The sequence below is a fragment of the Flocculibacter collagenilyticus genome (assembly GCF_016469335.1).
Classification (GTDB): Bacteria; Pseudomonadota; Gammaproteobacteria; order Enterobacterales; family Alteromonadaceae; genus Flocculibacter; species Flocculibacter collagenilyticus.
This window is the reverse complement of the sequence record NZ_CP059888.1, coordinates 807,403-865,073: the sequence shown is the minus strand read 5'-3', so window position 1 is coordinate 865,073 and position 57,671 is coordinate 807,403. Positions and strand designations below refer to the sequence as shown.

Genomic DNA, 57,671 nt, shown 5'->3' with positions numbered 1-57,671 from the left:
ATTTAATTGCTTCGCAATTTGCGCCTCGTTCTCTCTTACTTGTTGGGCGGTATACACCTTTTGTGGTAAATTATCGTTGTTTTTATTCATTCATAGGTCTTTTGTGAGTACGCAAATTCAATCTGCAGATAAAAGTATTTCAGCTAACATTAACTATCAACAACTTGCCGAAAATATCAAGTTATGGGGTCAGGAATTAGGTTTTCAGCAAATAGGCATTAGCGATGTTGATTTAGCTGAACATGAAGCAGGTTTAACAGAGTGGTTGAATAACAATTACCACGGCGAAATGGATTACATGGCTAATCATGGCCTTAAACGCGCGCGCCCAAATGAATTAGTACCAGGCACATTACGTGTTATCAGTGCTCGAATGGATTACTTACCTCCAAATGCCCAGTTTGCGAAAACGCTTTCTCAACCAAACATTGGCTATATTAGCCGCTATGCAAATGGCCGCGACTACCATAAGCTTATTCGTAATCGACTCAAGAAACTGGCACAAAAAATTCAACAAGAAGTTGCTGATTTAGGTTTTCGTCCTTTTGTTGACTCTGCTCCCGTTTTAGAACGTCAACTCGCCGAAAAAGCTGGATTAGGCTGGACAGGAAAACACTCGCTATTGTTAAACAAGCAAGCTGGTTCATGGTTTTTTTTAGGTGAGATTTTTATTGATATTCCTTTACCAGTTGATCAGCCCGTTGAAGAAGGATGCGGAAAATGCGTGGCATGCATGACTATTTGCCCTACGCAAGCCATTGTAGAACCTTACGTGGTTGATGCTCGGCGATGCATTTCTTATTTAACCATTGAGCTTAAAGGCGCTATCCCAGAGGAGTATCGCCCTTTGCTTGGAAATCGCATCTATGGCTGTGATGATTGCCAGTTAGTCTGTCCGTGGAATCGATACGCCCAATTAACCAAAGAATCTGACTTTCATCAACGCCCAGCACTGTTTAACCAATCCTTGTTATCTTTATTTGCGTGGGATGAAGAAACCTTCTTAAAAAACACTGAAGGTTCTGCTATTCGCCGCATTGGTTTTGAGCGATGGCAACGAAATATTGCCGTGGCGCTGGGCAATGCACCTTTTGATCAGAGCATACTTGATGCGTTAACTAATCAATTATTAACCGCTTCTGATCTGGTTAAAGAGCACATTGAATGGGCTATTAATCAACAACAAGCAAGCAAAGTTGAAAGCCGCAAACAACAACGGCTTATTAAGATTGTAGAAAAAGGATTACCGCGAGACGCATAAAGCACGTTGTTATGCTGTGCTCTGTAATTTTTATGAGCTATTTCAATATACTGTCTTGCAACAACCCTTTGTAAACTGCTTTTCGGGCATCAGCTAACTCTTGGATTTGAATGCGTTGGCCACTGTTCATATCATGCCATGCAATAATTTCTTCTAAATGCCTAAAACAACCTAAACACACATCGTTTTGATCTAAGCAACAGTTTCTCACGCAGGGATTAGTGGTATTTAATCCTTCACTGTGTGTCGCCATTATTCTTATCTCACTTAAAACAGAGCGTCTATGAACACGCTCTGGGTTTTAATATATGAAAGCCTTTTGTAAATTTGTCGGACTCAGTTATGTTTCTTGGCTATTTATGATTAAGATAAAATCGAGCCTGTAACCGTTTCCACCGTAAACCGCTCGCCGGTTAAGTGTTGCGGCCATTTAGTAGCTTGCCACTCACCTTTTTTTAATAATTCAGTGATAAAGTCTTGTTCATGCTTAAAATGCGACCAAACGCAAGGCAAAAAAACAGCCCGCTTTTTACCGTCATCTAACACTAGCCCATCAATGCCAACTTGCAACTGAGTTAATAATGTCTGTTGATTGATTGCAACGACTTGCTTTAAGTCTGACAGCACCGACACAGTAAAGTGCGTATTTGCTAATTCATCAGCTTCCAGCGCGTCAAAGCGTGGATCAGAACGAGTGCTATGCATGCAAAACCGAATAATATTCTGCCATAAGGGTTCGTATGCGTCGGTCTCACCTATGCAGCCACGCAACTGGTTATTACAAAACATGCTAACAAATACCGCTCGATGAGCTAATAGTTGATTATTTAAACACTTTTTATCAACCGCATCGAACAAATCATCAATGGAGTACGCATCTAGCACAAGCTTAACCGTGCTATAAATAACCAGATGTTTAATGATGTATTTGGATTGTGCTGTCAGCGGCACAGCATTAATTAACGCGGCGTCTTCAACAGTATTATTATCGTACAATAAAGCTGGCATAGCCCACCACATCGTGTTTACTTCCATTCATATCACCAGAATTTTTTGCTATTAAAAGCTCTGGCTGCCATCTGGCATATTTACAGAGTAGTAAGAAGCCATTTAATGCGTGCGCACCACACGCCTGCTCGGGTTGAATATTGGTTTGTAACGTTGCTATTTTGGTAATAGTTTCATCATCCGCCGATTTGGCTTGAGCATAATCATTAAAGTGACTTAAATCAGTACTCACAACAAATAGCGTTTCCTTGTTAAGTGGTAATAATTCACACATTTCAAATACATCTTCAGCAGTAGCCTTGCCAACTAATAGAGGAACAATGAAGAAATCTGTTAAACACATTTGAAGAAAAGGCAATTGCACTTCTAAACTGTGCTCCATAACGTGTGCGAAGTCATTAACTTCTACATCTTCACGCTGGCATAAATTAGACCGAATCCCCTGATTGATAGGGATATTACCAAGTGGTGTTGAAAATGCGTCATGGGAGGGCAACGCAAAACCAACCAATGGGTAACGATGTGCAGGTCCCATCAGTATCACATTCTTAATATGGTTACCCGTTAATTGTAGATGACGATATGCTGCTGCGGCTATTTGCCCAGAATAGGCATAACCCGCATGCGGAACTATTAGCGCTTTGGGAGTGAGTTTATTCCCTTCTGCTGAAAGCAGCAGCTTTGCGAGTAGAGCGGCTAACTCATCGGTCTGTTCGGGATAAAACATTCCAGCAACAGCCGCAGGTCTTAATTTCATCATAACGTGTTCATTTACGATAAAACTATAGATAAAAATTCATGAGCAAATAGCACTTAGAAAACATTCATATTCATCACATCAAAATCAACAGAGGCCGCATATTTACTAACAATACGCAAGCAAAACGCTTTGTGTGAAACCATGTAATTAGTATAGATGCTATTGCGTATAATGCGGGGCCGAATTGAGTATTATTGAGAATAAATCCCATTTAAAAGTTGAACCTTTCACTCACACAAATTTATGTGATTGAAACAACTCAGCTTCTTAATGAGACAGTGCATTAAGTTTGTGTTTAGTATTTTTTAAACATTGATGATTGAGCCCTATATTAATGCGACCAAGTGAGTAGCAACCTAACGTTTACGCTTTACGCCGTGCTAAAGTGCTCGCCTCATCGTTAGTCTTCGCTTCCTTACGAATTAAATACGTTTTAAAAAAGTTTTTATATGCCCACTTTTTATTTTCTGTATAACAACTCAGTAAATAAATGCACACAGGAACCACCAAACAACACGCTATAGTATTCTCTATTTGATGTGAAGCTGGAGGAAACACGGCAAAGGCAAAATATAACAGTGGCATATGATACAAATATATCGAAAAGGTATGGGATGAAATATTGCGGATTATCGCCTCGCTTCGTTTACCAAACACGGCTAAATATTTGCCTAAATGATAGCTAGCAAAAATGTGAAGGGTAACAAATATCCCTAAAATATAGTCGCTTATAAAGTGCTCTGCAGGCTCTAAGAGTATCTGATAGAATTCCACACCAATAACGTGCATTGCATATTGGTTTATTGCATGCTCATTAACATCTAACGCAACAACAATAATACCAATAACTGAAATCGCATAAAGCAAAGAAGCTGCAAGCAATGACAAGCTAACCCGCCCGACCGTCTTAAAACACAATACACCCATTAGCCACACAGGCAAATACAACATAACACTTGGCCCCATCACCAAGCATATTGCAGCAAGAAGAAGATACTTTTTAACACCTGCAACATATACCAATATGCCAAAAAATATATAATACAAAACCTCATAACCCAGCGACCAGTAAGGCAAATTTGAAAATAATGGCGTAGCAATCCAGCTTTGATTTATAAAGGTAGAAGCGGCAATTACAGTCCAGACAGGGTTTAATAAACGTTCTTCAAGAATTTTAAATTCATTGGTTGGATCTATTGCACTTCCAAGATAATAAAGTATAACGGTTAAAATTATTGCCGGAAGAGCAACTGAGTATATTCGGGATAATCTATTAACTGTATAAGATGTTGCGGTTTCCTGTTTCTCGTAAACCACATACGCAATAACAAACCCGGAAAGCACGAAAAAGAATACAACGGCTTCATGACCAATACCGGACAATTGCCACAATAACCCGCCCATAAATCCTGACAAGTGAGACACAAATACGATCACAGCAGCAAAAAAACGTAAAAGATCAAGATATACAGACAGTTGCTTATTCATTGCGACCCATTATATGTGAACATAACTATTCCAAACGGCGCGAATAGTAATGCAATTCATATGAAGAAACTAGAGTATAGTTGCTAAATACTTAATGGATTCATTTGCTGTCATCGTTTTCAACAAATTATATTGCGTTGTTTAGTTATTTATAACTAATAGGGCAGGAGCTCAAATCTTACCCTGCATCAAATCAGCCTAGGGTAAGATTTATTACTAGCGAGCTATTTTTTGACGTTAATGGCACTGGCGCTAACCGTATTAGCGAAAGGCTGTTAGGCCAGTTATAATTTGGCCACTTCAGCATTTGCCTTATTTAACTTTACTGCTTGCCCCTCTTTAACACGTTCAGCACCACGAACTATGACTTGTTCACCTTCTTCTATATCACCTGTTATTGCAATAAAGTCACCTTGTCCAGCGCCTATTTCAACAGGAATTTTACGTGCGATAGACTCATCATCAATCATAAAAACAAAAGATCCTTGCTTACGAAGTACAATCGCATCGCGATGAACCGTTAATAAGTCTTCAGATTCACTCATTGGTAACTCTGCACGCACTGCACTGCCGACCGCTAACGCACTATTAGTTAAGTCTATCCGTAACTCCATCATACGACTTAAGCTATTACCCATTGGCACTAGCGTAGTTACTTTATAGTCTTGAGTATGTTTACCTTGTTTCACTTTTAGCATGCTATTTGAAGCAATATAATGTGCAGCTTCTAATGGCGCTTTTACAATGGCCTCTTTATTGTTCATATTAACCATGCGAATGATAGTCTGCCCTACTTGACCATATTCACCTTGTTGCAGCATACGCTCAACGATAATGCCGTCAAAAGGCGCTTTTACGTATGACTTATCAATGTTATTTTCTATCCGTCTCTTCACGGCTTTAGCTTGTATTAAAGCGTGTGAGGCAATATCTTGTTCCGCTTGTTTCTCGTCAAGCTCGTCTTTTGAAGCACTTTGAGATTTTGCCACTTGAGTAAGACGTTTAACCTGTTTTTCCAGTAAGGTTAGCCTTGCTGTTAATTGTTGAATTGTGGCTTTTTGTTCTTCCAAGTCAAACGCTAAGTTAGCACTATCTAATCGAGCAATCACCTCTCCTTTTTTAAAAGATTGCCCAACGTTAGCAACCATTAATAGTTGCCCGCTAATTTGTGCCGCCACCTGAGCATCCTGTTGACTTACCACAGTACCAGATACCCACATGGTTTTCGCAACAGGTTGCACTAGCGCTTTTTCGGCAGTTACTTTGATAGCAGGCGGCGCTTCTGGCTTTTCTTGCGCGATAGCCACAGGTGCAATAAATGTTATCGCAACCGCTGACATTAAGCTTAGCGCTAACAATGCGCCAGATGCGAAGTTAGTCTGATCACCAAACAACCGCATTGTTTTTTCAACATTCGTGCTACTCATCCTTTTCTCCTAATAAAAATACAAAAACTTGTTTGATAACCGACTAGCTTTGATTTGTAATTGGCTGCTTAGTCACTATTGCGGCATTAAAATCATCGTCTTTTGACGCCAAATTAATATCGTCTTCCGCAGTACGCTTTTCTTCACCTAATCGTAGTAAACTAGGCAACAGTACTAGGGTGAATAATGTACTTACGCACATTCCGCCTACAATAACAGCGGCTAAGCCACGATAAATAACACTGCCTGCGCCAGGCATGAGCAACAGTGGTAGCATGCCAAATATACTGGTTAATGTGCTCATAAAAATTGGACGAAGCCTTAGCATTAGAGCTTGGTGCACGGCATCCTGTCGAGCAATACCTTTACGCTCTCCTTGGCGAGTTTGATGTACCAGCAAAATCGCATTATTTACCACTAAACCAAGTAATATAATAAAGCCGATCATGGTTAATAAATCGAGAGATTGAAAAGTAAACACATTCAACAATCGTAAAGATAACACACCACCAACAGTGGCAAGCGGCACAGCCACCAGCACTAATAGACTGTCTTTTAACGACTTAAACAAACCTGCCATCAAAATAAAAAGTAGCGCTAATGCAAAGGCAAAATTACCCACCATATTGCTAATTGCACTTTTTAAACTATCAGCACTGCCACCGTAATTAATCGACCCATCTGGTGGCAGCATATTAATCAGTTGCGGCTCAATTTTTTCCTGTAGAATTTGTGTCACTTCTTGAAGCGTCATGTTTTTAGGTGGATTGATTCGTAGTGTTACCGTACGGCGTTTTTCAATTCGTTGAATGGTTGTTGGCCCTACCGTGCGATCAATATTCACTAGCTCGCCAAGCTGAATAGTTTCTCCCACGGGGGTAGTAATAGGCATAGCGGCCAACTCTTCTGGTGTTTGCCACGGTTGTGCTTTAAAAATAATATCTAAACGTTTATCACCATTAAAATATTCGCCCACATATAAACCGTCGCCAGCGGCGCGAACCAGTGTACCTACATCACGGCGTGTTAAGCCCACTTCCATAATGCGTTGATCATCTGGTCGAATAATTAACTCCGGCTCTGTTGGCTCTAAATTGCCATTCGGTTGTACTCGTGCACCTTCAAGAATCTCAGGTATTAATTCCATGCCTAATTTTGCTGCTGCTGTGAGAGCGTTTGTATCAGCGCTTTGTATGTGTAGCGCTACATTTCGACCGCCACCAAAACCACCAAATAAATTGCCTTGCTGGGCAAAAGCGCGTGTGTCAGGTAAGTCTTTTAAAATTTCGTTTTGGGTGATTTCTTGTAACTCATCTACACGACTTTGATCTTTTGCACGGATCCCGATAGTGCCACCATTTTGCCACATCAAAATATAGTAATTTTTCAGTGCAGGTTCTTTTTCGCCTTTCATATATGGCTCTAACCGCTTGGCAACAACATCCATCACTTCTTCTTTCACGAATGCCGAATTAGCACCTGCTGGCAGATTAAAGAATGCGTCTACGGCATCGCGCTTTACTGGCGGTAAATAATCTAGCTTCGGCATTAAAAAGTAAGTCAGTGATAACGGTACAGTAATCAACCCCACAATTAGCAATGTTCTACGTACTGGCGTGCCGGTTAAGCGCATTAGTCCATTCGACATTTTTTGCCATACGGGTAGCCACCTGTCTTCCATATTGTCGCTTTTTATCCACCTGCTGCTGACTGCAGGTAACACTGTGACCGCAATTAAGAAAGAAATAGACACCGCAATTACAATAGTTAAGGCTAAATCTGCAAAAAGCTGCCCTTCAACGTCTTTTAGGAAAATAACAGGAATAAAAATCGCGATGGTTGTTGCAGTAGATGCCAGTAGCGCTCCCCACACCTGGTGAGTGCCTTTTAGGGCTGCCTCTTCCTTATCCTTAGTGCGTTGCCTGTAACGTACAATATTTTCGAGCACCACAATCGCAGCATCCAACACCATCCCGGCGGCAAACGCCAGCCCAGCGAGTGAAATAACATTTAACGAGCGTCCTGTAATACCAAGTACAATAAACGTAGATAAAATAGATACGGGAATGGTTAGGGCAATAATCATCGTAGCTTGACGTTGTCGTAAGAATAACCACAACACACCTACGGCTAGTAAAATGCCTAAAAATAAGTTACTGGTTACTAAATTTATAGCCCGATAGATAAAGACAGATGCATCAAATGACTGCACCATAGTCAAACCGCGATCTTTAAGTACCGATTGATTTAACTCATCTATTTTTTCTTTTACCAGCGCCAGCGTTTGTAGCACGTTTGCGCCGTTTTCACGGTCAATCCGAATTGAAATAGCAGGATTACCATTTTGGATACTAAAATCCCTAATTTTAGAGCGCCCTACGCTGATATCTGCAATATCACCTAGCTTAATCGGACTGCCTTCACGCCAGTCCAGTACCATGTTATCTAATTGATCAATGTCGTATTTACCAGCAAACCTTACTGTATAGCTACGCCTGCCCACATCCAGTGAACCACCTGACACATCATTCGCATTGCCAATTAAATTAGCAACTCGGGTTAAATCAATACCCAGCTCATTAGCACGAAATGGGTCAAAAACAATTTGAAGCTCTTGTTGGCTATTTGCACCACTTTGAGGAGAAACTCTTGCTACACCGGGCAAAGACTCTAGTCTCGGCCTGACAACATCTTCAATAAAATCAATATAGTCAGTTATTTCGCCAGGCGTGCCGGGCAATTTTTGCATAAAGAAGTATGTTAATGCAGGTGTTCCACCGCCCCATCCGCCAAGCATAATAGTAGGAGGAGTGGCATCTCGTGGCAGCGGGGGCAATCGGTTCATACGCGAAATAACATCTATTAATGTTTTTTGCATATCGGTTTCTAAATTAAACTCTAAATTGATCCACGCGGCACCGCGATTAGACCATGCGCCCATATTTTTTAAACCGGGCAAACCTTGTAATACATCTTCTTGAGGTTCAACAATTTCAGCTTCAATTTCTTGTGGCGATGCGGCACGCCAAAAAGTTTGAATGGATATTTGTGGTCGTTCAATATCTGGAAATAATTGAACAGGTAAACGTGTTAAGCAATATAAGCCAATAAATAATGTAATAGCCAGCATAATGCCCACAGCGGTAGGATTTTTAATTGCACCTTTTGTAATATCCATCGCTCTCTTGCTCCGTCAATCGTTATAATTACATCACCCATAAAGGGTTAATTTTAGTATTCAGACGTGTAGTTCTTTTCCCTCCTGATTGTTAGCTACGTGCTTGTTTTTCATCGTGACACATAAGCACGTATGCAGCAGGAACCTACACGCTCTAACTATATAATTGATTTAGTCGATGCGCTGGCGAAAAAAGTTGGATTACCTAACCATGCGGTAAGTGGTATTTTTAACGGAAAGTGTAACTAAACATGTAATTAGTCACATTTAGACATTTAATAAATATCTGATAATACAAGCACCTAGCTGCGGTGAACGTTACAGAGCTATTAGGCTTGCTGAAAGTAATCTGTAGCCTATATTTTGTTGCTGAAACATGGGGTGTTGTATAAAGTGCGTCGGTGTTTCAGCAGATCATTATTTACCATGAACACGTTTTAGTATTCTTTATCAATATGTTTTACACGCTTAATAAAGCGGTCAAATGCCGCATTGTCGGCATAATCAAAATTATATTTATTATGGAAGAATAAACTTAGCGTAACATTGGCATCCGATAAGGTAATCGTGTAGCCATCTTCAGCTTGAGTAGCTGTTATTCCATCTAAATAATAACTTCCTTCTTTTCGCTCACCGCGCTGGGTAACCTTATCGAACACTCTTAATACTTGCTGTACATCTATTGGGTTTTGCATACCTTAATCAAGCCTCATCATGAAAAGAATTTAGTTGTTAAATCACTAGCAGAACAAAATGCTCCTTCAATGCGCCCGCCATAACACCAGTCACCAATCACGGCTATCCGTTGTTCCATATCAACCAAATTACCGATGCGCTCATTATTCTCAGTAATATGTGGAGCAACTTTTGCAAAGCGCCAAAAGTGTTGGTGATGATGTTGAACGAACAAGTTTTTACCTAGTAAGCGCTGAAACCACTCCAAGCCTTGCTGAAGAACAATGTCTTTAGCATTAGGGGTTTGTTGCTTACTAAACCGTTTCGACCACTCCGCTGAAAAATGCAACATCCATAAGTCCTCAGCCCCTTCAGGTGCAGATAAAAAAGGCTTAGCTGATTGCCGTGACACCCAGCTAACCACGTCATCACCAAAAATACCTTGAATTTCTGGTTCCACCCAGCCTGTAGTCGCTAAAGTTAGCGCCCAACAGGGTTGATGAACCTGAGCAGGAATCTTTGCTAGCACCTGATCAAAGTTGCCGGAAGAGCGAGTAAACAAGCTACAGCTTTGTTCCGCTGGTAGCGTACTGACAACCCAGTCATATCCTCCCCAACTATGTCCTGTATCATCACTCAAATACCAATGCTGCATTTCTTTATGTAACGCCACAATACGTGTGCTAAATCTGGGCACAATGTCACTTGAAAAAGCACTAGTGAACGCTCCCATACTTGGGGTAAAAATATAACGCGTTTGATTATCTTCAGAAGACTCAAGTACACCGTTATTAACCGCATAAGGAGTAAAAAGCCACTCAGCCGCAACGCCTGCAAGTTGCCATTGCTTAACTTGCTCAGCAAAGCGCTCGTCACGAACCGTGAAATATTGTGCGCCAATATCCGAGCGCCCCCACTCGAGGCGCTTAGTCGTTAAACGTCCACCCGCCCCTCTGGCCTTATCATACACATCAACGGTATAACCCAATGCATTTAACTGTTGTGCTGTCGTCAAGCCTGACATACCCGCACCAATAATTGCAACTTTCAAGCGCACCTCAACTTTAACTGCCTTTAAATCAACCAATTTTTATATAATTACGCACAATAAAATTTTTCGTTCAAACTTTCTTAACTCTTCAATGTAAGTTGTAAGTGCTCTCAGAAAAACCTTGAAAACTGACTCAAGCATTTCATAGTTAAGATAGAGTACTTCTTCATGAATAAGCTTTAATGATTTGATATATAAAAGATAGCACAGAGAATAATTGTTTGTAGTAACAGGAGGTTCCGTTCATTCTAAATTGCGTATTATGCTCAATCATTCTATAAGCAATATTACCGACAGTTAGAATAGTCGAAAAAGGGTAGGCAACCTTAAATGATTAAATGATTAACTGATTAACTGATTAACTGATTAACTGATTAACTGATTATGCTATTAGGGGAGGCTAGAGCCAGATTGTCACATCCAAATCTGACTCTGAAAAGTTAACTATCCTTTGTTGTTAAATATTTCGCCTTGTTGGTATTGCTCTTCATCCCCTTTAGGCAATTTCTTAAGTGATGATTTAGCATATTTTCTTAATTTTCTATAGCTCGAATTTTCTATTACATAAAGTAGCGTATTCTTATAACGCGATGTACCATTAACGCCTAGTAATCTACATGCCCATGCAAGTGTATCTATATATTCTTCTTTATGGATATCCGTGTATAAGCGTTCAGCTGCTATATCTAAATCTAACGGTGTAGCACTCGCATTCTTAACTAACTCTCTAATATAAGCGCGCATTTGGCCAAAGTCCTTTGTCATCATTGGATGCTGACTTAACTCACCTGAAAAGCTCTTTTTCGAGTCAATCGATCTTACCTGCCAATTGTCAATATCACCTGAGACAAAGTGCATCACTATACTGCCAAGATCTTCATAATTAAAAGCAAGCATAGAATATGTTACTCTACCTACCCATGGCTGCTTTCTTGAGCCAAAAGCTATTCTAACTTTATTAGGCATCCCCAACTTATCAATCACTTGATTAATGCTGTCACCTAAAAACACGCTCGCAAATTTTTCTTCTGTTGCTACATCGGTAAGTGTTTTATGTTGGTTTGCAATGCGTGTAGCGACCTCTTGCAGACTAACGTCTCCGCGATGAAATGAGCTATCTGCACTTTTTGTAAGTATTTTTAACGTTTTTTTAGTGTACTTCTTTAATTTTGAACTATAGCCCCCCTTCTTAATTGATAGTAATAATTTTTCATAACGTTTACTTTTACTAACACCAACAGCCTTAACGACCCATGCTTTTGTGTCTTCATCTAATTTAATGTCATCGGTTAAGCTTTCAGCTAATACTTGTGCAGCAATTTCAAATAACTCTTGATTATCAACTTGCTTATTGTAAATACTCTGGGCCGCAACTTTCACATGAGTCGAGTTGTTACGAGTTAATAAATCAGCATATATCAGATGCTCTTGCTCAAGTGCGCGACTTGAATGAGAAAAGAAAGTGACGACCAGTAATAAAGCCACTATTAAAAAATGTTTCATAGATTGTTTCCACTATTGCTTAGAAGATGAAAATTTAGGGGCGCAGATAATAGGCTAAATAACAAGCAAATACTAGATGAAAAAGCAGGCGTCTTTTAAGAAATTAAGTTGTAGCAACTAATTTTAAACTAGCTAAAGATATAACTCTCTGTAGCTCAATGGGTTGGGTGGATTTTTTTACTGTATTTACTTTTAATGATGGGTTTGAATTAGCAGAAAAGCTAACCTAGGTAGCCCTAAGTTAGCTTCATGTTGATAGTTATCTTTTTAGCGTCATTAAGTGCTATTTACGCTACTTACGCTTTTTGGGCACCCACGCCCACGTATAAGTACACTTGACTGGCTCAACACCCACTTCATCCGTAATGATAACAGGTACATCGATTTCGCCCTTTTCAGTATTTCTTATGTAATCAACTTGCTCTTGGCTTAAGGTAGCTTTAGCGGTTAAATTGCCCGTTGAACGTTTTACATAATCAATATTCATATTTTTCAACAAAGGAATACGTGAATCTGGAATATGCAGACCAGCCAAAAAGCCAGTCGCAGACTCGCCTAATAAAGCAGTACCCGCCGCATGAACTGAGCCAATATGATTTTGCACTTTCTTTTTATTAGCAAGATGCAACACTGATTGGCCTTCTTCAAGCGTTTGTACGCGAACGCCTGCTGTACCGGCAAACTTGATTGTTCTACTAAATAAAAAAGAAAGCGCTTTACTGCGTATCTTCGGAGAGAATCGGTTCACGGTATTAACGATTTTGCCTAATTTATTAATTGCTTTCATTACTGGTCTGACTTCTGGATTTTTTTTAATCATCGCCTTTCATTGCAAAAAGATCAACCCAGTTGCCTAAAGAAATCGGTGCGAGTTAATAAAATAGAAATCGGAACTAGAAATTGAGTTGTAAAAAAGAATATTAATAACGATTGGGAGTAGATAAAGAAATTGGAGCGTGTAATGAGGTTCGAACTCATGACCTCAACCTTGGCAAGGTTGCGCTCTACCAGCTGAGCTATACACGCGAAATATTGAATTGTGCTTCCAACAAAATGTTGGAGCGTGTAATGAGGTTCGAACTCATGACCTCAACCTTGGCAAGGTTGCGCTCTACCAGCTGAGCTATACACGCTTTAAGCAACTTTAAAAGCTAAACTTAATATCGAGGCTTCGCTTTAAAGTGGATGCGCATTTTACAAAAACTAACATAGTTTGCAAGTATTTTTTTTCAAAAATCAAAAAAGGAGCGCTCGGCTCCTTTAACTAAATAAACACACTCTTACTAACTAATTAATATAACTAGGCTTTCATATTAAAGAAGTGTTGACGGTAAAGCTGTAACTCTTGAATCGACTCTCTAATATCTTCAAGGGCTAAATGTACACCTTTCTTCTGAATAGACTGAATAATATCTGGTCGCCACCGTCTAGCTAATTCTTTAACCGTACTCACATCTAAATTGCGGTAATGAAAAAAGTCCTCTAACTCTCGCATGTGAATATGCATAAAACGACGATCTTGGCAGATGCTATTTCCACACATTGGCGATACGCCAGCTGGAACGTAGTCTTTCAAAAAGTCGATTGTAATTTTACTTGCTTGCGCCGCATCAACAGTGCTTTTGCGACAACGCTCAGTTAATCCCGATTTACCATGCTGATTGATACACCACTCATCCATATTATCCAGAATTTCATCCGGTTGGTGGATGGCAATCACAGGCCCTTCAGACAAAATATTAAGATCGCTGTCTGTAACGATTGTGGCAACTTCTAAAACATGATCATCGGCAGGTTCTAGCCCTGTCATTTCTAAGTCTAACCACACTAAATTTGTTTCATTAAAAGACATAAATTGGCCTTACGACGTAATTCCTTTTTTATTCCAACAGAAATGGGTATATCATACATTATTATTAAGATACTAGAAATTAGCTAGTACACAAGAGCTTATCAATATTAAATTTGCAGAATAAACGTGGCAAAACGACAGAAATTAACAAAAGGTCAGTCTCGTCGCATTAAGGCGAATCTGAAAAAACGCATTTCAGGCACAGATAATTCGGCCTCAAATGCGAAAGAATGGCAGTCAGATAATTTAGGCCCAGCGCTTGAAGGTACTGTAATTAGCCGCTTTGGGCAACATGCTGACATTGAAGATCAAGACGGCAACGTGTTGCGATGTAATATTCGTCGCGCGATTGATAGCTTAGTTGCCGGAGACAACGTGGTATGGCGAAGAGCAAAAGTTACCGACGGCGATTTAGCAGGCGTTGTTGAGGCGGTTCATGAACGTCGCTCTGAATTAAAACGTCCTGATTATTATGATGGCTTAAAAACCGTAGCCGCAAACCTTGACCAAATCGTCATAGTGTCGGCAGTGCTTCCTATTTTCACACCCAGTATTATCGACCGCTATTTAGTTGCCGTTGAAGATGCAGAGTTACCACCTATTCTACTGCTTAATAAGATTGATTTACTGGACGAAAAAACCAAACAAGAAATAGATGAAGTGGTCGCTATTTACCGCGAAATTGGTTATCAGTTCCATTATGTCTCAACAAAATCTGCTGAAGGTCTTAAGGAATTACAAAGTTTACTGAACAATAAAGCCAGTATATTTGTTGGCCAGTCAGGCGTAGGCAAGTCATCACTCGTCAACAGTTTATTGCCGGGTGCTGAAATTCTAGTTAACGACGTGTCAGATGTAAGTGGTTTAGGGCAACACACTACCACAGTGTCACGACTGCATCATTTTGAGTCTGGCGGCGACTTAATCGACTCGCCCGGGATCCGAGATTTTGGCTTATGGCATATTGCCGCAGATAGAGTGGCTTGGTGCTTTAAAGAGTTCAGACCATTTCTCGGCGGCTGTAAATTTAGAGACTGCAAACATTTAAATGACCCTGGCTGCTTAATAAAAGAAGCTGTCGAGGATGGAAAAATTTCCACTATTCGATTTGAGAGCTTCCACCGTATTTTAGAAAGCATGGAACAGAACAAGCCGTCATACAGCTAAATATCGTCTTTAAACATCTAAGTTTAATGCATAATTAATGTTAGACTGCGCTTCGAACAATAGTAATAAATAGACTTTTTAGGAATGAACACTCGCAATGTTAGATAGAATTAAAATTGCTTTTCAATACATCTTACCTAAACACGCTGTATCACGCTTGGTAGGTAAATTAGCTGCAGCAGAAGCAGGTGCGCTCACTACCCTACTCATTAAATTATTTATCAAACAATTTAAGATTAATATGGCCGAAGCCGAGAAGTCGGATGCGAGTGATTACAAAACATTTAATGAGTTTTTTACACGTCCTCTAAAGGATGGAGCTCGCCCACTATTCGAGCAAGACAATACCTTTGTTCATCCCGTTGATGGCGCAGTCAGCCAATTAGGGCCTATTACCAATGGCCGAATCATTCAAGCAAAGGGGCATGATTATACAGTACAAGAGTTATTAGGTGGCGATGCTGCAACTGCATTACCTTTTGAAAATGGCCAATTTGCTACCATTTATCTTGCCCCTAAAGACTATCACCGTATTCATATGCCAGTTGACGGTACACTTAAAGAAATGATTTACGTACCGGGCGACTTATTTTCGGTTAACCCATTAACCGCACAAAATGTCCCTAATTTATTTGCCCGTAATGAACGAGTTGTCGCTATTTTTGATACCGAATTCGGCCCTATGTCTATGGTGCTTGTTGGTGCGACAATCGTGGCAAGTATTGAAACTGTTTGGGCAGGCACCGTTACACCACCTACAGGAAAATCTGTATTCAGATGGCAGTACGACACTAAAGGCGCAAACGCTATTCATCTTAAGAAAGGGGAAGAAATGGGACGCTTTAAGCTAGGCTCAACGGTTGTACTTACCTTCCCTGAAAACAGCATTGAATTTTTACCTGAGTACCAAGCTCAATCCGTTACACGCATGGGTGAACAATTCGGTATTATTAAGTAGTTCAATTAAGTAACTGGTAACTAAGCTATATGTCGCCCATTAAACAAAGTTTAATCATGCTACATATAGCTATTTTATTGCTTGGCGGTAATGCGTTATTCGCCAAGCTTATTCCTCTCTCTGCTTTAGACATCTCTATTTATCGGGCTGTTCTTGGCTGTTTAACTCTCTTTTTAGTATTAATCATCAGCGGCGCACGAATACGGTTATTTAAACTACGTGATTATTTTATCTGTGCCATTCTTGGCGCGTTGCTTGGGGCACACTGGGTAACGTATTTTCAAAGCATGCAACTATCTACTGTCGCCATTGGTGTTATAACCGTTTTTACTTACCCAGTAATGACCGTTATTCTAGAGCCCTTGTTTGATAAATCTTTACCTCACCTCCGCGATATCGCAATTGGTGCCTTCATGCTGCTGGGTGTTTACTTAATGGTGCCACCATTAAATGCAGATAACGACATCAGCACTGGCGTATTATTAGGCCTATTATCTGCGCTACTATTTGCGTTTAGAAACCTACTTCATAAACGACATTTAAGTCACTATTCAGGACAGCATGCAATGACCTACCAAATTGCATTTGCTGCATTAACACTATGCTGGTTTATTGATGTGACGCCCAGCCATTTAAGTCATTACTCTCTTGCAATGTTATTACTCGCTGGTGTGGTCTTCACAGCGGCACCGCATGCACTATTTGCAGGTGCGTTTACTCATTTAAAAGCAAAGTCTATTGCCTTAATATCGTGTTTAGTTCCTTTGTATGGCACTTTATTAGCGCTAATAATTTTGCAAGAAGTGCCATCATGGCGCACACTCATAGGCGGAACAATTGTTACATCAGCAGCAGTATTTGAAACCTTGCAAACGCAAAAAGGGAAAACCGAGTCATGTTAATTATTGCGCACCGAGGTGCCAGTGGTAACCACCCTGAAAACACGTTAAAAGCAATTAATGCGGCTGCAGAAATGGGCGTTGATGGGATTGAAATTGACGTACACCTTGTAGAAGATGAGCTGATTGTTATTCACGATAAATGGCTACATCGTACCACTAACGGTACAGGACAAATTAGCGACTATAGCTTAGCTGAATTGCAAGCACTTGATGCTGGCGAAGGAGAATGCATTCCTACTCTTTGGCAGGTACTGCAATGTATTAATGCACGAACAATGGTGAATATAGAACTTAAAGGCAATAATACCGCAGAGAAAACCATTAAGGTAATCGATCAAGCAGTTGAACAGCTTGGCTATACCATTAACCAATTTATTATTTCATCTTTTAATCATCATGTAATTCACAGCATTCACCAACAGCGTCCAGACATCACCATTGGCGCATTAACTGGCAGTATGCCATTAGGTTATGCCTCGTTTGCGAAACACTTAAATGCCTATTCTATTCATCTAGACGTTAGCTTTATCAATAAAGAGTACGTACAAGATGCCCATGAAAGAGGATTAAAAGTATTTGTTTATACGGTTGATCAAAAAGAAGATATCATTGCCATGCATGCCTTAGGTGTTGATGGCATCTTTACTAACCACCCATCTACCAGCAAGGTCATTCTTGCGCATCAACTTACACCAGCAAGCATTATGCATGAATAACTGGTTACCCATTAACCAGTAAAGCAGCACTTCCGATTTAGGTACAAACACCAATCTAAAATTATTCTTTGCTACTTTGGCGCTTTTTTAATTAACTTATATACTTGAGTTACCTAGCTAATTATAGAATGAGTGTCAGAATGGCAAAACTTACGAGTAAAAGCGGTTTAATGTCTAATCATTTGTTTCGAGGAGAAACAACAAAGCTTTTAAGTTTGTCAGTAGCACAAATTCATCATAGCCTCACTGAGGGTGATAACTCAGTCAATGCACTCACATCAACGTTCAAAAACCTTGCAGATATTTGCTTTCATGTAAAAAGCCATATTAGTGACCCTGAAAATCTGGATCTAGAAAAGTTAGACAGCTTAACAGACAATCTCACTGAACAAATCAATTCAGCCATTGTCGCGTTTCAGTTTTACGATCGTTTATCGCAACGCCTAGATCATGTAGCATTAAACCTTGAAAGCCTGAGCGATATATTAGCTTCAGATGAGGCTATTAAAGACAAGGATCAATGGCAAAAGTTACGATTACAAATTAAACAGCGATATACCATAGAAGCCGAACATGTGATGTTTAATGCCATTATGGGAGGCGCAACCGTTCAAGAAGCCATTGAACTTTATAATAAGTTTCATGAAAGAACAGGCGAATTTAAAGACATCGAATTCTTTTAACGCCTATGATATTAAATGATAAAGTCACCGCACTACATAACGCCAAAAAAGCACCACAAACGCACTACAAATTAACGCATTTTTAGCTGTATATTAAACACTCACCATTTAAGCTCGTGATACTGGAAACGCTATCACTTCCTCAATACTAGCTTTATTTTGTTGCAGCATTAATAAGCGATCTACGCCTAATGCCACCCCTGCACAGTTTGGAAAGCCCGCATCTAGTGCGGCAATCAGATGATGATCAATGGGTTTTATCGGTAAGTTCATCGCTTTACGTTTTCGATTATCTGCCTCAAATCGAGCAAGTTGCTCATTCGCGTCGGCCAGTTCATGAAAACCATTCGCTAACTCAATACCTTTGAAGTAAGCCTCGAAGCGTTCTGCTACACGGTTGTCAGTCTGACTTATTCGAGCAAGCGCAGCTTGAGATGCAGGAAAATCAAACACTATACACGGTCGTTGTAGGCCGATATTTGGCTCTACAATTTGTGAAAATAACAATTGAAGCAGTGTGTCTTTATTATCTTCATGCTTAGCGATTGCCTCATAACCGTGCTCGTTACACACCGCTTTTAACTCGGTAAGCGATGCTTCTAACGGATCACAACCTAAATAACGTGAAAAGGCAGACTGATATGTTACTTTCTCAGCGTCAGCACACTGCAGTGCCGTACTTAATAGGTTGCTAACTTCTTCCATTAAATCGAGATGATCAAAGCCGGGGCGGTACCATTCTAACATCGTAAACTCAGGGTTATGATGCCTACCCGCTTCTTCATTACGAAAGGATTTACTTATTTGAAAAATCGGCCCACTGCCTGCTGCAAGTAACCGCTTCATTGCATATTCGGGTGAAGTTTGTAAATACAAGGTATTGCTAGTATTAGCACCAGGTTCAAAAAACTGAGTGTCAAAACTAAACAAATGCACATCAGTGACAGTGGCGTGACTCAGTGCCGGAGTATCGACTTCCAATACCTCACGTTCAGCAAAAAACGCCCTTATTTGTTGAAGTAATTTTGCTCTTTCACGTAAGGTTTCAATCGATGCTGTTGGTTGCCAATTCATTGCAAACACCTATATTTAAGCATTAATAATCAAAAAGCCCCGCAACAGAAAACCATTGCGGGGCTTTTACGCATATTGCATCACTTATTTTTGTGCGCGGCTCACATACTCGCCGTTACGAGTATCAACTTTAATCACTTCACCAATTTGGATGAATAAAGGAACACGTACAACAGCACCAGTAGAAAGTGTTGCAGGTTTACCACCTGTACCAGCAGTATCACCTTTTAAACCAGGATCAGTTTCAGTGACTTCTAATTCAACAAAATTTGGTGGGGTAACGGCAATTGGCGCACCATCCCATAATGTTAATGTACATAAGTCGTTTTCAACCAACCACTTTTCATTATCACCAAGCGCTTTAGCGTCAGCAGCAATTTGTTCAAATGTGCTGTTATCCATAAAGTGCCAAAACTCACCGTCATTGTATAAATACGCAAGTTCGTGATCACGTACTTCTGCACCTTCTACCGACTCACCTGACTTAAATGTTTTTTCTAATACTTTTCCGCTAATTAACTTACGGATTTTCACACGGTTAAAGGCTTGGCCTTTACCCGGTTTTACAAATTCATTCTCAAGAATGTTGCAAGGCTCGCCGTCTAACATTATCTTAAGGCCGGCTTTAAACTCGTTTGTACTGAAATTGGCCATAATTTCCTCTTAACCAAATATCTGGGGACACTGACGAAATGTCGCAAATAATACATCGAAATGAATCAAGTTTGCACTGTCAATGGCAAAAAGAATTGTCAGAGGTCATCACTGACCCTGAAATGCTATTGAAAATACTTGATATTAAAGACTATTTCAATGAGGAAGATATTCAAGCCAGAAAACTATTTCCTTTGCGGGTGCCAAAAAACTTTGTAGCAAGAATGGAAAAAGGTAATCCTAACGATCCTTTGTTTCTACAAGTGGGTGTAAATCGCAAAGAATTTAAGCAAGTTACCGGCTTTATTAACGACCCATTGCAAGAGCAAAAACCCGCAGTAAAAGGTTTATTACATAAATACAAAAGCCGAGTATTAGTATTATTAAAAACGGGATGCGCCATCAACTGCCGCTACTGTTTTCGTCGTCATTTTCCGTATCAAGAGAACAGTGTTAGCAAGAAAGCGTTATTAGATACCCTTGAGTACATTACTGCCCACCCTGGGATCAATGAAGTGATCTTAAGTGGCGGCGATCCGCTTATGGCCAAAGACGATCATATTCAGTGGTACCTCAACAAGCTTGAGGATATTCCCCATCTAAAGCGGATACGAATTCATACCCGCTTACCTGTAGTAATCCCTTCACGCATCACTAGCGAGTTTGTCGATATGTTAGTAAATACGCGCCTTAAAGCCGTTGTGGTTACACATATTAATCATGCAAACGAGATGAACGATGAGCTATCTGCTGCAATAAATAAATTAACACAAGCCGGTATCACATTACTGAATCAAGCCGTGCTTTTAAAAGATGTAAACAATAATGCTAACGCGCTGGTTAATTTAAGTGAACGACTATTTGAGATTGGTATTATGCCTTACTACCTGCATTTACTGGATAAGGTTGCCGGTGCAGCGCATTTTGATGTGCCTGAAGCTGAAGCAAAACAATTAATGCAGTTATTACTCGAAGCGTTGCCAGGGTTTTTAGTACCGAAATTAGTAAAAGAGATTGGCGGCCAGCCTAGCAAGACGCCAATCAACTTATTCTAAACGCCACTGTTTGTTGCCTTACAGTGGCATTAGCATGATAGAACACTGCCTAATGCCGATTTTTATACAATCACGTTTACATGCGACCCAATTGCAGGGTTTGCCGAAACAGCAGGCATAGGCTGTGCCGCAGCTTGAATTAACGCTAAAGCTGCTTCACCTTGCATTTCTTGATGGTTTTTAGACAAAGCAACGGCATAAACTTCCGCTCCTTGACTAGCATCCATTTGAGGTAAGCTACTAGAGCCACCAATAGAAACACTCATCAATACCTCCATCAGTTTAAAAAACCGAAACGCACACACACGTTAAATAAAGCCGAAGAAATATAACCTTCTTTATTGAAGGATATAACACTCACTTCTTTATCAAATTGGTGTAGAATGCTCCACAAACCATATCGGCATAAATCAATATTTCTTTAATAAAATGCAAAAAATAATTGAACAATTAAACGAAAACCTTAAGCAACTTTATAGACAAGCCGTTGACGCAGATAACTTTATCGAGTCAATGCAACAGCAAGGTAAAGGCAAATTTTCTGCCGTATTTAAGCAAAGTAACTTATTTGAAGGCTCATCAAAGTACTTCAAGCCTTACGTTGCAGAGGTTGCTGCCGATGTATCAGCACTTGAACCTGCCAACGAGTTAGATAAATTAGACCAAGAAAAATTAGCTGTCATTGTTAAAAAATTAGAGTTATTACACAGCACACTCGCGCAATTTAAAACGGTAATAAAAGCAGCGAATTCATAGTGAACAAAAGAGATATTGTTACTCTTCCACAGAGTAACAATATTAAAAAAACGCCGACTACTTAAGATAGGTACTCGCAAAAGATTTAATCACTCAAAAAAATAAAAATTAACCTAAATATCAAAAACTTTCCTGATATCCTAGTGTAATTAGTCAGCAGTATTAGGAGTAACCCAGTGAAAATAGCACCGTTTTTTCTATTGATTATTACGCTAACCAGCTACCCAACTTTCGCTCTTGCTGATCATACAGCTGGTTCAACAACGTCTGAACAAATGGCTGCCTTCCTACAATTGCGCTCTAGCAACCCTGCACAAGCCATCGCGCTGGGCAAAAACATATTACCTACTCTCACCGATAAAGCAGACAGGGAAAAAAAGCTGACGCTACTTCATCATTTAGGGCGTTTATATTTTCAACTCGGCCAACCTAAACAAACCATAACGGTGAATAAAGAAGCCTTGAGTATCGCCGATAAGTCGCAAGATTTGAATGCAAAAGCACAAGCGTTAAATGATATTGGCATTGGGTATTATCAACTGGGTCAATACGATAAGGCATTAACTAGCTATCAAGACTCCTACCAGATTCGACAAACTTTACCTAATAAACAGAAAGTAGCCGACAGCCTAAACAATATTGGATTAGTGTATCGAGAGCTAGGCAAAATGGAGCCGTCATTGGCGCAATATCTCGCCGCATTAGAGATTTATACAGAATTAGATTTAACAATCGATATTGCTGATGTTCATACCAATATAGCTGGTATTTATTTAAAGCTGAACGACCTTGAGCGCGCATTAAGTTATTACCAAAACAGCTTAGCGATATTTCAGGAAATGGGCTATCAATCCAATATTGCAGCAACAATGGGCAATTTAGCTGTTCTATTCCAACGTATGGGCGACTTTCAGCAGTCTATCGACTTTTACCAGCGGGCGCTTAGAAAACATCAAGAGTTAGGTGAAACAGCCTTATCTTGCGCTACTCTGAATAATATGGGGGGGTATTATCTGGAATTGGGTAAAGCGGATGAAGCGTTAACCTACCTAAACACAGCACTCTCCATTGCGAAAAAATTTGAATACCAATCTATTCAAGCCAATATTACCCATAGCATAGCGGAGGCGTACCTACAGCTAAATCAATTAGATACCGCACTCAGTATGGCAAAAACGTTTTATTCATTAGCGCAAAAAGTGAATGATAAATTAGATATCGGCCACGCCTACGAGCTTTTCAGTAAGGTTTATGAGCAACGCGCTCAGCACGATCTAGCCTTAGATTATTTTAAAAAATATAAAACCTTAAATGATGAGGTTATTGCGCAAAAGCACTCGTTGCTAATCAATAACGAACGTGAGCGAATTAATAACGATAATTTACGCAAACTTTTTGCCCAAATGAAACAAAACAACATTGATTTAAAAAGCAGACATCAACAACAACTTAATACCCTTCAGCTGTGGTTAGTTGCGGCTGGCTGTTGCCTTATTCTATTGATATTAACGCTACTATTTAACCGTCGTAAGCTTAAATTTATTGCCGAAAAGTATGCAAATGTACGCAACCAACAAATAGCTGTTATCAATCAAAAATTACAACATAAACTCAATCAAGACATCATAACGCCATTACATACAATCGTGGCAAAGCTATACAATATTAAGCAGCAGCCTGACTTAACGGAAAATAGTCAATCATCACTTAACAACTTATACAGCGAAGCTGCTTACTACTCCTTTGATATTGAAAGCAAGCTTGATAAAGAGCAACTCAATAAACACAGCTTATATCTACAAAAACATACCTATAACTTGAACATGCTGCTAAAGGAAACGGAACAATTATTACGTTTTGCGTTGCCTAACATGACATACTCAATATCGTATTACATTGAGCCGAGCAACACCGTCATCTATGCAGATACCAAAAGAATTCAGCAAGTCATCTTTCAATTGTTAAAAAATGCTGTATTGCATGGCAAAGCCACCGAAATAACCATTTCGGCCAAGTATACACATCAGGAAGAATGTGCTCATAATAGCAAACAGCTAATGCTGACGATTGAAGACAACGGAAACGGTTTTGACTCAGCAAACGTGTTAGCACAAACTATAAAAATTGCAGAGCCTATTAACCCACTAAGTCACACAACACCATCACGTGCACACACACCGCACGCTAACGGCGGCCTAAACGTATGCCAAAACTTAATCCAGTTGCACAGTGGCACTTTAACCGTAAGCTCAATACAAGGTGAAGGCACTACAATTACAATTACAATTACATTACCTAATCACATCCTGTAATTGTACAAATGCCCATAACTAGCCTCGTTTTCATTGCTCAATTACAGGGATGAAAACACCTAAACTAGGCTATTTTTAAGAAAGTGTTCTACACTTTAATCACCGAAGAACATGACGAGTAGGTATATACCTATATTATGTGACGATTTTACTGCTAGCAGTTACAGTGGTGAGTATGTAGCAGCTGCAAAGAAAGTCTTCAATTAATATAGATATAATGCTTCATTGCATATTGTTTACGTAATATGTGTTAAAGGTAGGTAACATGTCGGCTGCATTTCCACTTACTGCATCTGTAGATATTGCCCTTGCTGATATTAATAGCAAACGCCGTTTTACGTCGGAAAATCAAAACAGCAAATTTGGCAACTTTACTAACGATATTGTAAACATCTCCTCATTAGCTCGGGAAAAACAACAAAACCAAGAATTTATAGACAAAGCGAACTCACCTGAATTTGGTACAGAGTCAATTAGAGTGACAACAACTATAGGCAAAAGTGATCAAAAAACAGGCCTAACAGAACAACAAGCCATTGAGTTATATAACGAAATTTCAAATTTTTTATAAACTTTCGCTCACTCTTTAGTGCAAATTAGTTCACGAACGAATATAGTTACGCCTATTTCGTTTCTAACCATTAGGGTTCATTGTTTATGCAAGTGTATACGGCTCGACAAGCCGTTTTTAATAGAAAAAAACGTGTTGTTGCATACGAGCTGTTTTTTAGAGATGGTGAGCGCAATAGCTTTCCTAACGTAGAAGCAAATGCAGCTACCTCTAAGCTATTGTTAGATAGTCAATTTAATCAAGGCTTAAGTAAACTTACCTCGGGTAAACCTGCTTTGATAAACTTCCCGGAAAAGGCTATTTTAGAGCAATTGCCTGCGCTACTTCCTAGCGATCAAATCATTGTAGAGCTACTAGAAGATATTTCCCCTACTCGTGAAGTATATGAAAGCTGTCGTTTACTTTTCCATAAAGGTTATAAACTGGCATTAGATGACTTTCAATACACCGATAAATGGAAACCGTTTTTTAAGCTAACTCGCTTAGTTAAAATTGATATTCGGGAAACGCCACTGGATGAGGTAGGAGATTTAGTAAAAGAACTAAAAACCTACAAAAAAATGAAAGTGCTGGCTGAAAAAATAGAAAACTATGACGAGTTTGAACAAGCCAAAGCCATGGGCTTTGATTTTTTTCAAGGGTACTTTTTTTGCAAACCTGAAATGATAATTAAACGAGACATCGCCATCAACTACGCAGTCATTATGGCCATGTACCGAGAAGTATTAAACCCCAATTTTAACTATGAATCCCTTTCAAAGTATTTTGAACAAGATACATCATTATCGTTTAAATTATTCCGCTTTATCAATTCTGGGTTATTTTCAATCCGACAAGAAATAGGCTCAATTAAACAAGCGCTCGTTTACCTAGGGGAGGCTCAAGTAAAACGCTTTGTGTGCCTAATCATCACCGCTCATATCGCCCAAGACAAACCAAACGAGCTAACCAAAATGTCGATTATTCGCGCTCGCTTTGCCGAACAACTCGCACATGTAAGTAAGCCCGATCTTGCTGATCACGCCTTCTTAATGGGACTATTTTCACTTATCGACGCTATCTTAGATCAGCACATGCCCGACTTATTAGACACCCTACCACTCGCAACGGATATCAAAGACGCCTTGCTCGAATCAGGCAATGTACTGTTTCCATTTTTAGCAGTGATAAAAGCTTATGAGTCAGCAAGCTGGACAGCCATGCGTAAAGCCAGCGCAAAGCTAAGAATAGAGCAAGATATTTTGCCGGGGTTATACCAAGAAGCCATTGAGTGGGCGGATACATATCAGGATATAAAGTAATTGTGCTCAATTATTTATTAGTACTAGATTGTTAGAAGGCACTTAACAACAAAGCCCCCCTCTATTTTCATAAAAATTTCTATCTCATCATTGGGTTAACTTACATTATTCTTTTGTTATTTATAATTTTTAACCCAATCAACCTTCATGCCGCCAGATCATTGCATAAATAATAAAGCTGTATTCTTATTAATAACATAGAATCATGTCTGCACGCTTAGGTATTAATGAACTCTATTTCCAATATGGCTTGATTGCCAGTGGGAGGAAAATATTCTAAAACGCGACACTGGCACATATTTCTTTTCGCCCTTAGCGTATCAATAAATTGATATGCATTATCTTCATTAGAAAATGTAAATTCGGTTAAACAAAACCTTTCACGACATTGCAACACTAATATATCGTAATCTGAATGGGGAAAATAAGTTGAAAAGAGTTCAGTCGCATTGAGTTCTGCATCAAAAGACCAATCACCATAACTATCCGCCTTATTCAAGTAGTCTAATCGCCTGTTGTAAACATTGCCCGGATTTTTTCTAAGCTCACCAAACTCTTCAACACTGATTTTTGCAAAGTCCACTCCGCCATCGTATTTTATCGGAACATAAAAGTACTCATTTAACAAAATTGCGCTTTTACTTTTTTTATATTTAGTTAAGAGTTCTTCATATTCGTCAGTATTCTCATCTACATAAAAGTGAGAAGAGAACTCCTCCTTTTCACGCTCAGAACTTGGGGGGCTTTCTTTAGTAATATGATTACCCAGCTCTGGGCTCTTTAAGTGAACCGAGCTATTCAGCAGCTCATTGCTCGAGTCTTTAATTTGGTCATTACTCGAATCTCTAATTGAGGCATTACTCAGATCATGTTGAACTTCGACTCGTCCATATTTTGAGGGGTCAACCTTGATTTTCACCTCATCCACCAACACTTCACCACTTTTATAATGTTTATAAGCGAAGAAAACCAAAAACAATGAAATCAATATCAACCCAAACGCTTTCCTAGCTCTCGTCATAAATAAAGTCCCTCAATAATATAAAAATAAAAAAATCATATTTTACAACATTATGAGCTGCTTTAACCAAGCTTGGCACTTTAATAATGGAATATTACCCAATTGTTAAAGTATTAAATGGCAAAAGTACAAATAGACATGACACGGCTAAGCTTAGTATGAAGCTTAGCGATAGAGGAGCTAATCAGGTGGCCAAATTAACTATGCCACTACATATGCCATTACATGTTGACCGATCGCCAATTAGAATATGAACAAAACCCCTAAAGAAAAGTGTCTTGATTTAGTGAGAAGAACATTAGAAGGTGATGTGGGTGTATTAGACTTTCCGCTTGAAGTAACTAAAGCAAACTTTAATCGTTTACCTCTAAGTAATATCAGACGCACAATATCCCTCATTAAAGAGCAATAAAAAATGGTTATATCCCATTAAGCTTGGCTGAATTTCACTGTTTATTTTAATAGATTTGTACTTAACCCCAGATCGGTTTAAGCCACGATCATAGAATTAAGCTCTGAGTCAGTTAAATTAAGGCTTGGCTTATTGTCTTTAAGGCAGTAAGCCACTAATCCTGCCATTAAGTTCAACATAAAACCATTCATACTGCGATGTCTGGAGTGTTCAATTTGGGAGATATTCTTTAATTGGTCATTAATAGTTTCAATAATAAATCGCTTAGATAGCATCGCTCTGTCCCATAACGACATCGCTTTGGCTTTCATATTCTTGCGAACGGTAGTAATTAATGTCACCCCTTTTTCAAACAACGAAGCTTCCAGTGCTTTGCTGAGATAACCTTTATCTCCGTACAATTTATCTGTCAAACCAGCAGCTAGCTCTTCGACTGGTTTAGTATCATGAACGTTGCCTGTGGTGACTTTGGCTGCAACGATCTCTCCCCGATAATTAACGATAAGGTGAAGTTTGAAACCATAAAACCAGCCCATCGTCGATTTCCCTCGCCTTGCTATACCATTAAATGTTTTATGTCTGGGAATTCGAATATTATGACAAACGGTTAAAGTAGTGGAGTCAATGAACTCAATGCCTGTAGGCTTACCTTTAAGTGAGGTGAAGTACGCACACATTGGCACTATTGTTCGCGGCATTAGCTCTAAAAAGCGTGTATAACTAAGCAAATGTGGAAATTCTTCTCGACAAAAGCGACTGACATGACCAGTGTAATAATTTTTAAAATCTCGGTAATGGGACATGTGGAAGCCAATGATAATTGTCATGACTTCACTCATCGTCAATCTACTTCGACGCTTACGTTTTTGTGTGCCGTCTGCAATCAATTGCTTTTCCCATTCGGGAATAAATACTTTGCAAAAATCATCGACATCACAGAAGAGTTCAACTAATTTATTCATGCCTGTTCCTTTTTTGGTCACTTTCTTTTTTGGTCGAAAGATCTGATCGTGGAGCAGGCATTTAGTTCCTTAAATTTTCAAATTCTTATCCCGAGTTGGGGTTACTTAGGTGCTTCTGTCGACTTCCTCGACTGATTTTACTGCCAGCGTACCGGACAACTTGCCGCTTTCACCATGGCTCTAAAATAGAAAGGTGGGCTATATAATTTTTACCAATTGATAATTTAAAAGCGAGGGAGTAATCTTTTTGTGCTCTTTTAGATATTTGTTTCATCACATTCTCCAAATTTTAAGTTGGAAAAGTGACATTCTTATTTAGGACGGGGCAATGGACACAAAAAAGGCGCTAAATTAGCGCCTTTTTTATAATTATTGAGCGACGGACTACATCATGCCGCCCATGTAGAGGTTAACCATTTGTTTTAATTAAAATAGATACATGGGAAATTATGGTGATACCCCACTTTATACCCCAGCAAACCCAATACTTAACTTAGCATATTGATTAGTAATCATATGCCTATAGACTAAAAGCAAAGTAATATTGCTATAACAGTACACTAATATTAATTCCTACGGGTTGATCTCTTCAGGGTAAGCTTTCACCCAGTCAACTTTCATGCCACCTAACAAATGACCGTCACTTGTAGTTCCATCTTCCAGTGTGTGCTCAGTTGGTAACTCATGGTTTGCGTCTAGCTCACCACCAATAACTGCACATAATCTGATTTGATCGGTAACAGAGCCTCCATAATAATCTTTACCAACCTCTACAGACAGTTTAATCTTAGCAGCATCAAGTATTGTTTGGGGTCCACCACTAGTCATTTCGTTATGAGAGTATGCTGCTCTCTGTACATTTTCTGTCTCGTATACTGGCTCTCCCTCACTATCTACTTTCGGCATACCATGTTCGTCTATTGCTTGAATTTTATTACCAGCCGGATCTAATTTAAATACTGTAATCCAAATTTCTGAAGGAGTGCCATCTCTTGATTGAAGATAAGTCATATCATCACCCGTATCGAGCCAATTAACACCAAAGACATGACCATGTTCAAAACTATTTTGTTTTTGTACTTCAAAAGCAAGTGTCCCCGTAGCATTATCTTTATTGTCGGCCCCTCGAGCTAAGCAACTTGATGCTGCTTTATAAAAACCTTTCTCAGGACACTCTAAAAATCGACCATCATGTGTATGTACCGTGAACTGGTGTGTCCTATGCCATTTATCTGCCATAGGTATATACTCATCAAGATCAATCTCTTGTCCAATTGTGTTGGGAGTTATCCAATCCGAGTCTATCCATACTGCGCTTTGCGTTCCAAAAACTCTTTGATAGCTAACTTTTGCGTAAAACTCACCAAATGTATATTTATTTTTGGACTCAACAAATCCAGAAGAAAGAATATAATGTTTGTCAGATATAGCAGGTTCGGGATATTGATTAGGGTAAAGTTGACTAGCATTACAGGTTAAAAGCCCTAAAGCTGGATCTGTTGTTTCTTTAGCTAAAACTTTTAGGAATAGTTCACCATTCGGAGTAATTTCCACAGAGTTTTTTGTGTAATAACCTTTACTCTCAGCCCTATAACAACTTGAAGAAACATTTGAAATGTTTTCACAGGCATAACTGCTATAGTTCCAATCTGCCAACAAGCTACCCAAAGAAGAAAAGTCACTCTCAATTAATTTGGAACGCTTTGGTTCTACAACACTTTTGACTTGAGTGCCACATGAATTTGAAGGGTAAGCGCTACCTGAAATACAACCAGTAACATCAAATTTATAAACCTCACCGTTTGCTTTATCAGTGAAGTTATAGCTTGTACCTGTTGTAAAAAATTCATCTTCAAAAGAGAAAGAACCATTCTTTAAACTATATTGGCGAACTCTATATTCATCAGCATTAGAAGCTGCACTCCAAGTTAAATTAATATCCCCCCACTCTGGAGTTGAGTAATTAAGGTTAGATACTCCACCAAGATCTAAGCGCCTATCTTGAACACTCACAGAGCTAAAAGTTGAAACACATTTAGTATCGGAGGTACAGCCGTAAATAGAATATCTGTAGCCATCCTGATTATTGCGCTCGTTGAAACTAAAATAAGTGGTTGTAGTATATGACTCGCCCTGCCAACTAGCTGAACCGCCAGTATATTTATATTCGTCTATTCTATATTTAGTAGCACCACCAGCTGGATGCCATGTTAACTTGTGGCTACCAATACTGTTTTGATATTCAACGTCAAAGTTACTCGCTTTACCTATAACATTAATTTTAAAATTAAAAGTATTTGTTACTAACCCTTCATTATCTTTATATCTCACAGGAATAGTTAATACGCCAGTAAAACCAATCGTCGCAGTGATTCTATTGCCAGATACAGTGTAATTTGATCCTGATGAAATAGAATGAATACTATGGCTAGAACTATCTGGATCTGAAATATTGATACTACTCGATGAGAAGGTATATCCCCAGCCAGCAGGAAGAGCAACCGTACTCTTCTGACTAGTTATCGTTCCAGCAACACCAACAACCGTGGTACAACTTTGATTAGACCATCCAGACCAACTACCATTATAAGTAGCAATAACTCTAAAACAGTTGAGGCCTTTATGCGGAAAAGAAAGGTTTGCACCATTGGTTAAGTTGTAATAAACACCTTCCCTTGTCCATGCTCCGTTACCTACTTTCCGTTCCAATATATAGTAACTTATAGGGCTGATATGATTCCAGTGCAGCCATTTGGAACTATTAACAGTTTTTGTCGATGGCAAGGCATTCAAGCTAGGCGTTTGAACTGCCTCAACAGAAAACGAGGTAAGTATTTGTAATATGAATATTAAACAAACCGCTGATATTTTATTGAACATGTAATTCTAAATCCTTATAAATAATGTATTGGAAGGAAGAAGTTTCGCATGAGAAATGAGTGGGAATTATCAGCAATACAAACTTCCTTGATAAGACAGAGCTAACGATTAGAAATCGAAGGTATATATATAAAAACACTTTGTAAATATCTTTTCATTGCATTAAGTGTTTAATTACATAAATTATTTTAAGCCATGACTTTTGGCATACTTTTGAACACAAAAAAGCCCGAGCATTTCTGCTCGGACTTTTGTTCATTGAGTGTCAGGGAGACAAATAGAGTTAAAACTCTATTACATCATTCCACCCATGCCGCCCATTCCACCCATGCCGCCCATATCAGGCATTGCAGGAGCTGCTGATGCATCTTGTGGTGCATCTGTAACCATTGCTTCTGTTGTTACCATTAGGCCAGCAACTGAAGCGGCAAACTGAATTGCGCTACGTGTTACTTTAGTTGGGTCAAGGATACCCATTTCTAGCATGTCGCCGTAAGTGTCGTTGCCTGCGTTATAACCGTAGTTACCTTCGCCTTCACGTACTTTGTTTAAGATAACTGACGCTTCTTCACCGGCATTAGATACGATTTGACGTAAAGGTGCTTCCATTGCACGTAGTGCAACTTTAATACCGTGAGTTTGGTCTTCGTTGTCACCTGTTAAGTGAGCAATTTTTGCAGCTGCACGTACTAGTGCAACACCGCCACCAGGTACTACGCCTTCTTCAACTGCTGCACGTGTTGCATGTAATGCATCTTCTACGCGTGCTTTTTTCTCTTTCATTTCAACTTCAGTTGCAGCGCCTACTTTAATAACCGCTACACCGCCAGCTAATTTAGCTAAACGTTCTTGAAGTTTTTCTTTGTCGTAATCTGAAGTTGCTTCTTCAACTTGGCCACGAATTTGTGTTACACGTGCATCGATTGCCGTTTGTTCACCCGCACCGTCGATAACTGTCGTGTCGTCTTTTGTGATGATAACGCGCTTAGCCGTACCTAAGTCTTCAAGCTGAGTTTTTTCTAGCTCAAGGCCAATTTCTTCAGAGATTACTGTACCGCCAGTTAAAATTGCGATGTCTTGAAGCATTGCTTTACGACGGTCACCAAAACCAGGGGCTTTAACAGCTGCAACTTTAACTATGCCGCGCATGTTATTAACAACTAATGTTGCTAGTGCTTCACCTTCAACATCTTCAGCAATAATTAGTAGTGGCTTAGACGCTTTTGCTACACCTTCAAGAATTGGTAGTAATTCGCGAATGTTAGATACTTTTTTGTCTACTAGTAAAATGAATGGGCTTTCTAGCTCAACGTTTCCATTTTCACTGTTGTTGATGAAGTATGGGGAAAGGTAACCGCGGTCGAACTGCATACCTTCAACTACGTCAAGTTCGTTTTCAAGCGCTTGACCTTCTTCAACTGTAATAACACCTTCAGTGCCTACTTTGTCCATTGCTTTAGCAATGATTTGGCCTACGTTGATGTCTGAGTTTGCAGAGATTGTACCTACTTGCTCAACTGACTTGTTGTCTGAACAAGGTTGAGAAAGTGTTTTTAATTCTTCAACAGCAGCGATAACGGCTTTGTCGATACCGCGCTTAAGGTCCATTGGGTTCATACCCGCAGCAACCGCTTTAACACCTTCGTTCACAATTGCTTGTGCTAATACAGTTGCAGTAGTTGTACCGTCGCCAGCTTCATCATTTGCTTTAGACGCAACTTCTTTAACCATTTGTGCGCCCATGTTTTCGAACTTGTCATCTAGTTCAATTTCTTTAGCAACAGAAACACCGTCTTTAGTGATTGTTGGAGCACCAAATGATTTGTCTAATACTACGTTACGACCTTTAGGGCCTAATGTTACTTTTACTGCGTCAGCTAAAATATTTACGCCAGCAAGCATTTTTACGCGAGCGCTTTCACCAAAACGAACGTCTTTAGCAGCCATTTTAAAATCCTCTATCTAATTCAAACTTATATTTATTGCTTTTGGGTCAGAAAATCGAATTAACCTTCGTAAACACCTAAGATGTTGTCTTCTCTCATAATTAGTAGTTCTTCACCGTCTAACTTTTCAGTTTTTTCAATGTAAGAACCAAATAAGACTGTATCACCTACTTTTACGTCTAATGCTTTAGTGTCACCGTTTTCTAAAACACGGCCATTACCTACAGCAATAACTTCACCCTTAGTCGATTTTTCAGCTGCGGCACCAGTTAATACAATGCCACCAGCAGATTTAGTTTCTTGCTCTAAACGCTTTACTATTACACGGTCATGTAATGGACGGATATTCATTTATTCAATCTCCTAGTTTAAGTTTGGAATTAACCAAAAATTGGGTTCTTTATTAAGTTGATAAAGTAAATGGGGGTTAGTTTTGTGATCCCAAGAGATCACAAAGAAATTTTTAATCTTTTCTTTCGAACTCGCCTTCTAAGGTAGCAGGCTGCTCTGGTTGAGCTTTATTTTCAGAGTTAACGGTGTGGCGCTGGTGCTCGGCAGTATGCTGCTGGAAGTGGCCCGACATGCCACCCGACATGAAGGTAAAGCCTTGCTGGCCGGTTGCGCCCATCACCATATTTTTCTTTAGTGCATCGCCTAACCGTTTTCTAACTGGAGGGGTTAGTAGTAAAAAGCCGATAACATCTGTAAATACACCGGGTGTAACTAAAAGTACTCCGGAAATAAGAATACAAATACCGCTAAAGATTTCATCGCTTGGAATTTGTCCTTGCGCCGCTTTTTGCTGTAAACGTTGAATCGTTTCTGTGCCTTGCGACTTAACCAATTTTGCTCCTACAAATGCCGTTAACACAACCAAAGCAATGGTTGCAAAGCCACCGATTACGTCACTCAGCTGGATAAGAAAAGCAATTTCAACAATAGGAATCACCAAGAATAATAAAAATAATACTTTAAACATGAGATGAGTTTTATTCACTTTTTATCTAGAAGTTGAAATTTAAATGGGGATAATGAGGTCTTAACTCAACCCTGTAATATGCAACTATTAACAGAGAAAAGTAACTAAATATGTCCAAATTAGGCACATGCTAACTTAAAGAGGATTAACATTGCGTTATGTTAACTATTAGCCAACACCAACATCAAAATACTTATGCCATTGTGCTGTGTACTTGTGGTTCCGAGCATGCCGCCAATACCCTAGCCCAACAGCTAGTTGAGTTGAATTTAGCAGCCTGTGTAAACATATTGCCAAATATACGGTCAGTATATAAATGGCAAGGAAAGGTAGAAATAGCGCAAGAAACACAGTTAATTATCAAAACGCTGGTGAGTAAGTTTCATTTATTAGAAAGTGCAATTAAGCAACATCATGATTATGATGTACCAGAAATTATTATGTTACCCGTTGAAGGTGGCAGTGACGATTATTTAAGCTGGATCAACCAGTCATTAGACACAAACACTGTTGACAGGTAACAATGTTAAAAAGTAACAGTATGAATAAGTGATACTGCCTACTGCTCTCTAACTATTTAATGTTTTAACAAATAAAAGTTTGAAATAAACCTATGAAGATAAGTCGTACGACATGCAGTACCGATAAAACACACCATCGTCTCTTTGATGCAGGACACTCTATGCAGCCGTTTTTTCGTTCTACACTATTTGTTTCCCTTATATTTGCGACTTTAATCGCGGCATTAATCACGGTTATTACCACACCTTGGCAAGTAGCACATGCCCAACAAAGCACCAATCAAGGTGCCAACATAACCCAAAGCTTTGACCAAACATTGGCTAACATTTTCAACGACCAGCCTGATTTTTTACCTGTTGATCAAGCATTTGTTTTTAATTTTAGACAAAAGAACGATAAGTTATTATTGATATGGGACATAGCCGACGGCTATTACATTTACAAAGATAAATTTGAATACGCGATCAAAGGCGCTGAAATGGGTGAAGCACAGTACCCGCCTTCGCGAACAATTACCGACGAATTTTTTGGCAAAAGCGATGTTTACTTTAACCAAGTTGTTATTACGGTTCCTATCAACAATGTAAGCAGTGCAGTAGCTGAGTTAAAAGTGCGCTTTCAGGGCTGTGCCGAAGCAGGCTTTTGCTATCCGCCAGAAAAACAAGTTGTTCCTATTGAAAAAATCACAGCAACACCGACTGTTAGTACGCTCGAAAGCAACAAAGTCAATCTTGAATCAAACAACAAACCTCAATTGGCTGAGCATGCCGAGCTTGCCGATAAATTAGCAAACAGCAACTTATTAGGTACCTTATTAATCTTTTTTATTCTTGGTATTGGTTTGGCATTAACGCCTTGCGTTTTCCCAATGTACCCTATTCTTTCAAGCATTATTGTCGGCCAAGGACAGCAGCTTTCATTGGCTCGTGCATTTTCATTGTCTATGGCGTACGTACAAGGTATGGCCATTACATACGCAGGACTGGGGTTAGTTGTAGCTAGCTTGGGAGTACAATTTCAAGCATATTTCCAACACCCTGCCGTACTTATTAGCATTAGCTTTTTGTTTGTATTGTTAGCATTGGCGATGTTTGGAGTATACGACCTTAGTTTGCCTGAAAAATGGCAGTCTAAACTAACGGGCATTAGTAATAAGCAAAAAAGTGGTAATGTCGCAAGCGTGTTTGCTATGGGCGCATTATCGGGATTAATTGCGTCACCGTGCACCACTGCCCCTTTATCTGGTGCGCTACTATTTGTTGCTCAATCTGGCGACTTAGTTGTCGGAGGATTAACACTGTATATATTAAGCTTAGGGATGGGCGTACCACTGTTAATTATTGGCACGACAGGTGGCAAGATATTACCGAAAGCGGGAAATTGGATGAATACCATCAAGCACATTTTCGGTTTCATTTTACTGGCAGTGCCACTTATTTTATTAGAGCGCATTATGCCATTTAATATCGTGATGGTATTTGCACTGCTATTAGCCTTGGCATTAGCAGCCTACTTGCACCACGTTCAATCTGGTTTGACACAAAGCAAAACTAAAACAGGGGTGTGGTTGGTCTCAATTATCTTAGTGGTATTTTCAACCACGCAACTGTTAAACAACCAGCCGCTTTTTGGTTCTACTAGTACTGTTGGCACATCAAGTTCAAGCCAAAGTAATCAAACCAGTAGCGCTATGAACAGCACGGATAACAGCCAAGATAAGACCGACGCAGCACACGGCGATATACAATTTATTAAAATTAAAACCGTAAACGATCTTAATCAGCAATTAGCCACGGCAGTGCAAAATGGTGAATATGTCATGCTAGACCTATACGCGGATTGGTGTGTTGCCTGTAAGGAATTTGAGAAATTTACGTTTAGTGATATCAATGTACAGCAGTCGATGAAAAGCATGCGTTTACTACATGCTGATGTAACCAAAAATGATGATGACGACATTGTATTAATGGAGTCTTATATGGTGTTTGGCTTGCCCACGATATTGTTTTTCTCGCCAGACGGGAAAGAAGTAACTAGCCATCGTGTGACTGGTTTTAAAGGGGCAAAAGAGTTCCACGCGCATTTGCAATCATTAAAGAGTATTTATTAACTTAAGCACAATATGATAGAAGTTATTTTCAAACATGTATCGGATTTTTTTGATGTAAAAGCTGTTATTGCACTGTTAGCTTTGTTTATTTCAATTTACCAAGTTAGTTCTAGTAGGAAGCATCACAAACTGTCAGTGAAACCTTATTTATGTGACTGGTTTCACCATGATGTAGACACGCTGAGTTTCAGTTTCAAAATTCAAAACAAAGGACTAGGAACTGCAGTAATAAGTGATTATTACATATCTGTAAATGAAGAAAAAATATCTACCAATAACTTGAATGAGTTATTAAAGGAAAAGCTAGGACTTGATTATAGATTGTTTATTTCAGAACTCTCTCAACAAAGCGCATTATCCAAAGATGAAGAAGTTTTCATTCTCAAGGTTGAACACACAAAACTAGAGATTGACAGCAAAGAACGTAATAAACAAATTAGTAATCTAATGAATACAGTAAAGTTTTTACACGATAACTGTAAAGTGAATATATCTTATGAATCTATCTATGGAGAAAAATTACAATATAAAACAATAACCATTCCATGGTAACAGGTAATATATTTCATTAAATACTAAACCACCTTATCCACTTCTTTCAATCACGTCTGATAAGACCAGTATTTTGCTGCTATTTTCGTTGATTTATCTATAATAAAGCGCAATTACTGTGATAAACGTTTATTTGTCTCAGATTTAATGATTTACTTAGATTAACGTTCATAAAAGTAATTCATTTTTTCAATTTAAAGGACAATCGCATCAGATGGCTACAAAATTTAATATTTTAGTGCTTCATGGCCCTAACTTAAATATGTTAGGAAAACGAGAACCCGCTATATATGGTAGCCATTCGTTAGCGCAAATAAATGAGCAGTTAACTGCGCAAGCTGCTACAGCTAATGTGCAATTAACTGCGGTACAAGCTAACGCTGAACACGTTTTAATTGAACAAATTCATCAAGCGTTTGAAAAAGTCGACTTCATAATAATTAATCCCGCAGCATTTACCCACACCAGTGTGGCATTGCGTGATGCAATGTTAAGCGTTGCGATACCTTTTTATGAAGTTCACATTTCAAACGTACATGCCAGAGAAGCATTTAGGCATCATTCCTATTTGTCAGACATTGCAGAAGGTGTCATTACAGGCTTTGGCGTACAAGGTTATCAATTTGCATTACAAGCAGCGATCGAACAGCTGCAAACAAAGAATAAATAATTTATAGGGCATATATTATGGATATTCGTAAAATAAAGAAGTTGATTGAGTTAGTTGAAGAGTCTGGCATTGCCGAACTTGAAATTACTGAAGGTGAAGAGTCGGTTCGCATTAACCGCCATAGCTCAGCCCCTGTGATGGCTCCAGCTACTTACGCAGCACCAATGCCTGCACCGCAAGCGCCTGCTGCTCCAGCTAGTGTTCCTGCACAACAAGCGCCAGCTGAAAGCGCGCCAGCTGCAAGTGGCGTTGCTGGCCATCAAGTTCGTTCACCTATGGTGGGCACTTTCTATCGCGCGCCAGCGCCAGATGCCAGCAACTTTGTTGAAGTTGGTTCACAGGTAAAAGTGGGCGATACATTATGTATTATCGAAGCCATGAAAATGATGAACCAAATTGAGTCTGATAAATCAGGTGTAGTAAAAGCAATTCTTGTAGAAAACGAAGACGCGGTCGAATTTGACCAACCTCTATTTGTTATCGAATAATCCAGAAAGTAAGGCTAATTGCCATGATAGACAAGGTTGTAATTGCAAACCGTGGTGAAATTGCGTTAAGAATTCTACGTGCCTGCAAAGAGCTAGGTATTAAAACAGTCGCAATTCACTCAACTGCAGATAAAGACTTAAAGCACGTACTGCTGGCAGACGAATCAATTTGTATTGGTAAAGCATCGTCTACCGACAGTTACTTAAACATTCCACGTATTATTGCAGCAGCAGAAGTTACCGACGCTGTTGCTATTCATCCCGGCTACGGCTTTTTAGCTGAAAATGCCGAATTTGCTGAACAAGTAGAAGACAGCGGTTTTATTTTCATTGGCCCTACCGCTGACACCATTCGCTTAATGGGTGATAAAGTGTCAGCAATTGAAGCAATGAAAAAAGCGGGTGTGCCGTGCGTACCAGGTTCTGATGGCCCGCTAGGCGACGATCCTGCTAAAAATAGAGCTATTGCCAAACGTATTGGCTATCCAATGATTGTTAAAGCTGCTGGCGGCGGTGGTGGCCGTGGTATGCGTGTAGTTCGTAGCGAAGACGAGCTTATTAAATCAATTCAAATGACTAAAGTTGAAGCTGGTACAGCGTTCGGTAATGACATGGTTTATATGGAAAAATTCCTAGAAAACCCACGTCACATTGAAGTGCAAGTACTTGCTGACGGCCAAGGTAATGCCATTCATTTAGGTGAGCGTGACTGTTCCATGCAACGTCGCCACCAAAAAGTAGTTGAAGAAGCGCCTGCACCGGGCATTACTCCGGAAATGCGCGACTTTATTGGCTCTCGTTGTGTACAAGCCTGTATTGAAATTGGTTATCGCGGCGCAGGAACATTTGAGTTTTTATACGAAAATGGTGAGTTCTACTTTATTGAGATGAATACACGTATTCAGGTAGAGCATCCCGTGACTGAAATGGTAACTGGAGTAGACTTAATAAAAGAGCAACTTCGAGTTGCTGCGGGTCAACCGCTTAAGTTGCGTCAAAACGATATTGTGATCCGTGGTCATGCTATGGAATGTCGTATAAATGCTGAAGATCCAGTGTCATTTATCCCATCACCTGGCCGTATTGACCGCTTCCACCCACCTGGTGGTTTAGGTGTACGTTGGGATTCGCACATATATGCAGGTTACAGTGTACCGCCGAATTATGACTCCATGATTGGTAAGCTAATTACTTATGGCGAAAACCGTGGTGTAGCCATTGCGCGTATGCAGCATGCACTTAATGAAATTGTGATTGGTGGTATTAAAACAAATACGCCATTACATAAAGATATTATGGCTGATGAGAACTTCCAAAACGGTGGAACTAATATCCACTACTTGGAAAAGAAACTTGGCTTATAATTGCTAAAAAAATAAGGCCTTAATTGGCCTTATTTTTTTGATTCTGTTTAACCGACTTTTGATACACTTCTTCAATCTCTTCAAGATTTACTGTTTGCTCGCATATCAATAAAATCTGCAATAATAGTTGCCCATCTACCGTGCCCTGTGAAAATTTGGAGCGCAAATTCGTGACTTTTTGCTTTACCCTAAAACGCCGCCATAGCTCATCTGATAAAAATTTATAATCAATGTTTGCACGTCTGATAAAAGCAGAAAGCCAAGTGCTTAGTGTATCTTTCCACTCTTGTTTAGAGACCATTAATACAGCTTGTAATTCTTGCGAAATATCTTCTGATTTTTTAGGCATATACGTTTTAATTATTAAGACCCAGTAAAAGTACGCACATAGTAACAGAAGATACTTTCTGTTCAATTTATTAATTAAAAATAATTATTATAAGTTAAATATTTTTAACTTTTGTTGACTATTAATAACTACAACTTTATAGTTCGGCACAGTGTAAAAACGACAGGACGTAAAATGACAATAACAATTACACAATTAAAACAGGACTTAGTTAACACTAACTTCGCGAACGACTATCACGTCGACATTATTGAGCAAGAAGATGCATTACAACTTACCTTTCGCCAGTACGGCGACCTCCCTGTAGTGCTTGCTGTAAGCGAAAAACAAATTCTGGTTGAATCTGTTTTAGTTGAACGTAATGAATTTCAGCATCCTGAGCAAATTGACTATCAACTATTAAAAAGTCACAAGTATTTACCGCTATCGACTATCGCAATAGACAATATTGCAGGTATCGATTATTACGTGTTATTTGGTGCATTATCAGTGCAATCGCAGGTGTCAGAGCTCATTGAGGAATTACTCGCACTGGTTACTAACACCATGAACGTCATTGATGCTCTAGAGCCACTTTACAAATTTAATCAATCAGAGTTGCAAGTAAAGTCACAAGAAATATTTCAACAGGGAGATGAGCACAATGAACGTGTTTAAAAAAATATTTACTGCATTTAAAGGCGCTGCCACCAATATCGGTGAAAATATTATTGATGCCAATGGCATATCTATTTTAGAGCAAGAGCTTCATGACGTGCGCCAACATTTAGTAACCGCAAAACAGGGTCATGCTGAAATTACTGCGTCGAGCCTTCGCACCGAGTTAGCCATTGAAAAGATTCAAGCCGATATCGAACATCATGAACAACAGGCTCATCAAGCATTAAACAACGATAATGAAGCAGTAGCACGGGAATATGCCGAAAAAGTTGTTGGTTTAGAAGCGTCGTTATCAGCAGAGCAAACATTGCTTAGCTCACTCAATAACAATAGTAAAAAGCTACAACAGCAAATAAGCCAAGCCGAATATGAAATAAAAGATATTGAAAATAATTTGTCCCAACTGAAAGCAACCGAATCGGTGCAAAAAGCACATGAGAAAATCTATTCAAGCGTGCATGCAAACGGTGCTTCAGTAACCTCCGCAAAAGAAAGCTTAGCGCGCATCAAAGCAAAGCAAGACACATTTGACGATCGTCTCGAAGCAGAAGAAGAGCTTAATAACGAAACCAATTTAGACCGCAAGTTAGCTCAAGCAGGCATTAGCTTACACGCTCAATCTGTAGATGATGTGTTAAATAGAGTAAAGAAGGAAAACGTTAATTCGCAGTAATTGCTGAATTAATCAAGGATACTAATATGTTCGAGTTTATTTTTTCAAACCAAAATATTTATTTCACTGTAGCGCTTGGCATTATGTGCGTTATAGGCCTAATCGAAGGCATAGGAATGCTTATTGGAGCATCCATCCTTAGCATTCTTGACAACCTATTAGATGTTGACGTTGACATGGATGCAGACTCAAGTGTGACGGAAGGTGGCCTAACCGCTATTTTAGGCTGGCTGTGCTTAGACAAGCTACCACTTTTAGTTTGGTTAACCTTATTACTTGTCAGCTTTGCACTGGTCGGCTACAGCCTTAATTTTACCAGCCATCACATTTTTTCACAGTCATTATCCACCTTTATTAGCATTCCTATCGCAACCATAGCAGCGCTTTTCAGTACACATTGGTTGGGCGCGGCCCTCGCTAAAGTAATGCCTAAAAATGAGTCCTCGGCGGTAAGTAAGAATACCTTTAGTGGCCAAGTAGGCACGATAACAATTGGTACCGCCAAACAGGGGTATGCAGCAGAAGCCGTTGTAACCGATCATTTTAAACAAAAGCACTATGTAATGGTTGAGCCTGCTATTGCTGATGACGAATTTACACAGGGCACCCAAGTGCTACTTATCGATAAAAAAGAAAGTGTGTGGTTAGCAACAAAATATAATGCGTAGCCGCTACACAGCTTACATATTCACAATAACATTAAATACGAAACACAAGTCCAATAAACAAAATAAGGAAACTTTTATATGGATTCTTCTTTAGCTCCTGGCAATCTAGAATTTACTATGATTATTGTAGGTGCAGCAGTCGTTGCACTCCTCACCATTGGTTTAATTTTTGCCAAGTTATACAACCGCGCGACAAAAGAAACCTCGTTTGTTCGTACTGGTCTAGGTGGTGAAAAAGTAGTAAAAGATGGCGGCGCCATCGTACTTCCCGTTTTACACGACACCATTCCTGTCAACATGAACACCTTACGTATTGAAGTTGAAAAAATACAATCTGAAGCATTGATCACTAAAGATCGCCTTCGTGTTGACGTAAAAGCAGATTTCTATTTGCGCGTTGCACCTAATAGCGAGTCTATTGCCATGGCGGCGCAAACGTTAGGTACAAGAACAACACGTGTTGAAGAAGTTAAAAAACTAATGGAGTCAAAGTTTGTTGACGTACTTCGTGCGGTTGCGGCAGAAATGACCATGACAGAAATGCATGAACAGCGTGCTGATTTTGTACAAAAGGTACAAACTAACGTGGCTAATGATTTAGAAAAAAATGGTTTAGAGCTTGAGTCTGTTTCTTTAACTGGATTCGACCAAACAGATTTAAACTACTTTAATGAGAACAACGCCTTTGACGCTGAAGGTAGAGCAAAACTTGCGCGTATCATTGAAGAGAAGAAAAAAGAAACCAATGACGTTGAGCAAACTAACCGCGTTGCAATAGAGCGCCGTAACCTTGAAGCTGAGCGTGAAACACTCGACATCAAAAAAGATGAAGAAGAAGCAAAACTAGCGCAACAAAAAGAGCTAGAGTTTTTACGTGCTGCGCAACATGCTGAAATTGTAAAAACACGTGAAGATAAGTCTCGTGAAGAGCGACAAGCTGAAATTGAAAAAGAAAAAGCAATTGAGTCTGCTGAGATTGAAAAAGATAAAGATCTTGCACGTAGAAATATTGAAAAAGTAAAAGCCTTAGAAGAAGCGCGTATTCAACAACAGCGTGATATTGAAGTTGCTGAGCAAGAAAAGAAAATCGCCGTTGCGGTTAAATCAGAAGAAGAATCTGCGGCACGTGCTAAAGCGGCAGAAGCAGAAAAAACCAAAGTTGAAAAAGAAGAGTCGGTTGTTACTGCCAAGCAAGTTGCGCAAGCCGAACGTTTGAAGCAAATTGAAGTAATCGACGCAATGAAAGTCGCTGAGCGAGAAGCGGTAGGTGTTACTGTTCAAGCAACCGCTGAAAAACAAGCTGCACTGGATCACGCTGAAGCCATCCAAATTAAAGCTAAAGCGGAAGCAGAAGCAACCATCGTGATGGTAGAAGCTGACGAGAAAAAATTAGCCGTTCAGGCAGCTGGTAAACAAGCAATGCATGAAGCAGATAACATGCTTAGCTTAGATCAAATTGAATTGAAGAAATCATTAGCTATTCTTCAAGCCTTGCCAGAAATTGTTGCCAATGCGGTTAAGCCACTTGAAAATATTGATGGTATCAAAATTCTTCAAGGCTACGGTTCGGGCGCTGGTACAATGTCTGGTGGTAGCAATTCTGGTGGTAGTAATAACGCAGCAACAACCGGTAACTTCGCAGAGCAAGTGACGGGTGCCGCCCTTAACTACCGCGCCAATGCACCATTAGTTGATGCCATGCTTCGTGAACTAAATTTAGTCGACAAAGAAAATGGTACATTGAATGACTTGGTAAGCGGTAATAGCCAATTAATCAATCAGGCAACCACGTCAATGACTGACGTTGATTTAAGCTTATCCAATAACGAGCCAGCTAAAATTAACAAACCAACGTCTGATATGCCGGAGCAAGATAAACCTGCATAATTAACAAAAAATCAGTATGTTAATTTATTAAGCCTCTACTTGAAGATTTTTGAGTAGAGGCTTTTTATTATACATCTTCTCTACCATTATGATGAAAAAGCAAAATCACACTCAATACGCCCTATAGCACGCCCTATAAAAAGTGCAGAAAAGAATAATTACATAATTTTCTAAAACCAGCCTGCCGATATTTTGAAAGTCACAATAGATTATGCAACAGTAACAATAAAAAAGTACGGAGGTAAAAAATGCAACTTCTATGCAGACTATGTATTGCAATATGTTTTTTCACTACCCTTACAGCTTCGGCTGGCAATGATAAAGCGCAAGAGGTTATCGACAATATTGTTGAAGCTTACGGTGGTAAAGCGCTTACCTCGATGAAATCCTTAATTGTCCATGATCGATATAAAACGATTACTAAAAATGGCGGTGTTCGGCCAGGACTAGACGCAGTATCACGGCTGCATTCTACACTAACCGTTGACTTTGAGCAGAACAAAAAGTCAGTTAAAAACTGGAGTGTTCAAGCAAGAGGTAAGCGCCTCAGTGAAATCATGTTCGACGGAAAAACTGGCTGGAGTATCAACTATTTACGTGGTTCTCATGTTATTCGTCCTGATCTTAACCAGAACAACGTTGGTGCAGGCATGATGCGACTATTAGACACAACCGTTGTGCGCTCACTGTTAGACAGTAAAAGTACCGCCATGTATGAGGGAACAACTACATTATCAACCCAAGCTCATGACAAATTAAGCTTTAAAATCAGCGGCAAAACTAAAGTGACCCTTTATGTTAACAAGGCCACTGGCCTGATTTCCCAAATGCACCTTCCTAATAGCACAAAATATATTTACTCAGAATACCGAAAAACGAACGGAGTCACATATGCCTCTGACACCAACCAATTTCGTAATGAACAAGCCGTTATGATGACATTATCACGCTCCATAGAGGTTAATCCAAATGTTGCTACTGCGTTTACTTTACCTAATGCTACAAAACCACTTGAAGGCATGAGAGATAATTCAAAAATGACGGTAACAGAGCTTAGTGACGGTGTATATATTGCAGGATTAGGTAATAGATCCTCATTATTTGTTGACGCTGGTAATCACTTTATTGGAGCCGGTACTCTGCCAGGTTTTAAAGAACGATTACAAGCTGTGAATAATAAAATTAAGGCCGATAAACCAGCTAAATACGTGATAGTACCTGAACATCAGGGTCATATGGGAGGCATAAATGAAGCCGCTGCGATGGGTGCTGACTTTGTTACAATTAAAAGCCACCTGCCATCACTGAAAACACAATTCAATACGCCACTGCCTGACGAGCGATTTGTGTTTGTTGACGGTGAGCTAAACCTTGCAGAGGGCAAAGTACGTGTGTTCGACATATCAACAGTGACCTCTGATCATTTTCTATTATTTTACGTTCCTGATGCAAAATTGGTGTACACAATGGATGAATTTGGTACGAACCTTTTGAACTCTGTACCTTCTGCAGATAAGAGAACGATGTCATTTAGACAGGCGATTGAAGCGCTAGACATTGATGTTCAGCACTTCACTTATGTACACGGTACGGGTGTGTTATCGCTGAAACAGTTACAGCAAATAACTAACAACTACAAAGAAGGCAGCTGTCCTGCTGGGCATACCATTTGTGCTGATTAGGGTAATTGTCGGTAACGGTTACTTCACAGACTAACGGCCGTTTGTTTTAACATTGTTTGCAGTTAAATAAATAAAGCTTATTATTTATTTAAATTACCTTGTATACTCAAAGTGTATTCTTTTGTGTTGCTGGACGACACAAAAGACACCTTCAGCATTCAATTTAATGTCGAGCAGATGATGAAAGAAAAAGGATTATTTCACATTACTAAACAGTTTCCAGCTATGGTTTGGGTACTGATTATTGGTGTATTTTTCTCACGCGGTACCTTTTACATGGTTTGGCCATTTTTGGCGATTTTGTTATATCAGAATTTTGGCCTTAACGAATGGGAAATAGGTTTAGTGCTAACTGGCTCTGCTCTCTCAGCAGTAATTGTTGGTTTTTATAGCGGTGCATTAACCGATAAAGTAGGCCGTAAATTAATGCTTGTTAGTGCAGGCATCTTGTCAATGATCGCTTTTGCTTTAATGGCATCGGTAAATACGATCACAGGGTATGTTGTTGCCATCGCACTTTGTTCTATCAGTAAAGAAATTTGGGAGCCACCTGCCAAGGCATTAATTAGCGATTTATTACCCGACACCACCGCTAGAGATTATGCATTTCAACTGCGTTATTGGGTGGTTAATGTAGGCGCAGCTGTTGGTCCACTAGCTGGTGTTTGGTTAGGCCTGACCGCGCAACAATCTACCTTTAATATGACAGCTGGGATCTTTTTTGTATTAACAATAGCAGTAATGTATACCTTTAAACATACGGCATACCAAGCGACTCAGCAGCATGTTAACACTGCATCATTAAGGCAAACATGTCGAATCCTGCTTCAAGATCATGTGTTTTTACTATTAATACTTGCCAACATTATTGTGATGTTTATTTACTCTCATGTAGATACGTCATTAGTGCAATATCTTTCACGTGAAGGCGTGCCTGAGGTCATTGAGTTAATCAGTGTGCTGTTGTTTACCAATGCCATTACAATTATTGTTTTTCAGTTCATTCTGATGCGATTAATGGCTGGTTGGACGTTGAATCAAAGAATTTATTCTGGCATGGGTTTGCTGACTTTATCCCAACTGGTATTTGCACTTAATCCTATTGATTGGTATGCGGGATGGATTATTGCTGTTTTTATTTTGGCGCTGGGCGAAAGTATTTTATTTCCTAATATGAATATTCAGATTGACAGGATTGCACCACCACACATGAAAGGGGTGTACTTTGGCGCTGCCGCTTTCTATTCAATCGGATTCGCAATCGGCCCCTATATTGGTGGTGTCATTCTCTCATTCTTAAGTGGCCCCATTCTTTACGGATTTACATTCGTATTAGGTTTAGCTGTATTTGGCTTATATCATTTAATTAACTCGGCCAAACGCCCTGTTTTTGACAATTTAGCCACTGAAAGCATCAACGGCGAAGCCGACCTTCAATAATAGAAGAATGTGTGAACACTATAATATGCTCATGGCTATGCAGTATTAAGCATAACCATGAGTTTCTAATTTGGCTTCTGGTACGGCAGCAAAGTCAATGTCGTACCATTGTTGCGCATTAGTGAACATAAGCTTATTTAGTATGAACTCGTCAAACTCTAATTCGGCACACAAATGCCAAAAATTTTGATAACCCATTGCCATGGTTAAGACAGGAAAATTACTGGCAAGCATAACTCTATTTTCTGAAAAGTACGCCATGAGGCTGAGCAAAATGCGTTGTAGTCCATGAATTGTGTAAGGTTGCTCCATCATCTCTAAACCTGAGCACTTTATGGCCACCCGTGAAAACTGCGCTAACGTTTCAATACCCGCTTGCCAACAGTCCGTCGCTCCATGGAACGGAAAGCCTGCATGATTTATTGTGACTTTTAACCCCGCAGTTTCTTTAATAACCTTTGCGAGCAACGCTACCGCTTTTTGGTCGCTTAAGTTCAATTGTGCTTCAAACATTAATCCTTGTTCAGCCATAAACTGTAAGCTTGTTCTAAAACTGGTTTTACTTAACAAACGTACCGCGTCTTCGTCTAGAATATGACGAATACCAACCACGGATTGATAGTTACATAAACGCTTTATTGTTTGAATGCTGCTAATAGAGCTTAAGTCTGCATAAGCGATACTTTTAAACGGTAATTTGCAATGCTGCTCTAACCAATCGATTTCTCGCCACGGTTCGTTGTTATCAAAACCTGCCTCAATATGCACAAACCCTTTGAGTTCAAAGGGCGCACTAAGTGTGATGGCTGCTTCGTCAGCATTATGCGGAATGTGCGACTTTAAAGGCCAATGAGGGGGATTATTTAACTGTAACCAATCGTATTTGCCTTGCTTTACATTAATTAAATGAAGGTGAGGATCAACAATCTGCATTACAGTAAGCTCCTTTGTTGTATTTAGTTATTCTTATAAACATTTAATTTTTATATCAAACACTTATTGAACTTTCTTTTATTACTTCAAAGGACTGGTTATCCAATAAGAAAATATACAATACCTGTTATTGGGTAGTATAACCACCATCAATTGAGTGCAAACTGCCAGTAATAAAACTGGCTTTTTCACTCGCTAAAAAGTAAACCAGTTCAGCCACTTCTTCTGGCTGCCCTACCCTACCAATCGGTTGCAGAGCATTTTCTTCACGGTATACCGCGTCTTTATCAGCTCCGCTTCGTTGGCAGTAATTATGAATGGCCTGATGGTAAAGCGGTGTTTCTATTGTGCCAGGGCATACCGCATTACAACGAATATTGAATTCGGCATAATCTAGTGCGGTTGTTTTTGCCATTGCAGCAACTGCTGCCTTACTCATGTTATATGCAAATGAATTACGCTTACCGACAAACGCTTGGTCTGACGACATAAGTACAATACTGCCTGCTTGCTGCTCTCGCATTGATGGCAATACCGCTTTCAAGGTGGCATAAGTGCCTTTTACGTTCACGGCCATAACTTTATCAAAGTCACTTTCTGTGGTGTTTTCTAAGTTGCCAGAAAAATAAATACCGGCATTGGCAACAAGCGTAGAAATGCCTCCTGCAATATTAAGAACGGTGTTTATTGCACTTTCAACTTCGGCAACATTTGCCACATTACATTTTATAAATTCACCATACTCGCCCGGCTGCAAATCTAAATTAAATACTTGGTATGATTCAGCCAGAAACTTTTTCACCACGCTCAAACCGATACCAGCCGAACCACCTGTCACTACACATACTTTTTTCATTATTCTTCTCTTTTATGTCAATACTAGGGTCTGTTAACCTAAACTTGCAAGCTATGGCCGTTAGTTTGTAGCCAGTGTTTTGCGTCAGCATAGTTTGGGTAATAACACGCTACCCAGCGCCAAAATTTATTTGAATGATTCATTTCTTTTAAATGGCAAAGCTCGTGTACCACAACATAGTCAATGACCCACAGCGGCGCCATAATGAGTAACCAATTAAAACTGACTACACCTGCTGCACTGCAACTTCCCCAGCGTCGTTTATAGCGCTTAAATTGTAATTTAGACGGGGTTAATTGCATCACGCTCGCATAATATTCTACGCGTTCAGTGATAACCGCTTGTGCGCGTAGTCGATAACTTTCTGGAATTTTTTTACTAAGATAACCACTTAATTGCTCTTCTGATAACATAAATTTTGAGGGGACAGACACCACTAATTCCTGCTCCTGCTCCAGCTCCTGTGTAGTTTGGCTCTCTCGCTCACGCTTTTCTAATAAACGATTTTCTAATAAGTGACTTTCTAGTAAATGATTTTCGTGTAAATCATTTTCGTATACATGATGATCAGGCCAGTCAATACGATAGCGTGATGAGACTGCTATCTTAAGCCGATACGTTTTGCCTAAGTAATCATACCGCTCACCGCTTTTATAACTTTTTTGAAACTGCTCGGCTTCTTGCATAAGCAGTAACGACTGTTGAACTTTTTCAGCTATCCACAGCGCCTTTTGTTGCACAAATTGCGCGATAAATTGCTCACTCACCGCTGTTGGCGCATTTACCTGCACTTGTCCGCGCTTTACTTGAATGGCCAAGGTTCTACGTTTATGAGAACGCTTTAATACATACTCGATCAATTAACTGCCTTACTAAATACAACGTGAGTGCTAATAAATATGCTATCAGAAATTGTTGTCTAAAATGGTGCTGTGTATGATAGCAGCTAATGATCAAAATACTGAACCTGATGTGCATTAAGGAGCATAAAATGCAGTGGTGCGTGAAACCATTTAATCAACTCTCTACCCAAGAGTTATATGCCTTTTTAAAATTAAGAATTGACGTATTTGTGGTAGAACAAACCTGTTACTACCCAGACTTAGACAATTTTGATACTCATCCTGATACCCTTCATATTTTCGCGATGGAAGGAGATACCTGTGCTGCATACCTACGTATACTGCCACCAAATACCACTTATGAAAATATGCCAAGCATTGGCAGAGTCGCAACATCAGCCGACAATCGCGGTTCAGGATTGGGTTATCAACTATTAGCATTAGGCGTTACTACATTAGAAAAAACTTGGCCAAAGCATACCTGCCACATTTCGGCGCAATCACATTTGCAGCATTTTTATGAAAAATATCACTTCGTCCGCCTTGGTGAAGAGTACCTTGAAGATAATATCCCTCATATTGGGATGGAACGTCTGCCGCAAGGTTAATGCATAATGCGCTAATTAGCGAAATATCATTTAAGGTTTAACTGCTTAGTGTGGTTCCACTTTTAGTGAAAGCGCTGTACAATTTAGCTCGCTTACCAGGGGGTGCTTATGAAGTTGCGATAATTGGTTAATTATCAATATTGCGATTAAGCTGAGATGTGAAAATTGTCATCACAAACCCTTTGAACCTGATCCGGTTAACGCTGGCGGAGGAATGGTGTTAAGTATTGTGCAATTTTCTGTAATTTAGCCTCAATACTCAAAAGTGTGTTAGTACTTACTTTAAAGATAAGTCAACGCCAATATAAGTTAATTCTTAGCAAATGGTTATGTTGGTATAAAATACACCTTATCACTCGTCACATCCGGATCTCAATTTAGATACAATAATGAGATCCAAATTAATGAAACCAAAACTAACTTTGCTATCTGTTGCTTTATCCTCTGCCCTTTTTCCTGCTTATGCTGATACTCAAGTAGAAGATATTGAGCGTATTACAGTTAAAGGCGAGTTTAACCCTGTCACTGTAGAGAAACTAAGTACCAGTGTGAGCTTACTAAATGAAGAAGAGTTAGCAAAACGCAATGCTATTCACTTAGAAGATGCGCTTAACTCTGTCGCCAACGTTAATTTCTCGTCAGGCGCATCAAGAGCAAAGTTTTTCCAAATCCGCGGGGTTGGTCTGCGCAGCCAATTTGTAGATCCAATCAATCCATCAGTAGGCATTGTTGTTGACGGTATAAACTACTCTGGATTAGGTGCTGCTGCCAATTTATTTGATATCGAACAGGTAGAAGTATACCGCGGCCCTCAAGGCACTCGTTTTGGTTCAGATGCACTGGCCGGCATGATTTATATGGAGTCTGCGACACCTACCGATTACCAAAGTGGTCAAGTAGTACTAGGCAGTGGTAACTATAACAGCCGTCAAATTGGTGCAGCGTATAGCAATGGCATCACTGACAATAGCGCTGTAAATATATCGCTTAATAGTAATAAGAGTGACGGCTATATAGAAAACACATTTTTAAATCGTGATGACACTAACAACATTGACGAGTTAGTGGGTCGCGCTAAAGTAAGAGTAGACGCTACACCTGATTTAACGCTAGGCTTTGTTGCTCATTACATTGATATTGATAATGGCTACGACGCATTTTCACTAGACAATAACCGCACGACACTTTCTGACGAGCCAGGTGTTGATCAACAAAAAACAAACGCATACGCTTTCAATGCAAACTACACGGGCTGGTCTCGCTTTAACTTATATATTAACGCCAGTATTAGCGACTCTGACTTAGTTTATGGTTATGACGAAGACTGGAGCTATGTTGGTATTCATGAAGACGGTTATTCAACCACTGATTATTATTCTAGAAATCGTGACGATGCAAGTTTTGAAGTACGTTTAAGTACCAATCCATCAGCAAGCTACACCAACTGGACAGTGGGTATGTATGCTCAACGTCGCGATGTAGATTTACAGCGTGATTTTTGGAATTGGGATTTATGGCAAGCAGCCGACTTTACTAGCCAATACGACACACAAAATATTGCGATTTATGGTCAATTAGCACATCCAATTGGCGCTGATGTAAAGGTCATTGCTGGTTTACGTGTTGAACGCAATGGAGGCGATTATGTTGATTCTAACCTTATTGTAGAAGATCTGTCTGATACTATGTGGGGCGGTAAACTTGCGGTTGAATACCAAGTATCTGACCTAACAATGTTATATGCCAGCTTAACCCGAGGCTATAAAGCAGGCGGAATTAATGGCGATGCTCTAGGTAAGTTTAAGAATAGTGGCTTAGGCAACTATCAAACGGTATTAGCTGATCACATTAGCTTTGAGCCTGAAACCTTATTAAGTGCAGAGTTTGGCGTTAAAGGCCAATCCACTTCAGGCGATTTAGCACTTCGTTTTGCTGCTTTTTATATGAAGCGTGACGATATGCAGCTTAAAAGCTGGATTAATCAAGGTGCGGCATTTACTGGTTACTACGACAATGCAACGGAAGGCACTAACTACGGTTTAGAAGCTGAACTAGACTACAAATTAACCAAAGCAATTAGCATAAATACCAGCTTAGGTTGGTTAGACACTGAGATTGACGGATTCGTTACCGCAGACGGTGACGACAAAACAGGTCGGGAGCAAGCACACGCGCCAGGCTATCAATACTCAGTGGGTTTAAATTACAACATTCGCGAATTTTTCTACCTTACACTGGGTGTTGAAGGTAAAGATGCGTTTTTCTTTTCAGACAGTCATGATCAAAAATCAGAAAACATTAACCTGATTAACCTTAAGCTAGCTTATGATTTAGGTGATGTCACTGTATCGGCTTGGGCAAGAAACCTGATGGATACAGATTATGCAGTAAGAGGATTTTATTTTGGTAACGATCCTCGCGACGGCTACACTTCGAAAACCTATACACAATTAGGCGAGCCATTAGTTTACGGCTTAACCTTAAGTTATCAATTTTAACCATTGATCAACAAGTAACATAGGCGTATTATCATCTGACAGTAAGTAATAACTTACTGTCAGATGTCTGTATTGATTAACCTTTACACTAAGAACATCTGTAATAGTTGTGCCGTTTGCCTCAACTACAAGAGTATTAAAATATGAATCTATCAGTTGAAATCAGTAACTACCCACTTTCTGAAGACTATATTCCAGCAATTAAAAGCTTTATTGAGCGTTTAAATCAGCACGACAATTTAACCGTTATTACCAATACCATGAGCACTCAAATATTTGGTGAATACGATTATCTCATGCAAGTTTTATCTGCTGAAATGAAAAAGTCTTACGAGCAGTTTGGTAAGAATATTTTTGTCTGTAAATTTATCAACGCAGATCTAACACCAAGCCAATAAACCGTAAATATGTTGAGTTATTTGAAGTAAATAAAAGCGAAGTAAGTACTAATATGGAATTTTTGAGCGAAACCTTAGCAGGCTTTACAGCGATGTCGCACTGGGAATACATTGCTGTAGGATTAGCGGTAGCATATTTGCTTCTTGCTATTAAGCAAAGCCTTTGGTGTTGGGCAGCAGCGTTTACAAGTACCTTTATATATACCCTGTTGTTCTGGAACGGACTGCTTTACATGGAATCGTTTCTGAATTTTTATTACATGGGAATGGCAGTATTTGGCTGGCTAAGTTGGCGTGCAATGTACAACAAAAAAATAGCAACCCATCAAGATAGCCACACCGAACTGTCTGACAACGAGTTAGGTGAAACCATCATTGCTTTTAGCTTAAATACTCACGTTCATATTATTATTATTTGTTGCCTACTGAGTGGAGTACTTGGGTATGTGATGGACAACTATACCTCCGCAGATTTTGCATATTTAGATACAGCCACCACTATTTTTAGCGTAATGGCAACGTATTTGGTTGTAAAAAAAGAAATCAACAATTGGCTTTACTGGGTAGTGATTGACGCTGTATCTATCTATATTTATACCATGAAGGGGTACTACCCTACTGCGATTCTTTTTATTTTATATACTGTGTTAGCCATTGTTGGCTATCAGCGCTGGCGAAAAATGTACAAAGCGTCAGAAGCGACTTGGGAAGCACAAGCGGCATAAGTCGCTTATGCGCACGCAAGAGCAATAATGACCTTTTCTTCTACATCAATAGAAAACAAAAATACGTTTACAATCAAGCAATTAGAAATAAAATTAGCCCATTATCCTTTATTCACACTGTTTCCTGTTATTGACATATCTCCTATCTCTAACGGGTTGTCGAATGAAGTATACAGCGTGAGTTGCGCCCTCAACCCGCATGAAATTGCGAGCACTATTAACGCGATCAAGGCTCAGTTTCCTGAGGAGCAGGCTCAACACATTGCGGTTTACCTAGATGAACACACTTCATACGCTAAGAATGAGCCTATTAATTTTATCGTTAAACAACTAATAAAGCCGATATCTCCACTTAGTTTTCACTTACAACGCTTAGCAGCTTCTAATCACATCGCACCACCAATACTTTATGCAAATAAAGAAGATAGTATTCAAGTAATGACTCAGATTAAGGGAGAGCACTTAACGCAAAACCTGTCAGATGAGCACTTAGCAGCACTACGCGAGGCTGTGGTGACACTGCACAAGCTTGGCCAAGGTACATTTAAGAAGCCCGCCAACAAACAAACATCAACGTCATTGCTGCAACCTGAAAAGTTTGATGTATGTAGTAGCATAATAAACGATTTGAATAAAATTAATGAATTGGATGAAACCTTAATCTTTGGAATCAGTAAACAAGATCTCTGCGAGATAAACGCTATTGTTAACCAAGTACACGGTAGACTTAATATCATTAAAGAAGATAACACTTTCATCCATTGCGACTTAAACCCTTACAACATCCTGTTTAGCCAGAACAATACTGATCCGCATAAAAAAATCAATGTGACTTTTTTGGATTGGGATTACGCCTGTTTTACAGATGTATGTTGGGATCTGGCTTGCATAATGTACGAATTCAAAATCACTGGTGCTAAACGTGAACAATTCATTTCGCATTACTGCCAACAGGCCAAACTTAATCAAAAAGACATTAAAGAAAAAGTCGAATTATATGAAGTGCTGTATATCGTCGCCTGTATATTATGGGTAGTATTATCTGAAGTGAATGCACATAACCCTAACAAACAAAGTGATATTCACGCTAGATATAATCTTGATGTCATTATGAAGGAATTACGGAAGATTAAACTGTAGAATTTAAATACCTGGTATAAATACCTGATAATAGATAAAGCAAAGAATCAAGAGCGAGCACTAAATTACTTATTAAGCTCGCTACTAAATACATTAATAGATAACGCTAGTCTGGCTATTATAAACCACCAATACGCTCAGCCAGAGTCTTATATCGCTTCACGTCTTCTTCATCAAATAGCGGGGAGCCATTTGCATCTTTTTCTTTAGCAATTAATAAGTGCTCACGCTCTAAACGCTCAACACGCACTTCCTTCACTCCCAAAAACTCAGCAACTTGGGCGGTTGTCATAAGTGACATAAACTTTCTCCAAATTATATAATTGTTGACCTTTTATCTAGTTATAGATTATGTACGGTTCTTTTTCTAATTTTTTATGCATCGCAGCGTACAATACACTTATCTGAAGTTATCGACAACTGCGTACCCAGTCAGAGTACACATACTAGGATGCTACCTATAATATCTATAAAGAGTAAGTGACCTGTAACTTAGAATTCGTTAGGATACTACAAGATAAAAATGAAAGGATTTAGCAATGTATGAGTCATTTTTTGGACTAACCGAAAAGCCATTTCAGTTAACCCCCGATCCAAACGTATTTTTTGCCAGTAAATTACATAAACGCGCACTTTCATATTTGCAGTACGGCCTCTCTCAAGCAGAAGGCTTTATCGTAATTGCTGGCGACATTGGCACGGGAAAAACAACCATCGCAAATCACTTGATTGCACAAGTCCCCAAAGATGAAGTTATCGCTAAACAAATAGTGACTCCCAAGTTATCACCTGATGATCTTGTCAAAATGGTCGCAGCTGTCTTCAATCTTCAGCCAGAAAACGATACTAAAGTTGCCAATTTAAATGCCATCGAATTATTTTTAAAACGCTTACATGCGCAGCAGCGTAAAGCATTACTTATTGTTGATGAAGCGCAAAACTTACCGCTTGAATCAATTGAAGAACTTCGTATGCTTTCCAACTTTCAAATCAATGGCCAACCATTAATACAAAGCTTCTTACTTGGCCAAAACGAATTAAAAGATATTATTCAAGCGCCTAATATGGAGCAATTTAGGCAGCGTATTATTGCTTCTTGCCACTTATCCTCATTATCTGAAGATGAGCTTGCTGAATATATTGAGTACCGCCTTAAGCACGCAGGATGGGATCAAGGAGAGTTATTTACTAACGATGCGTACTCAGCCATTTATCAATTTACGCAAGGTATTCCACGTAAAATTAATACCTTTGTTGACCGCGTTTTATTATTTGCGTTCTTAGAAGATATTAAACACATTGATGCTGAAGCCATCGCTGCGGTAAGAAAAGAGATGGGTGAAGAAATGGCGCACCAAGCTGCGCCTCTGACGAATGATGGAATGAGCAACATATCAAGCAATAACGGGTCTGATGATAACGTATTAACGTTAAATACAGGGCAGCTTCCAGATCAGCGGTATAAGGAAATGTTGCTGGAAATGGTGGAGATTTTAGATAACTCTGTTGAGCATAAGATTAAGCTTTCACAATATGTTGACAAACTTTTGGAACAAAAGTACAAAACGAGCTATAGTGAAATAGACTCTGATGTAAATTCAAAGTAAGCCATTATTAGGTTTTATTGTTGAATATAAATTTATGGCTTGTTTCAAAAAGAGTCTAGTACTACTAGTTTCTAATATGAAACTTAGTATTTGTCCAAAAATTTAAAATGCCTCTATAGGTGAGTGATTAGTATTGACTGCATTGAAGCATTTTATGTTAAGGGACATAAAAGGATATTGGTAACACAGGGTGTATTTGTTAAATTTTAAAGAAGGAATTTGGCTATGCACGAACGACGACAGTCCATTTATCCTGGCAAGTATAAAAAACAGGAAGCGCTAATCATTTTAATTTTCGCGGCGGCATTAATAAGCCTGCTATAAATGAAAATAATAAATAGACGAAAATAGCTATAATAATAAGCAGTACTTGTTACTTATAAACCCCATAAGCAATTATGGGGTTTATCATTCTTGAATACAGCAAAACCATCCAACCGTGTTACC

At 39.3% G+C, this 57,671-nt stretch carries 57 protein-coding genes, 2 tRNA genes and 1 riboswitch (2 of these 60 only partly in view); of the genes, 30 read left to right on the top strand and 29 right to left on the bottom strand.

All coding sequences use genetic code 11. The annotated features are described in order from the left end of the window. A protein-coding gene (locus tag HUU81_RS03745) for an NAD(P)H-hydrate dehydratase (RefSeq protein WP_199610933.1) crosses the window boundary here: on the bottom strand, positions 1–90 show its beginning. 1,551 nt of this gene lie to the left of the window's left edge; only the first 90 of its 1,641 coding nucleotides appear in the window; the start codon lies at positions 88–90; its stop codon lies off the left edge, out of view. Positions 91–103: 13 nt separating this feature from the next. Here HUU81_RS03745 and queG point away from each other — a divergent pair, with 13 nt between their 5' ends. After that, positions 104–1,261: a tRNA epoxyqueuosine(34) reductase QueG gene (gene queG / locus HUU81_RS03740; protein ID WP_233520566.1), complete on the top strand. Its 1,158-nt coding sequence runs from the start codon at positions 104–106 to the stop codon at positions 1,259–1,261. 37 nt (positions 1,262–1,298) lie between these two features. Here the strand turns inward: queG and HUU81_RS03735 are convergent, their stop codons facing one another. The 13 genes from HUU81_RS03735 to orn form a co-directional block, all read right to left on the bottom strand. Next, positions 1,299–1,514, bottom strand: a complete 216-nt coding sequence (locus HUU81_RS03735) for a DUF1289 domain-containing protein (RefSeq protein WP_199610931.1) — start codon at positions 1,512–1,514, stop codon at positions 1,299–1,301. Between the two features lie 110 nt (positions 1,515–1,624). Next, positions 1,625–2,296 carry an AmmeMemoRadiSam system protein A gene (gene amrA, locus HUU81_RS03730; protein ID WP_199610930.1) on the bottom strand — a complete coding sequence of 224 codons (672 nt, stop codon included), beginning with the start codon at positions 2,294–2,296 and terminating at the stop codon, positions 1,625–1,627. After that, the gene (gene amrB / locus HUU81_RS03725; RefSeq protein ID WP_199610929.1) at positions 2,247–3,029 is read right to left on the bottom strand and encodes an AmmeMemoRadiSam system protein B; all 783 of its coding nucleotides are present in this window, start codon (positions 3,027–3,029) and stop codon (positions 2,247–2,249) included. Before amrB ends, amrA begins: the two co-directional genes overlap by 50 nt. Positions 3,030–3,392: 363 nt before the next feature. After that, positions 3,393–4,517 (bottom strand): acyltransferase family protein, encoded by a 1,125-nt coding sequence (locus HUU81_RS03720; protein WP_199610928.1) that lies wholly within the window; start codon positions 4,515–4,517, stop codon positions 3,393–3,395. Positions 4,518–4,801: 284 nt separating this feature from the next. Then, positions 4,802–5,944, bottom strand: a complete 1,143-nt coding sequence (locus tag HUU81_RS03715; RefSeq protein WP_199610927.1) for an efflux RND transporter periplasmic adaptor subunit — start codon at positions 5,942–5,944, stop codon at positions 4,802–4,804. Between the two features lie 43 nt (positions 5,945–5,987). After that, complete coding sequence (locus HUU81_RS03710; protein WP_199610926.1) at positions 5,988–9,122, bottom strand: efflux RND transporter permease subunit; 3,135 nt, start codon at positions 9,120–9,122, stop codon at positions 5,988–5,990. 437 nt (positions 9,123–9,559) lie between these two features. Further along, positions 9,560–9,817, bottom strand: a complete 258-nt coding sequence (locus HUU81_RS03705; protein ID WP_199610925.1) for a DUF3081 domain-containing protein — start codon at positions 9,815–9,817, stop codon at positions 9,560–9,562. Positions 9,818–9,834: 17 nt separating this feature from the next. After that, positions 9,835–10,848, bottom strand: a complete 1,014-nt coding sequence (locus tag HUU81_RS03700) for an NAD(P)/FAD-dependent oxidoreductase (RefSeq protein WP_199610924.1) — start codon at positions 10,846–10,848, stop codon at positions 9,835–9,837. Positions 10,849–11,292: 444 nt separating this feature from the next. Continuing rightward, a complete protein-coding gene (locus HUU81_RS03695; RefSeq protein WP_199610923.1) occupies positions 11,293–12,351 on the bottom strand; it encodes a hypothetical protein in 1,059 nt (352 codons plus the stop codon). 292 nt (positions 12,352–12,643) lie between these two features. Then, positions 12,644–13,171: a DUF4442 domain-containing protein gene (locus tag HUU81_RS03690; RefSeq protein WP_233520565.1), complete on the bottom strand. Its 528-nt coding sequence runs from the start codon at positions 13,169–13,171 to the stop codon at positions 12,644–12,646. A 130-nt stretch (positions 13,172–13,301) separates the two neighbouring features. Beyond that, positions 13,302–13,377 (bottom strand) — tRNA-Gly (locus HUU81_RS03685). A gap of 31 nt (positions 13,378–13,408) precedes the next feature. Then, positions 13,409–13,484, bottom strand: a tRNA-Gly gene (locus HUU81_RS03680). Positions 13,485–13,651: 167 nt separating this feature from the next. Beyond that, a complete protein-coding gene (orn, locus tag HUU81_RS03675; protein WP_199610922.1) occupies positions 13,652–14,203 on the bottom strand; it encodes an oligoribonuclease in 552 nt (183 codons plus the stop codon). Between the two features lie 126 nt (positions 14,204–14,329). Between orn and rsgA the strand changes: the two genes are divergently transcribed. The 5 genes from rsgA (at position 14,330) to HUU81_RS03650 (ending at position 18,629) form a co-directional block, all read left to right on the top strand. Continuing rightward, positions 14,330–15,370 carry a small ribosomal subunit biogenesis GTPase RsgA gene (gene rsgA / locus HUU81_RS03670; RefSeq protein ID WP_199610921.1) on the top strand — a complete coding sequence of 347 codons (1,041 nt, stop codon included), beginning with the start codon at positions 14,330–14,332 and terminating at the stop codon, positions 15,368–15,370. Positions 15,371–15,467: 97 nt separating this feature from the next. Then, on the top strand, positions 15,468–16,328 hold the full coding sequence (gene asd / locus HUU81_RS03665; RefSeq protein ID WP_199610920.1) for an archaetidylserine decarboxylase: 861 nt from the start codon (positions 15,468–15,470) through the stop codon (positions 16,326–16,328). Between the two features lie 29 nt (positions 16,329–16,357). Further along, positions 16,358–17,230 (top strand): DMT family transporter, encoded by an 873-nt coding sequence (locus HUU81_RS03660; RefSeq protein WP_199610919.1) that lies wholly within the window; start codon positions 16,358–16,360, stop codon positions 17,228–17,230. Then, the gene (locus tag HUU81_RS03655) at positions 17,224–17,946 is read left to right on the top strand and encodes a glycerophosphodiester phosphodiesterase (protein ID WP_199610918.1); all 723 of its coding nucleotides are present in this window, start codon (positions 17,224–17,226) and stop codon (positions 17,944–17,946) included. The genes HUU81_RS03660 and HUU81_RS03655 overlap by 7 nt, the downstream gene beginning before the upstream one ends. Before the next feature lie 140 nt (positions 17,947–18,086). Then, positions 18,087–18,629 (top strand): hypothetical protein, encoded by a 543-nt coding sequence (locus HUU81_RS03650; RefSeq protein WP_199610917.1) that lies wholly within the window; start codon positions 18,087–18,089, stop codon positions 18,627–18,629. Positions 18,630–18,737: 108 nt separating this feature from the next. Here the strand turns inward: HUU81_RS03650 and epmA are convergent, their stop codons facing one another. Both epmA and efp read right to left on the bottom strand, forming a co-directional pair. Then, positions 18,738–19,712, bottom strand: a complete 975-nt coding sequence (gene epmA / locus HUU81_RS03645) for an elongation factor P--(R)-beta-lysine ligase (protein WP_199610916.1) — start codon at positions 19,710–19,712, stop codon at positions 18,738–18,740. Positions 19,713–19,787: 75 nt separating this feature from the next. Next, positions 19,788–20,357 (bottom strand): elongation factor P, encoded by a 570-nt coding sequence (efp, locus tag HUU81_RS03640; protein ID WP_199610915.1) that lies wholly within the window; start codon positions 20,355–20,357, stop codon positions 19,788–19,790. Positions 20,358–20,404: 47 nt separating this feature from the next. On the opposite strand from efp, the gene epmB reads away from it, so the two are divergent. Beyond that, positions 20,405–21,412 (top strand): EF-P beta-lysylation protein EpmB, encoded by a 1,008-nt coding sequence (gene epmB / locus HUU81_RS03635; RefSeq protein ID WP_199611950.1) that lies wholly within the window; start codon positions 20,405–20,407, stop codon positions 21,410–21,412. Between the two features lie 62 nt (positions 21,413–21,474). On the opposite strand, the gene HUU81_RS03630 is transcribed toward epmB, so the two are convergent. Further along, entirely contained in the window at positions 21,475–21,678 is a 204-nt protein-coding gene (locus HUU81_RS03630; protein ID WP_199612136.1) for a hypothetical protein, read from the bottom strand. Positions 21,679–21,841: 163 nt separating this feature from the next. Here HUU81_RS03630 and priC point away from each other — a divergent pair, with 163 nt between their 5' ends. From priC to HUU81_RS03610, 4 genes are all read left to right on the top strand, one after another. Further along, the gene (gene priC, locus HUU81_RS03625) at positions 21,842–22,168 is read left to right on the top strand and encodes a primosomal replication protein PriC (protein WP_199610914.1); all 327 of its coding nucleotides are present in this window, start codon (positions 21,842–21,844) and stop codon (positions 22,166–22,168) included. 176 nt (positions 22,169–22,344) lie between these two features. Beyond that, positions 22,345–24,480: an ATP-binding protein gene (locus HUU81_RS03620; protein WP_199610913.1), complete on the top strand. Its 2,136-nt coding sequence runs from the start codon at positions 22,345–22,347 to the stop codon at positions 24,478–24,480. 265 nt (positions 24,481–24,745) lie between these two features. Further along, positions 24,746–25,051: a hypothetical protein gene (locus tag HUU81_RS03615; RefSeq protein ID WP_199610912.1), complete on the top strand. Its 306-nt coding sequence runs from the start codon at positions 24,746–24,748 to the stop codon at positions 25,049–25,051. An 86-nt stretch (positions 25,052–25,137) separates the two neighbouring features. Next, positions 25,138–26,352, top strand: a complete 1,215-nt coding sequence (locus HUU81_RS03610) for an EAL and HDOD domain-containing protein (RefSeq protein ID WP_199610911.1) — start codon at positions 25,138–25,140, stop codon at positions 26,350–26,352. A gap of 217 nt (positions 26,353–26,569) precedes the next feature. On the opposite strand, the gene HUU81_RS03605 is transcribed toward HUU81_RS03610, so the two are convergent. Further along, the gene (locus HUU81_RS03605; protein WP_199610910.1) at positions 26,570–27,373 is read right to left on the bottom strand and encodes a hypothetical protein; all 804 of its coding nucleotides are present in this window, start codon (positions 27,371–27,373) and stop codon (positions 26,570–26,572) included. 250 nt (positions 27,374–27,623) lie between these two features. Here HUU81_RS03605 and HUU81_RS03600 point away from each other — a divergent pair, with 250 nt between their 5' ends. After that, on the top strand, positions 27,624–27,785 hold the full coding sequence (locus HUU81_RS03600; protein ID WP_199610909.1) for a hypothetical protein: 162 nt from the start codon (positions 27,624–27,626) through the stop codon (positions 27,783–27,785). Between the two features lie 77 nt (positions 27,786–27,862). Here the strand turns inward: HUU81_RS03600 and HUU81_RS03595 are convergent, their stop codons facing one another. From HUU81_RS03595 to HUU81_RS03575, 5 genes are all read right to left on the bottom strand, one after another. Further along, the gene (locus HUU81_RS03595; RefSeq protein WP_199610025.1) at positions 27,863–28,747 is read right to left on the bottom strand and encodes an IS982 family transposase; all 885 of its coding nucleotides are present in this window, start codon (positions 28,745–28,747) and stop codon (positions 27,863–27,865) included. A 573-nt stretch (positions 28,748–29,320) separates the two neighbouring features. Beyond that, complete coding sequence (locus HUU81_RS03590; RefSeq protein ID WP_199610908.1) at positions 29,321–31,456, bottom strand: fibronectin type III domain-containing protein; 2,136 nt, start codon at positions 31,454–31,456, stop codon at positions 29,321–29,323. Positions 31,457–31,921: 465 nt separating this feature from the next. Continuing rightward, positions 31,922–33,574 (bottom strand): chaperonin GroEL, encoded by a 1,653-nt coding sequence (gene groL, locus HUU81_RS03585; protein ID WP_199610907.1) that lies wholly within the window; start codon positions 33,572–33,574, stop codon positions 31,922–31,924. A 59-nt stretch (positions 33,575–33,633) separates the two neighbouring features. Continuing rightward, on the bottom strand, positions 33,634–33,924 hold the full coding sequence (locus HUU81_RS03580) for a co-chaperone GroES (protein ID WP_199610906.1): 291 nt from the start codon (positions 33,922–33,924) through the stop codon (positions 33,634–33,636). A 112-nt stretch (positions 33,925–34,036) separates the two neighbouring features. Beyond that, on the bottom strand, positions 34,037–34,552 hold the full coding sequence (locus tag HUU81_RS03575) for an FxsA family protein (protein ID WP_199610905.1): 516 nt from the start codon (positions 34,550–34,552) through the stop codon (positions 34,037–34,039). Positions 34,553–34,710: 158 nt separating this feature from the next. Here HUU81_RS03575 and cutA point away from each other — a divergent pair, with 158 nt between their 5' ends. The 6 genes from cutA to accC all read left to right on the top strand — a co-directional run bounded on the left by cutA (position 34,711) and on the right by accC (position 40,258). Beyond that, the gene (gene cutA / locus HUU81_RS03570; RefSeq protein WP_199610904.1) at positions 34,711–35,073 is read left to right on the top strand and encodes a divalent-cation tolerance protein CutA; all 363 of its coding nucleotides are present in this window, start codon (positions 34,711–34,713) and stop codon (positions 35,071–35,073) included. Between the two features lie 161 nt (positions 35,074–35,234). Further along, entirely contained in the window at positions 35,235–37,184 is a 1,950-nt protein-coding gene (locus tag HUU81_RS03565; protein WP_199610903.1) for a protein-disulfide reductase DsbD, read from the top strand. Positions 37,185–37,196: 12 nt separating this feature from the next. Beyond that, positions 37,197–37,736: a hypothetical protein gene (locus tag HUU81_RS03560; protein ID WP_199610902.1), complete on the top strand. Its 540-nt coding sequence runs from the start codon at positions 37,197–37,199 to the stop codon at positions 37,734–37,736. A gap of 214 nt (positions 37,737–37,950) precedes the next feature. Continuing rightward, positions 37,951–38,406 (top strand): type II 3-dehydroquinate dehydratase, encoded by a 456-nt coding sequence (gene aroQ / locus HUU81_RS03555; RefSeq protein ID WP_199610901.1) that lies wholly within the window; start codon positions 37,951–37,953, stop codon positions 38,404–38,406. A 17-nt stretch (positions 38,407–38,423) separates the two neighbouring features. After that, complete coding sequence (gene accB / locus HUU81_RS03550) at positions 38,424–38,894, top strand: acetyl-CoA carboxylase biotin carboxyl carrier protein (protein WP_199610900.1); 471 nt, start codon at positions 38,424–38,426, stop codon at positions 38,892–38,894. Between the two features lie 23 nt (positions 38,895–38,917). Then, positions 38,918–40,258: an acetyl-CoA carboxylase biotin carboxylase subunit gene (gene accC, locus HUU81_RS03545; protein ID WP_199610899.1), complete on the top strand. Its 1,341-nt coding sequence runs from the start codon at positions 38,918–38,920 to the stop codon at positions 40,256–40,258. A 19-nt stretch (positions 40,259–40,277) separates the two neighbouring features. Here accC and HUU81_RS03540 read toward each other — a convergent pair whose 3' ends face one another. Beyond that, positions 40,278–40,607, bottom strand: coding sequence for a DUF6471 domain-containing protein (locus tag HUU81_RS03540; protein WP_199610898.1), 330 nt, complete (start codon positions 40,605–40,607; stop codon positions 40,278–40,280). Positions 40,608–40,781: 174 nt separating this feature from the next. On the opposite strand from HUU81_RS03540, the gene HUU81_RS03535 reads away from it, so the two are divergent. The 6 genes from HUU81_RS03535 (at position 40,782) to HUU81_RS03510 (ending at position 47,617) form a co-directional block, all read left to right on the top strand. After that, the gene (locus tag HUU81_RS03535; protein WP_199610897.1) at positions 40,782–41,264 is read left to right on the top strand and encodes a DUF2170 family protein; all 483 of its coding nucleotides are present in this window, start codon (positions 40,782–40,784) and stop codon (positions 41,262–41,264) included. Continuing rightward, complete coding sequence (locus HUU81_RS03530; protein ID WP_199610896.1) at positions 41,251–41,940, top strand: PspA/IM30 family protein; 690 nt, start codon at positions 41,251–41,253, stop codon at positions 41,938–41,940. Before HUU81_RS03535 ends, HUU81_RS03530 begins: the two co-directional genes overlap by 14 nt. Positions 41,941–41,966: 26 nt before the next feature. Further along, positions 41,967–42,608: a YqiJ family protein gene (locus tag HUU81_RS03525; protein ID WP_199610895.1), complete on the top strand. Its 642-nt coding sequence runs from the start codon at positions 41,967–41,969 to the stop codon at positions 42,606–42,608. Positions 42,609–42,725: 117 nt separating this feature from the next. Then, the gene (locus tag HUU81_RS03520; RefSeq protein ID WP_407644845.1) at positions 42,726–44,495 is read left to right on the top strand and encodes a flotillin family protein; all 1,770 of its coding nucleotides are present in this window, start codon (positions 42,726–42,728) and stop codon (positions 44,493–44,495) included. Between the two features lie 248 nt (positions 44,496–44,743). Then, positions 44,744–46,177 (top strand): hypothetical protein, encoded by a 1,434-nt coding sequence (locus HUU81_RS03515; RefSeq protein ID WP_199610893.1) that lies wholly within the window; start codon positions 44,744–44,746, stop codon positions 46,175–46,177. A gap of 123 nt (positions 46,178–46,300) precedes the next feature. Further along, a complete protein-coding gene (locus tag HUU81_RS03510) occupies positions 46,301–47,617 on the top strand; it encodes an MDR family MFS transporter (protein ID WP_199610892.1) in 1,317 nt (438 codons plus the stop codon). Positions 47,618–47,662: 45 nt separating this feature from the next. Here the strand turns inward: HUU81_RS03510 and HUU81_RS03505 are convergent, their stop codons facing one another. The 3 genes from HUU81_RS03505 to HUU81_RS03495 all read right to left on the bottom strand — a co-directional run bounded on the left by HUU81_RS03505 (position 47,663) and on the right by HUU81_RS03495 (position 50,266). Next, a complete protein-coding gene (locus tag HUU81_RS03505) occupies positions 47,663–48,550 on the bottom strand; it encodes an amidohydrolase family protein (RefSeq protein WP_199610891.1) in 888 nt (295 codons plus the stop codon). Between the two features lie 127 nt (positions 48,551–48,677). Then, a complete protein-coding gene (locus HUU81_RS03500; protein ID WP_199610890.1) occupies positions 48,678–49,406 on the bottom strand; it encodes an SDR family NAD(P)-dependent oxidoreductase in 729 nt (242 codons plus the stop codon). Positions 49,407–49,444: 38 nt separating this feature from the next. Then, positions 49,445–50,266: a M48 family metallopeptidase gene (locus HUU81_RS03495; RefSeq protein WP_199610889.1), complete on the bottom strand. Its 822-nt coding sequence runs from the start codon at positions 50,264–50,266 to the stop codon at positions 49,445–49,447. 131 nt (positions 50,267–50,397) lie between these two features. Between HUU81_RS03495 and HUU81_RS03490 the strand changes: the two genes are divergently transcribed. The 5 genes from HUU81_RS03490 to HUU81_RS03470 all read left to right on the top strand — a co-directional run bounded on the left by HUU81_RS03490 (position 50,398) and on the right by HUU81_RS03470 (position 55,617). After that, positions 50,398–50,856 (top strand): GNAT family N-acetyltransferase, encoded by a 459-nt coding sequence (locus HUU81_RS03490; RefSeq protein ID WP_199610888.1) that lies wholly within the window; start codon positions 50,398–50,400, stop codon positions 50,854–50,856. An 88-nt stretch (positions 50,857–50,944) separates the two neighbouring features. After that, positions 50,945–51,088, top strand: a riboswitch (TPP riboswitch). Positions 51,089–51,260: 172 nt separating this feature from the next. Beyond that, positions 51,261–53,354: a TonB-dependent receptor gene (locus HUU81_RS03485; RefSeq protein WP_199610887.1), complete on the top strand. Its 2,094-nt coding sequence runs from the start codon at positions 51,261–51,263 to the stop codon at positions 53,352–53,354. Between the two features lie 143 nt (positions 53,355–53,497). After that, positions 53,498–53,752 carry a hypothetical protein gene (locus HUU81_RS03480; protein WP_199610886.1) on the top strand — a complete coding sequence of 85 codons (255 nt, stop codon included), beginning with the start codon at positions 53,498–53,500 and terminating at the stop codon, positions 53,750–53,752. A 53-nt stretch (positions 53,753–53,805) separates the two neighbouring features. Further along, the gene (pnuC, locus tag HUU81_RS03475; RefSeq protein ID WP_199610885.1) at positions 53,806–54,477 is read left to right on the top strand and encodes a nicotinamide riboside transporter PnuC; all 672 of its coding nucleotides are present in this window, start codon (positions 53,806–53,808) and stop codon (positions 54,475–54,477) included. A 27-nt stretch (positions 54,478–54,504) separates the two neighbouring features. After that, positions 54,505–55,617: a phosphotransferase gene (locus tag HUU81_RS03470; RefSeq protein ID WP_199610884.1), complete on the top strand. Its 1,113-nt coding sequence runs from the start codon at positions 54,505–54,507 to the stop codon at positions 55,615–55,617. 118 nt (positions 55,618–55,735) lie between these two features. On the opposite strand, the gene HUU81_RS03465 is transcribed toward HUU81_RS03470, so the two are convergent. Continuing rightward, a complete protein-coding gene (locus HUU81_RS03465; protein ID WP_199610883.1) occupies positions 55,736–55,918 on the bottom strand; it encodes a MerR family transcriptional regulator in 183 nt (60 codons plus the stop codon). Positions 55,919–56,156: 238 nt separating this feature from the next. Here HUU81_RS03465 and HUU81_RS03460 point away from each other — a divergent pair, with 238 nt between their 5' ends. Then, a complete protein-coding gene (locus tag HUU81_RS03460; RefSeq protein WP_199610882.1) occupies positions 56,157–57,224 on the top strand; it encodes an XrtA/PEP-CTERM system-associated ATPase in 1,068 nt (355 codons plus the stop codon). 442 nt (positions 57,225–57,666) lie between these two features. On the opposite strand, the gene HUU81_RS03455 is transcribed toward HUU81_RS03460, so the two are convergent. Next, positions 57,667–57,671, bottom strand: the 3' portion of a protein-coding gene (locus HUU81_RS03455) for a hypothetical protein (protein ID WP_199610881.1). It continues 1,615 nt past the right edge of the window; the window shows 5 of its 1,620 coding nt (coding positions 1,616–1,620); its start codon lies beyond the right edge, outside the window; its stop codon occupies positions 57,667–57,669.

Bases quoted from the DNA above. Each gene is read 5' to 3' on its own strand.
- HUU81_RS03490 (WP_199610888.1), top strand. From the start codon at position 50,398: ATGCAGTGGTGCGTGAAACCATTTAATCAACTCTCTACCCAAGAGTTA.
- cutA (WP_199610904.1), top strand. From the start codon at position 34,711: ATGTTAACTATTAGCCAACACCAACATCAAAATACTTATGCCATTGTG.
- HUU81_RS03565 (WP_199610903.1), top strand. From the start codon at position 35,235: ATGCAGCCGTTTTTTCGTTCTACACTATTTGTTTCCCTTATATTTGCG.
- groL (WP_199610907.1), bottom strand. From the start codon at position 33,574: ATGGCTGCTAAAGACGTTCGTTTTGGTGAAAGCGCTCGCGTAAAAATG.
- HUU81_RS03500 (WP_199610890.1), bottom strand. From the start codon at position 49,406: ATGAAAAAAGTATGTGTAGTGACAGGTGGTTCGGCTGGTATCGGTTTG.
- HUU81_RS03575 (WP_199610905.1), bottom strand. From the start codon at position 34,552: ATGTTTAAAGTATTATTTTTATTATTCTTGGTGATTCCTATTGTTGAA.
- HUU81_RS03655 (WP_199610918.1), top strand. From the start codon at position 17,224: ATGTTAATTATTGCGCACCGAGGTGCCAGTGGTAACCACCCTGAAAAC.
- amrA (WP_199610930.1), bottom strand. From the start codon at position 2,296: ATGGAAGTAAACACGATGTGGTGGGCTATGCCAGCTTTATTGTACGAT.
- priC (WP_199610914.1), top strand. From the start codon at position 21,842: ATGCAAAAAATAATTGAACAATTAAACGAAAACCTTAAGCAACTTTAT.
- accC (WP_199610899.1), top strand. From the start codon at position 38,918: ATGATAGACAAGGTTGTAATTGCAAACCGTGGTGAAATTGCGTTAAGA.
- HUU81_RS03540 (WP_199610898.1), bottom strand. From the start codon at position 40,607: ATGCCTAAAAAATCAGAAGATATTTCGCAAGAATTACAAGCTGTATTA.
- HUU81_RS03600 (WP_199610909.1), top strand. From the start codon at position 27,624: ATGAACAAAACCCCTAAAGAAAAGTGTCTTGATTTAGTGAGAAGAACA.
- pnuC (WP_199610885.1), top strand. From the start codon at position 53,806: ATGGAATTTTTGAGCGAAACCTTAGCAGGCTTTACAGCGATGTCGCAC.
- orn (WP_199610922.1), bottom strand. From the start codon at position 14,203: ATGTCTTTTAATGAAACAAATTTAGTGTGGTTAGACTTAGAAATGACA.
- HUU81_RS03720 (WP_199610928.1), bottom strand. From the start codon at position 4,517: ATGAATAAGCAACTGTCTGTATATCTTGATCTTTTACGTTTTTTTGCT.
- HUU81_RS03580 (WP_199610906.1), bottom strand. From the start codon at position 33,924: ATGAATATCCGTCCATTACATGACCGTGTAATAGTAAAGCGTTTAGAG.
- HUU81_RS03705 (WP_199610925.1), bottom strand. From the start codon at position 9,817: ATGCAAAACCCAATAGATGTACAGCAAGTATTAAGAGTGTTCGATAAG.
- HUU81_RS03465 (WP_199610883.1), bottom strand. From the start codon at position 55,918: ATGTCACTTATGACAACCGCCCAAGTTGCTGAGTTTTTGGGAGTGAAG.
- aroQ (WP_199610901.1), top strand. From the start codon at position 37,951: ATGGCTACAAAATTTAATATTTTAGTGCTTCATGGCCCTAACTTAAAT.
- HUU81_RS03695 (WP_199610923.1), bottom strand. From the start codon at position 12,351: ATGAAACATTTTTTAATAGTGGCTTTATTACTGGTCGTCACTTTCTTT.
- HUU81_RS03460 (WP_199610882.1), top strand. From the start codon at position 56,157: ATGTATGAGTCATTTTTTGGACTAACCGAAAAGCCATTTCAGTTAACC.
- HUU81_RS03525 (WP_199610895.1), top strand. From the start codon at position 41,967: ATGTTCGAGTTTATTTTTTCAAACCAAAATATTTATTTCACTGTAGCG.
- HUU81_RS03480 (WP_199610886.1), top strand. From the start codon at position 53,498: ATGAATCTATCAGTTGAAATCAGTAACTACCCACTTTCTGAAGACTAT.
- HUU81_RS03710 (WP_199610926.1), bottom strand. From the start codon at position 9,122: ATGGATATTACAAAAGGTGCAATTAAAAATCCTACCGCTGTGGGCATT.
- HUU81_RS03530 (WP_199610896.1), top strand. From the start codon at position 41,251: ATGAACGTGTTTAAAAAAATATTTACTGCATTTAAAGGCGCTGCCACC.
- accB (WP_199610900.1), top strand. From the start codon at position 38,424: ATGGATATTCGTAAAATAAAGAAGTTGATTGAGTTAGTTGAAGAGTCT.
- HUU81_RS03485 (WP_199610887.1), top strand. From the start codon at position 51,261: ATGAAACCAAAACTAACTTTGCTATCTGTTGCTTTATCCTCTGCCCTT.
- HUU81_RS03650 (WP_199610917.1), top strand. From the start codon at position 18,087: ATGGCAAAACTTACGAGTAAAAGCGGTTTAATGTCTAATCATTTGTTT.
- HUU81_RS03630 (WP_199612136.1), bottom strand. From the start codon at position 21,678: ATGAGTGTTTCTATTGGTGGCTCTAGTAGCTTACCTCAAATGGATGCT.
- HUU81_RS03535 (WP_199610897.1), top strand. From the start codon at position 40,782: ATGACAATAACAATTACACAATTAAAACAGGACTTAGTTAACACTAAC.
- HUU81_RS03560 (WP_199610902.1), top strand. From the start codon at position 37,197: ATGATAGAAGTTATTTTCAAACATGTATCGGATTTTTTTGATGTAAAA.
- HUU81_RS03595 (WP_199610025.1), bottom strand. From the start codon at position 28,747: ATGAATAAATTAGTTGAACTCTTCTGTGATGTCGATGATTTTTGCAAA.
- HUU81_RS03735 (WP_199610931.1), bottom strand. From the start codon at position 1,514: ATGGCGACACACAGTGAAGGATTAAATACCACTAATCCCTGCGTGAGA.
- asd (WP_199610920.1), top strand. From the start codon at position 15,468: ATGTTAGATAGAATTAAAATTGCTTTTCAATACATCTTACCTAAACAC.
- HUU81_RS03610 (WP_199610911.1), top strand. From the start codon at position 25,138: ATGCAAGTGTATACGGCTCGACAAGCCGTTTTTAATAGAAAAAAACGT.
- HUU81_RS03715 (WP_199610927.1), bottom strand. From the start codon at position 5,944: ATGAGTAGCACGAATGTTGAAAAAACAATGCGGTTGTTTGGTGATCAG.
- HUU81_RS03605 (WP_199610910.1), bottom strand. From the start codon at position 27,373: ATGACGAGAGCTAGGAAAGCGTTTGGGTTGATATTGATTTCATTGTTT.
- HUU81_RS03690 (WP_233520565.1), bottom strand. From the start codon at position 13,171: ATGATTAAAAAAAATCCAGAAGTCAGACCAGTAATGAAAGCAATTAAT.
- HUU81_RS03660 (WP_199610919.1), top strand. From the start codon at position 16,358: ATGTCGCCCATTAAACAAAGTTTAATCATGCTACATATAGCTATTTTA.
- HUU81_RS03520 (WP_407644845.1), top strand. From the start codon at position 42,726: ATGATTATTGTAGGTGCAGCAGTCGTTGCACTCCTCACCATTGGTTTA.
- HUU81_RS03515 (WP_199610893.1), top strand. From the start codon at position 44,744: ATGCAACTTCTATGCAGACTATGTATTGCAATATGTTTTTTCACTACC.
- amrB (WP_199610929.1), bottom strand. From the start codon at position 3,029: ATGATGAAATTAAGACCTGCGGCTGTTGCTGGAATGTTTTATCCCGAA.
- efp (WP_199610915.1), bottom strand. From the start codon at position 20,357: ATGGCCAATTTCAGTACAAACGAGTTTAAAGCCGGCCTTAAGATAATG.
- HUU81_RS03615 (WP_199610912.1), top strand. From the start codon at position 24,746: ATGTCGGCTGCATTTCCACTTACTGCATCTGTAGATATTGCCCTTGCT.
- HUU81_RS03505 (WP_199610891.1), bottom strand. From the start codon at position 48,550: ATGCAGATTGTTGATCCTCACCTTCATTTAATTAATGTAAAGCAAGGC.
- HUU81_RS03470 (WP_199610884.1), top strand. From the start codon at position 54,505: ATGACCTTTTCTTCTACATCAATAGAAAACAAAAATACGTTTACAATC.